The organism is Paenibacillus sp. JNUCC 34, from assembly GCF_058269055.1.
In genome coordinates this window covers 1,118,187-1,175,857 of record NZ_CM177770.1, presented here as the reverse complement: position 1 = coordinate 1,175,857, position 57,671 = coordinate 1,118,187, and the positions used below count along the sequence as shown (strand labels likewise).

Annotated in this window: 52 protein-coding genes and 6 tRNA genes (2 of these 58 cut by a window edge); 10 read left to right on the top strand and 48 right to left on the bottom strand. The window is 46.1% G+C overall.

The genetic code is table 11. From position 1 onward, the window contains the following. Nucleotides 1-433: the 5' portion of a YigZ family protein gene (locus tag AC2TF5_RS05365; protein ID WP_208918052.1), read on the bottom strand. It extends 200 nt beyond the left edge of the window; 433 of the gene's 633 nt are visible here — the first part of the coding sequence; it begins with the start codon at nt 431-433; its stop codon lies off the left edge, out of view. 100 nt (nt 434-533) lie between these two features. Then, nucleotides 534-1,889, bottom strand: a complete 1,356-nt coding sequence (locus tag AC2TF5_RS05360) for a glucose-6-phosphate isomerase (protein ID WP_491301186.1) — start codon at nt 1,887-1,889, stop codon at nt 534-536. Nucleotides 1,890-2,110: 221 nt separating this feature from the next. Here AC2TF5_RS05360 and AC2TF5_RS05355 point away from each other — a divergent pair, with 221 nt between their 5' ends. Together AC2TF5_RS05355 and AC2TF5_RS05350 are read left to right on the top strand one after the other, a co-directional pair. Beyond that, nucleotides 2,111-3,010, top strand: coding sequence for an NAD(P)-dependent oxidoreductase (locus tag AC2TF5_RS05355; protein WP_491301185.1), 900 nt, complete (start codon nt 2,111-2,113; stop codon nt 3,008-3,010). A 151-nt stretch (nt 3,011-3,161) separates the two neighbouring features. Next, on the top strand, nt 3,162-4,112 hold the full coding sequence (locus AC2TF5_RS05350; protein WP_491301184.1) for a stalk domain-containing protein: 951 nt from the start codon (nt 3,162-3,164) through the stop codon (nt 4,110-4,112). 191 nt (nt 4,113-4,303) lie between these two features. Here the strand turns inward: AC2TF5_RS05350 and tkt are convergent, their stop codons facing one another. The 13 genes from tkt to mscL form a co-directional block, all read right to left on the bottom strand. Next, nucleotides 4,304-6,319: a transketolase gene (tkt, locus tag AC2TF5_RS05345; protein ID WP_491301183.1), complete on the bottom strand. Its 2,016-nt coding sequence runs from the start codon at nt 6,317-6,319 to the stop codon at nt 4,304-4,306. A gap of 567 nt (nt 6,320-6,886) precedes the next feature. Then, a complete protein-coding gene (locus AC2TF5_RS05340) occupies nt 6,887-7,933 on the bottom strand; it encodes a 2,3-butanediol dehydrogenase (protein ID WP_491301182.1) in 1,047 nt (348 codons plus the stop codon). 234 nt (nt 7,934-8,167) lie between these two features. Beyond that, nucleotides 8,168-11,191 carry a VWA domain-containing protein gene (locus AC2TF5_RS05335; protein WP_491301181.1) on the bottom strand — a complete coding sequence of 1,008 codons (3,024 nt, stop codon included), beginning with the start codon at nt 11,189-11,191 and terminating at the stop codon, nt 8,168-8,170. After that, entirely contained in the window at nt 11,175-13,184 is a 2,010-nt protein-coding gene (locus tag AC2TF5_RS05330) for a vWA domain-containing protein (protein WP_491301180.1), read from the bottom strand. Before AC2TF5_RS05330 ends, AC2TF5_RS05335 begins: the two co-directional genes overlap by 17 nt. A gap of 79 nt (nt 13,185-13,263) precedes the next feature. Continuing rightward, the gene (locus AC2TF5_RS05325) at nt 13,264-14,229 is read right to left on the bottom strand and encodes a DUF58 domain-containing protein (RefSeq protein WP_491301179.1); all 966 of its coding nucleotides are present in this window, start codon (nt 14,227-14,229) and stop codon (nt 13,264-13,266) included. Next, nucleotides 14,226-15,215: an AAA family ATPase gene (locus tag AC2TF5_RS05320; protein WP_491301178.1), complete on the bottom strand. Its 990-nt coding sequence runs from the start codon at nt 15,213-15,215 to the stop codon at nt 14,226-14,228. The genes AC2TF5_RS05325 and AC2TF5_RS05320 overlap by 4 nt, the downstream gene beginning before the upstream one ends. Nucleotides 15,216-15,256: 41 nt before the next feature. Continuing rightward, a complete protein-coding gene (locus AC2TF5_RS05315; RefSeq protein ID WP_491301177.1) occupies nt 15,257-16,945 on the bottom strand; it encodes a DUF8809 domain-containing protein in 1,689 nt (562 codons plus the stop codon). A gap of 28 nt (nt 16,946-16,973) precedes the next feature. Beyond that, nucleotides 16,974-17,918 (bottom strand): ABC transporter permease, encoded by a 945-nt coding sequence (locus AC2TF5_RS05310; protein ID WP_491301176.1) that lies wholly within the window; start codon nt 17,916-17,918, stop codon nt 16,974-16,976. Further along, entirely contained in the window at nt 17,915-18,844 is a 930-nt protein-coding gene (locus AC2TF5_RS05305) for an ABC transporter ATP-binding protein (protein ID WP_491301175.1), read from the bottom strand. The genes AC2TF5_RS05310 and AC2TF5_RS05305 overlap by 4 nt, the downstream gene beginning before the upstream one ends. Continuing rightward, nucleotides 18,841-21,237, bottom strand: coding sequence for a DUF8725 domain-containing protein (locus tag AC2TF5_RS05300; protein WP_491301174.1), 2,397 nt, complete (start codon nt 21,235-21,237; stop codon nt 18,841-18,843). Before AC2TF5_RS05300 ends, AC2TF5_RS05305 begins: the two co-directional genes overlap by 4 nt. Before the next feature lie 247 nt (nt 21,238-21,484). Then, nucleotides 21,485-22,381 (bottom strand): formyltetrahydrofolate deformylase, encoded by an 897-nt coding sequence (purU, locus tag AC2TF5_RS05295; protein ID WP_491301173.1) that lies wholly within the window; start codon nt 22,379-22,381, stop codon nt 21,485-21,487. A 41-nt stretch (nt 22,382-22,422) separates the two neighbouring features. Beyond that, nucleotides 22,423-23,544: a deoxyribonuclease IV gene (locus AC2TF5_RS05290; protein WP_491301172.1), complete on the bottom strand. Its 1,122-nt coding sequence runs from the start codon at nt 23,542-23,544 to the stop codon at nt 22,423-22,425. Nucleotides 23,545-23,856: 312 nt separating this feature from the next. Next, nucleotides 23,857-24,360: a large conductance mechanosensitive channel protein MscL gene (gene mscL, locus AC2TF5_RS05285; protein ID WP_491301171.1), complete on the bottom strand. Its 504-nt coding sequence runs from the start codon at nt 24,358-24,360 to the stop codon at nt 23,857-23,859. 247 nt (nt 24,361-24,607) lie between these two features. On the opposite strand from mscL, the gene AC2TF5_RS05280 reads away from it, so the two are divergent. Next, complete coding sequence (locus AC2TF5_RS05280) at nt 24,608-25,081, top strand: DUF2621 domain-containing protein (RefSeq protein WP_491301170.1); 474 nt, start codon at nt 24,608-24,610, stop codon at nt 25,079-25,081. A 255-nt stretch (nt 25,082-25,336) separates the two neighbouring features. On the opposite strand, the gene AC2TF5_RS05275 is transcribed toward AC2TF5_RS05280, so the two are convergent. Both AC2TF5_RS05275 and AC2TF5_RS05270 read right to left on the bottom strand, forming a co-directional pair. Next, the gene (locus AC2TF5_RS05275; RefSeq protein ID WP_491301169.1) at nt 25,337-26,248 is read right to left on the bottom strand and encodes a DUF3298 and DUF4163 domain-containing protein; all 912 of its coding nucleotides are present in this window, start codon (nt 26,246-26,248) and stop codon (nt 25,337-25,339) included. 572 nt (nt 26,249-26,820) lie between these two features. Next, entirely contained in the window at nt 26,821-27,042 is a 222-nt protein-coding gene (locus tag AC2TF5_RS05270) for a hypothetical protein (RefSeq protein ID WP_491301168.1), read from the bottom strand. Between the two features lie 386 nt (nt 27,043-27,428). Between AC2TF5_RS05270 and AC2TF5_RS05265 the strand changes: the two genes are divergently transcribed. From AC2TF5_RS05265 to AC2TF5_RS05255, 3 genes are read left to right on the top strand one after another with little or no spacing between them, the layout of a single operon-like run. Then, nucleotides 27,429-27,749 carry a hypothetical protein gene (locus AC2TF5_RS05265; protein ID WP_491301167.1) on the top strand — a complete coding sequence of 107 codons (321 nt, stop codon included), beginning with the start codon at nt 27,429-27,431 and terminating at the stop codon, nt 27,747-27,749. A 27-nt stretch (nt 27,750-27,776) separates the two neighbouring features. Next, the gene (locus AC2TF5_RS05260; RefSeq protein WP_491301166.1) at nt 27,777-28,847 is read left to right on the top strand and encodes an MBL fold metallo-hydrolase; all 1,071 of its coding nucleotides are present in this window, start codon (nt 27,777-27,779) and stop codon (nt 28,845-28,847) included. Next, nucleotides 28,844-29,059, top strand: a complete 216-nt coding sequence (locus tag AC2TF5_RS05255; RefSeq protein ID WP_491301165.1) for a DUF3006 domain-containing protein — start codon at nt 28,844-28,846, stop codon at nt 29,057-29,059. The genes AC2TF5_RS05260 and AC2TF5_RS05255 overlap by 4 nt, the downstream gene beginning before the upstream one ends. A gap of 462 nt (nt 29,060-29,521) precedes the next feature. Here the strand turns inward: AC2TF5_RS05255 and AC2TF5_RS05250 are convergent, their stop codons facing one another. The 10 genes from AC2TF5_RS05250 to AC2TF5_RS05205 form a co-directional block, all read right to left on the bottom strand. Further along, on the bottom strand, nt 29,522-31,444 hold the full coding sequence (locus AC2TF5_RS05250; RefSeq protein WP_491301164.1) for a DUF6382 and FHA domain-containing protein: 1,923 nt from the start codon (nt 31,442-31,444) through the stop codon (nt 29,522-29,524). A 12-nt stretch (nt 31,445-31,456) separates the two neighbouring features. Beyond that, the gene (locus AC2TF5_RS05245; protein WP_491301163.1) at nt 31,457-31,969 is read right to left on the bottom strand and encodes an A24 family peptidase; all 513 of its coding nucleotides are present in this window, start codon (nt 31,967-31,969) and stop codon (nt 31,457-31,459) included. A 35-nt stretch (nt 31,970-32,004) separates the two neighbouring features. Further along, entirely contained in the window at nt 32,005-32,988 is a 984-nt protein-coding gene (locus AC2TF5_RS05240) for a TadE/TadG family type IV pilus assembly protein (protein ID WP_491301162.1), read from the bottom strand. A 10-nt stretch (nt 32,989-32,998) separates the two neighbouring features. Next, entirely contained in the window at nt 32,999-35,236 is a 2,238-nt protein-coding gene (locus AC2TF5_RS05235) for a hypothetical protein (protein WP_491301161.1), read from the bottom strand. A 2-nt stretch (nt 35,237-35,238) separates the two neighbouring features. Then, nucleotides 35,239-35,937 (bottom strand): TadE/TadG family type IV pilus assembly protein, encoded by a 699-nt coding sequence (locus AC2TF5_RS05230; RefSeq protein WP_491301160.1) that lies wholly within the window; start codon nt 35,935-35,937, stop codon nt 35,239-35,241. Further along, nucleotides 35,897-36,022 (bottom strand): Flp1 family type IVb pilin, encoded by a 126-nt coding sequence (locus tag AC2TF5_RS05225; protein ID WP_241934026.1) that lies wholly within the window; start codon nt 36,020-36,022, stop codon nt 35,897-35,899. The genes AC2TF5_RS05230 and AC2TF5_RS05225 overlap by 41 nt, the downstream gene beginning before the upstream one ends. Nucleotides 36,023-36,109: 87 nt before the next feature. Further along, on the bottom strand, nt 36,110-36,982 hold the full coding sequence (locus AC2TF5_RS05220) for a type II secretion system F family protein (RefSeq protein ID WP_241930525.1): 873 nt from the start codon (nt 36,980-36,982) through the stop codon (nt 36,110-36,112). 14 nt (nt 36,983-36,996) lie between these two features. Continuing rightward, nucleotides 36,997-37,761, bottom strand: coding sequence for a type II secretion system F family protein (locus AC2TF5_RS05215; protein ID WP_491301159.1), 765 nt, complete (start codon nt 37,759-37,761; stop codon nt 36,997-36,999). Then, entirely contained in the window at nt 37,758-39,005 is a 1,248-nt protein-coding gene (locus tag AC2TF5_RS05210; RefSeq protein ID WP_491301158.1) for a TadA family conjugal transfer-associated ATPase, read from the bottom strand. The genes AC2TF5_RS05215 and AC2TF5_RS05210 overlap by 4 nt, the downstream gene beginning before the upstream one ends. Then, complete coding sequence (locus AC2TF5_RS05205; RefSeq protein WP_491301157.1) at nt 38,998-40,152, bottom strand: P-loop NTPase family protein; 1,155 nt, start codon at nt 40,150-40,152, stop codon at nt 38,998-39,000. The genes AC2TF5_RS05210 and AC2TF5_RS05205 overlap by 8 nt, the downstream gene beginning before the upstream one ends. A gap of 322 nt (nt 40,153-40,474) precedes the next feature. Between AC2TF5_RS05205 and AC2TF5_RS05200 the strand changes: the two genes are divergently transcribed. Continuing rightward, the gene (locus AC2TF5_RS05200; protein WP_491301156.1) at nt 40,475-41,326 is read left to right on the top strand and encodes a thermonuclease family protein; all 852 of its coding nucleotides are present in this window, start codon (nt 40,475-40,477) and stop codon (nt 41,324-41,326) included. Between the two features lie 25 nt (nt 41,327-41,351). On the opposite strand, the gene AC2TF5_RS05195 is transcribed toward AC2TF5_RS05200, so the two are convergent. The 5 genes from AC2TF5_RS05195 to AC2TF5_RS05175 all read right to left on the bottom strand — a co-directional run bounded on the left by AC2TF5_RS05195 (nt 41,352) and on the right by AC2TF5_RS05175 (nt 43,119). Next, on the bottom strand, nt 41,352-41,768 hold the full coding sequence (locus AC2TF5_RS05195) for a thiol-disulfide oxidoreductase DCC family protein (RefSeq protein ID WP_491301155.1): 417 nt from the start codon (nt 41,766-41,768) through the stop codon (nt 41,352-41,354). Nucleotides 41,769-41,842: 74 nt separating this feature from the next. Then, the gene (locus AC2TF5_RS05190; protein WP_491301154.1) at nt 41,843-42,121 is read right to left on the bottom strand and encodes a hypothetical protein; all 279 of its coding nucleotides are present in this window, start codon (nt 42,119-42,121) and stop codon (nt 41,843-41,845) included. An 85-nt stretch (nt 42,122-42,206) separates the two neighbouring features. Then, on the bottom strand, nt 42,207-42,449 hold the full coding sequence (locus AC2TF5_RS05185; protein ID WP_491301153.1) for a zinc ribbon domain-containing protein: 243 nt from the start codon (nt 42,447-42,449) through the stop codon (nt 42,207-42,209). Between the two features lie 149 nt (nt 42,450-42,598). Further along, a tRNA-Leu gene (locus AC2TF5_RS05180) sits at nt 42,599-42,681 on the bottom strand. Between the two features lie 72 nt (nt 42,682-42,753). Continuing rightward, complete coding sequence (locus AC2TF5_RS05175) at nt 42,754-43,119, bottom strand: helix-turn-helix domain-containing protein (RefSeq protein ID WP_491301152.1); 366 nt, start codon at nt 43,117-43,119, stop codon at nt 42,754-42,756. A 172-nt stretch (nt 43,120-43,291) separates the two neighbouring features. Between AC2TF5_RS05175 and AC2TF5_RS05170 the strand changes: the two genes are divergently transcribed. Then, on the top strand, nt 43,292-43,936 hold the full coding sequence (locus AC2TF5_RS05170) for a hypothetical protein (RefSeq protein ID WP_491301151.1): 645 nt from the start codon (nt 43,292-43,294) through the stop codon (nt 43,934-43,936). A gap of 130 nt (nt 43,937-44,066) precedes the next feature. Here the strand turns inward: AC2TF5_RS05170 and AC2TF5_RS05165 are convergent, their stop codons facing one another. The 15 genes from AC2TF5_RS05165 to AC2TF5_RS05095 form a co-directional block, all read right to left on the bottom strand. Continuing rightward, nucleotides 44,067-45,626, bottom strand: a complete 1,560-nt coding sequence (locus tag AC2TF5_RS05165; RefSeq protein ID WP_491301150.1) for an alpha/beta hydrolase — start codon at nt 45,624-45,626, stop codon at nt 44,067-44,069. An 18-nt stretch (nt 45,627-45,644) separates the two neighbouring features. After that, nucleotides 45,645-46,667, bottom strand: coding sequence for a FecCD family ABC transporter permease (locus AC2TF5_RS05160; protein ID WP_491301149.1), 1,023 nt, complete (start codon nt 46,665-46,667; stop codon nt 45,645-45,647). Continuing rightward, nucleotides 46,660-47,667, bottom strand: coding sequence for a FecCD family ABC transporter permease (locus AC2TF5_RS05155; protein WP_491301148.1), 1,008 nt, complete (start codon nt 47,665-47,667; stop codon nt 46,660-46,662). The genes AC2TF5_RS05160 and AC2TF5_RS05155 overlap by 8 nt, the downstream gene beginning before the upstream one ends. Before the next feature lie 20 nt (nt 47,668-47,687). Continuing rightward, a complete protein-coding gene (locus AC2TF5_RS05150; RefSeq protein WP_491301147.1) occupies nt 47,688-48,698 on the bottom strand; it encodes an ABC transporter substrate-binding protein in 1,011 nt (336 codons plus the stop codon). A 110-nt stretch (nt 48,699-48,808) separates the two neighbouring features. Continuing rightward, entirely contained in the window at nt 48,809-50,467 is a 1,659-nt protein-coding gene (locus AC2TF5_RS05145) for an AraC family transcriptional regulator (protein ID WP_491301146.1), read from the bottom strand. 247 nt (nt 50,468-50,714) lie between these two features. Then, on the bottom strand, nt 50,715-51,035 hold the full coding sequence (locus tag AC2TF5_RS05140; RefSeq protein WP_491301145.1) for a KGG domain-containing protein: 321 nt from the start codon (nt 51,033-51,035) through the stop codon (nt 50,715-50,717). Between the two features lie 177 nt (nt 51,036-51,212). Beyond that, a complete protein-coding gene (locus AC2TF5_RS05135) occupies nt 51,213-51,464 on the bottom strand; it encodes a hypothetical protein (RefSeq protein WP_491301144.1) in 252 nt (83 codons plus the stop codon). A 388-nt stretch (nt 51,465-51,852) separates the two neighbouring features. Next, nucleotides 51,853-52,104 carry a hypothetical protein gene (locus AC2TF5_RS05130; protein WP_491301143.1) on the bottom strand — a complete coding sequence of 84 codons (252 nt, stop codon included), beginning with the start codon at nt 52,102-52,104 and terminating at the stop codon, nt 51,853-51,855. A 270-nt stretch (nt 52,105-52,374) separates the two neighbouring features. Continuing rightward, nucleotides 52,375-52,457 (bottom strand) — tRNA-Leu (locus AC2TF5_RS05125). A 29-nt stretch (nt 52,458-52,486) separates the two neighbouring features. After that, nucleotides 52,487-52,562 (bottom strand) — tRNA-Lys (locus AC2TF5_RS05120). A 76-nt stretch (nt 52,563-52,638) separates the two neighbouring features. After that, nucleotides 52,639-52,713: transfer RNA gene (locus tag AC2TF5_RS05115), tRNA-Glu, on the bottom strand. Between the two features lie 264 nt (nt 52,714-52,977). Then, nucleotides 52,978-53,439 carry a DinB family protein gene (locus AC2TF5_RS05110; protein WP_491301142.1) on the bottom strand — a complete coding sequence of 154 codons (462 nt, stop codon included), beginning with the start codon at nt 53,437-53,439 and terminating at the stop codon, nt 52,978-52,980. A 435-nt stretch (nt 53,440-53,874) separates the two neighbouring features. Then, a tRNA-Ser gene (locus AC2TF5_RS05105) sits at nt 53,875-53,963 on the bottom strand. 7 nt (nt 53,964-53,970) lie between these two features. Next, nucleotides 53,971-54,046 (bottom strand) — tRNA-Asn (locus AC2TF5_RS05100). A 44-nt stretch (nt 54,047-54,090) separates the two neighbouring features. After that, nucleotides 54,091-54,561, bottom strand: coding sequence for a SprT family protein (locus tag AC2TF5_RS05095; protein ID WP_491302813.1), 471 nt, complete (start codon nt 54,559-54,561; stop codon nt 54,091-54,093). A 203-nt stretch (nt 54,562-54,764) separates the two neighbouring features. Between AC2TF5_RS05095 and AC2TF5_RS05090 the strand changes: the two genes are divergently transcribed. Both AC2TF5_RS05090 and cmpA read left to right on the top strand, forming a co-directional pair. Next, on the top strand, nt 54,765-55,115 hold the full coding sequence (locus AC2TF5_RS05090; RefSeq protein ID WP_491302812.1) for a hydrolase/acyltransferase: 351 nt from the start codon (nt 54,765-54,767) through the stop codon (nt 55,113-55,115). Between the two features lie 80 nt (nt 55,116-55,195). Beyond that, a complete protein-coding gene (gene cmpA / locus AC2TF5_RS05085; RefSeq protein WP_208918012.1) occupies nt 55,196-55,324 on the top strand; it encodes a cortex morphogenetic protein CmpA in 129 nt (42 codons plus the stop codon). 182 nt (nt 55,325-55,506) lie between these two features. Here cmpA and AC2TF5_RS05080 read toward each other — a convergent pair whose 3' ends face one another. Continuing rightward, nucleotides 55,507-57,671, bottom strand: the 3' portion of a protein-coding gene (locus AC2TF5_RS05080; protein ID WP_491301141.1) for a Tex family protein. It continues 46 nt past the right edge of the window; 2,165 of the gene's 2,211 nt are visible here — the last part of the coding sequence; its start codon lies off the right edge, out of view — the gene reads right to left on this strand; the stop codon is at nt 55,507-55,509.

The following is a 57,671-nucleotide window of genomic DNA, read 5'->3' as shown; positions in this document are numbered from 1 at the left end:
TATAATCCAGTTCAACAAATACTTCCCTGTGAAGCACACGGGTGATGGAATCCCCAGCCTCAATGGCCGCGACAGCACCATCGGTATAGGCTCTGATCAATCCACCTGCCCCGAGCATAATACCGCCAAAATAACGTGTCACAACAATGGCTACATTTTTGAGCCCCTGGTTTCGGATCACCTCGAGAATCGGCTTACCTGCCGTTCCGCTTGGTTCTCCGTCGTCTGACTGCTTCTGGATCTCATCCCGTTCCCCAATCATATAAGCGGAACAGTTATGTGTTGCATTCCAATGCTTTTTCTTCATTTCCTCAATGAATGCGACCGCGGACTCCTCGGTCTCCACTGGCATAACATGCCCGATAAACCGGGATTTCTTAATGACAATCTCTTTCGAACCCGTTGACCTCACCGTTTTGTAACGTTCCAGCATATGCCGATTTCAACCCCTTATTGCCAAGAAAGCAGTTCCCGGCATAAATAAACCGGAAAACTGCTTCCTTCAGCTGTTCTGTCTAATGTGTTAGATGGTGTTATTCGGAAAGTCTGGCTTCGAGCTCTGCTTTTTCTTTCTCGTAACCCGGCTTGCCAAGCAAAGCGAACATATTCTTCTTGTACGCTTCCACGCCCGGCTGGTCAAACGGGTTCACACCTAACAGATAACCGCTAATTCCGCAGGCCTTTTCGAAAAAGTATACCAGATATCCAAAAGAATAGGGAGTGAAATCTGGAATTGTAACAATCAAGTTAGGAACCTGGCCGTCTGTATGTGCCAGCATCGTACCTTGGAACGCTTTTTTATTCACAAAATCCATCGTTTTCCCTGTCAAGAAATTAAGACCGTCGAGATCATCTGGATCGGATTCAATCGTAATGTGGCTCGATACGTTTTCCACCTGAATGACGGTTTCGAAAATATTTCGGCTGCCTTCCTGAACAAATTGACCCATGGAGTGCAAATCGGTGGAGAAGTCCACTGACGCCGGATAAATACCTTTATAGTCCTTGCCTTCGCTCTCGCCATACAGCTGTTTCCACCATTCAGAAACAAAATGGAGGGATGGCTCATAGTTGACGAGAATTTCGATGCCTTTACCTTTGCGGTATAAAGCGTTACGGACAGCTGCATATTGATAAGCTTCATTCTCCGCTACGTTCGGGTTGCTGTATTCCTTGGAGGCGTCAGCTGCACCCTGCATCATTTCTTCAATATTGATACCTGCTGTAGCGATCGGCAGCAGACCTACAGCGGTCAGAACGGAATAACGTCCACCCACATCGTCTGGAATAACAAAGGATTCATAACCTTCTTCATTCGCAAGCTTCTTGAGTGCGCCTTTTTCTCTATCGGTTGTTGCATAGATGCGTTTGCGTGCTTCTTCCTTGCCGTATTTCTTCTCCAGTGCTGCACGGAAAATACGGAAAGCGATAGCCGGCTCCGTAGTTGTACCGGATTTGGAGATGACGTTCACGGAAAAGTCCTTGCCGTCAATAGCTTCAAGCAGGTGGTTTACATAAGTGGAGCTAATATTGTTACCTGCAAAATAAATTTCCGGCGTTTTGCGCTTATCTTTCGGAAGTACGTTGTAGAAGGAGTGGGACAGCATTTCGATAGCTGCGCGAGCACCGAGGTAAGAACCGCCGATACCAATGACGATCAGAACTTCAGAATCACTTTGAATCTTCGCAGCAGCCTTCTGGATCCGTGCGAATTCCTCTTTATCATATTGAGTCGGCAGGTCGATCCATCCAAGATAATCCGAGCCAACGCCGGTTTGATTATGTAACTGATCATGAGCCAGACGGATCGGCTCAGCCAAATAATCGATCTCATGCTGGTTAAAAAAAGATAGAGCCTTGCTGTAGTCAAACTTAACTTTTTTCGACATTAGTTTACAGCCTCCTGATTTGTCTTGTCTTGTAGAGAGAGTCAACATTTATAATAGAATACTTTAATTTGCTGGAGTGATCAAGTTTCGCCTCCGAACTGTCAAGTTTATCGATATGGTATAAAACACCTGCCCGCTCCGCAGCATCGAGGTGTGGAATATACCATAGTCGCGTGTTAAGATTAACGCGTTCGAAGAAATTACATATGAAGGTGATATTTATGAAAAAAATCGCATTTATAGGCCTTGGCACCATGGGTGCTCCCATGGCTTCCAATCTGCTTAAACGAGATTATGAAGTAACGGTATACAACCGTACAGATGAGAAATGCCGCCCGCTCGCAGAACAAGGGGCTTCTACCTCCCCAACCCCGCGAGAAGCCTCGGAAGGAGCCGACGTTGTCATTACGATGGTGAGCAACGATGACTCCGTACGTAACGTTTTTTATGGCGAGAACGGCATCCTCTCATCATTATCCGAAGGCATGACCGTCATCGACTGCAGCACCATCTCACCGGACCTCGTTAAGGAAATCGCTACGGCGGTATCGGCTCAAGGTGCTTCCTTCCTTGATGCACCTGTCACGGGCAGCAAGCCAGCGGCTATCGACGGCACCCTCGTATTTATGGTCGGTGGAGATGCAGCCGTGATCGAAGCTCAAGCTGATGTGTTCGATACCCTCGGCAAAAAGGTCATTCACATGGGGCCGAACGGCAGCGGTGCTGTAGCCAAGCTAGCCCATAACACGATGGTCGGGATCAACAACCTTGCCTTGGCCGAAGGGTTTGCCATTGCAGCCAAATCCGGTATCCCGGCTGACAACTTCCTGGAGCTCGTTCAGCTTGGATCGGCAGCAAGTAAAGCCGCAGATCTGAAAGGTCGTAAAATCATTGAAGGTGATTTCAGCAACCAATTTTCTCTCGCCCTGATGCTCAAAGATCTGAAACTTGCCTCTTCTCTTACAGACGGAATCGGCATGCCTTCACCTATGTTGAACCTGGCAAAAAGCCTGTTTCAAGCAGGTGCAAGTGAAGGTTACGGGGAAGAGGATCTCTCGGCTGTCGTGAAATGTTACGAAGCCTGGATCGGTCAGACCATCGGCGGACAAAAAGAACAGTAATCATGACAGGCTTACACCTGCCTTCCTCGATGTCACTCCTTGTATTTCAAGGAATGACATCGAGGAGGCTTTTTATTATCCGGATATATATTAATGCTGCAACTTTTTCTGGTATATAACGTTAAACACACCGAAGGGAGGAATTACCATCATGAAATTCAAAAGACTCAAAATACTGGCTACAGCTGCCGTCCTAGCAGCAATTTTGACGCCCTCGTTCAACACCCAACAAGTGGAAGCTGCCTCAACCACGGTTTCCGTTTCAGCTCCTATGGCCTACATTAACAGTGATAAAGCCTACGGAGAGGTGTTGGTCCGAGAAGGAAACATCTTCGTCACTCTAACCGACCTTAAAGGGCTCGGAGACTATCACTACCAGTACGACAAGGTGAAAAAGCAGGTAAGCATCACCGGTAAAGACACCAAGATTGTTATATCTGCTGGCAGCAAAACACTTCAAAACAATGACACAAAACTAACTTTAAAGGTCGCACCGTTTCTCCACAAAGGAAAGATGATGATTCCGTTGCGGGCCGTAGCTGATGCATTCAGCGCAAAGGTATACTGGAATGGTCCTGCCAAGGCCGCATATGTAACCAAGCCCCGTTCCGAGACGATTGCCGATTTAAAGAGCAAGGATCTTTCCACCGCACGGAATGCAGCTATAATGGTTCCGCACATATCGAAGCTTCCTCAAGCAGAGCTTGAGAGGACTTATATGGAAATGCAAAGTTTCAACTATTACTTCCCTAGAGGTGAGTGGGATAAATACTTTATTCTTGACAACGATCTTGCCAGTTATTTTGAAATTGACAATAATACGGCCGAATTAAAATGGCAGGCCAAGGTTGATAACAATAACAAGAAGCATAGCAACTTATTCTTTCTTCCGGCTGGTTTCAAGAAAGAAATCGGAACACAGCCAAACGTTAAAGACTGGATTATTGCCCAATTTAGCTTTCACTACCCTGTCGGTGAAACCTATTACAGTCTGATTAACAGCAAAGCTACACTCGCTGGCGGTGGAGTAGAACTGGACAATCATGATCCGTCATACAAAGGCGTTATCGTCGATATTCCCGAGGAGTCCGGTAGGAAATAACACCAAAATATCGTAGCATAATACGGATTCAGGGTTCTTTGTCCTGAACCCGTTTATACTGCCGAGAAAGCGATCGAAGCCCACAAATCATGACCGACTCTCTCCCCTCAAAATATGTATATATAGATCGACACCCGCAACATTTGCGGGTGTCGATGTCTATCCAATCATGATGTTGAACGTTATGGTGATTAGAGCAGCGATTTCACGCGGCTAACCACATTTTCTACTGTAAAGCCATATTCTGAAATCACACGATCGCCAGGAGCCGAAGCACCGAACGTGGAGATGCCCAGAATAGCGCCTTTATCTCCAACATAACGCTCCCATCCGAACGGATGAGCCATTTCCACAGCAAGGCGAGCTTTCACGTCAGGCAGTAGAACAGAATCTTTGTAAGCCTGATCCTGCTGATCAAAGAGATCCCAGCTTGGCATGCTGATCACACGAACCTGAATGCCTTCCTCAGCAAGCGCTTCTTGTGCTTTCACAGCCAGTTGAACTTCGGAACCTGTCGCAATAATCTGCGCCTGTGCCTTGCCTTCCTTCGCATCAGCTACAACATAAGCACCACGCTTGATACCTTCACGTGCGTTATCAGCCGTAGCTTCAAGAATTGGCAAGTTTTGACGAGTCAATACGAGTGCTACAGGACGATCCTGGTTCTCTGCAGCATAAGCCCATGCAGCTGACGTTTCGTTCGCATCCGCAGGACGGATAACAGTCAGACCTGGAATAATACGCAGGGATGCAAGCTGCTCGATCGGTTCGTGAGTCGGGCCGTCTTCCCCAACTGCAATACTGTCATGTGTCAATACATAAGTTACTGGCAGCTTCATAATCGCAGCCAAACGTACAGCCGGACGCAAATAATCCGTAAATACGAAGAATGTGCCGCCGAAAATTTTAAGTCCGCCGTGGAGAGCAACACCGTTCATAGCAGCTGCCATTGCAAATTCACGAACTCCATAGTAAACGTTACGTCCTTCGTAGCTGTTAGCTGTGAAAGAAGCCAGGCCGTTCAGATGTGTCATTGTGGAGCTCTCGAGGTCGGCAGATCCGCCCAATAAATTCGGTACGCCTTCAATCAAGCCATTCAGAGCTTTACCGGAAGCAATACGGGTAGATACCGCTTTATCTTCCGTCGTGTATTTCGGCAGATCCTTATCCCAGCCTTCAGCCAGCTCGCCGGATACAGCTTGTTCAAACTGTGCTGCAAGCTCAGGATAAGCTGCTTTGTATTTCTCGAACTGCTCTTCCCATGCTTTAAAGGATGCAATTCCGCGCTCTTTTACAAGTCCGAAATGCTCACGAACCTCTTCTGGAACATAGAAATCCTCTTCATAAACCCACTTGTAGAATTCTTTTGTCAGCTTGGCTTCCTCAGATCCGAGCGGAGATCCGTGAGTACCGCCGTGACCGCCTTTACCTTGCTTGTTCGGGCTTCCGTAACCGATAACGGTCTTCACTTCGATCAGAGTCGGACGGTTCAGGTCAGCCTGGCCTTCCGTAATAGCTTTCTCAATCGCAGGCAGATCGTTACCGTCTTCTACGCGAAGTACTTGCCAACCGTATGCTTCAAAGCGCTGTGCTACATTTTCAGAGAATGCAAGATTCAATTCACCATCAAGTGAAATATCATTGGAATCATAAAGCATGATCAGCTTGCCTAGCTTCATGTGACCTGCCATAGAAGCTGCCTCAGCAGACACACCTTCCATCAAATCACCGTCACCACAAATGCCATACGTGAAATGATCAACGACCTTAAAGTTATCTTTATTGTAGACTGCGCCCATGTGAGCTTCAGCCATAGCCATACCAACAGCCATTGCAATACCTTGACCCAGTGGCCCTGTCGTTGCATCAACACCAGCGGTGTGGCCGAATTCAGGGTGGCCCGGAGTTTTGCTGCCCCATTGACGGAACTGCTTCAGATCTTCAATGGAAAGATCATATCCGCTCAGGTGAAGCAGGCTGTATAACAGCATCGATCCGTGACCTGCGGATAATACAAAACGGTCGCGGTTAATCCATGTAGGTTGGTCCGGGTTATGGTTCATCGTTTTGGCAAACAGTTGGTAACCCATAGGTGCTGAACCCATCGGCATGCCGGGATGACCGGATTTAGCTTTTTCGATGGCATCAATAGCCAGTGTCCGAATTGTAGCAATGGACAAGTTGTCAATTGTCTGATTAGTTGTCATGATTCGTCCTCCTCAAATGCGGTGCTTGAATTCCGTTCCACCTGTGATGATTCTTGGGATATAGGCAGTTAGGAATGTTGAGAATATCATTTTGACTCTTATTGTATCATCTGTGCCGTTTCATTTCCATAAGACAATTTTCATTTCTTATAGTGCGTGTTCAAAAAGGTCGGTAGCGGACTTTTTGAACAACCTCTTATATTGAGTCGATAGTCCTTCATGCATTATGTCCCTTATCTGAGGGGTTATAACCGGAAGCAGTCGGTTTGAAGCATGTTAAAATAAGGCGATTACATGAATATTATGTATGCAATGAGGCTCAAATCCAAAATAAGTTCTTGACTAGCTAATCGCCGTTAATCGATAGTGATTAGTACGAGACAAAACCCCGGGCGGAACACGTGACGGACTTACATTCCCCTATTTGCTACAATCGACGAGTTTTGCAATCGTTACGGACTTTAAAATCACGAGATAAGGTAGCAGTTTACTCCGATGCTTTACGTCTTATCTCTAAAGAAAAAACCGGAATCCCATTTTTTCTTGGAATTCCGGTCCGTCATTTCTCTATTCGGCTTTGACGAGGATTTTCACTTGATTTCTTTCTCTGAGCAAACCTTCAAAGCCTTCGTCGATCACTTCATCCAATGTGATTCTCTTGGTCACCAGTTTATCCGCAGGGAAATAACCTTGTGCCATCAGGCTGATCACGGCCGGGAAAACATCCCGGTATCCGATAATCCCTGTTACGGTACGTTCTTTTAGCACGATATCTTGCGGGTGAATGGATGCCTCTTTTTCAAAAATGCTGACGATCATCGTTTCGCCGCCGATTTTAGTTGATTTGATCGCCTGAGTCAGTACCGGTGGTACGCCGGTGACTTCATAGGAAACATCAACTCCGCCGTTTGTCCGCTTATGAATTTCCTCAACAGCATCATATTGTTTCGGATCGATGATGATTGCACCTAGCTCAGCTGCTTTTTGCTTACGTTCTTCTGAAAGTTCAACCGCATAAATCTCGGATGCTCCGGAAGCTTTCAGCGCTTCAATGAGAAGTAGACCGATAGGGCCTGTCCCAAATACTACCGCTTTGTCGCCAACCTTCAATTTGCTGGAGCGCACCGCATGAAGAGCTACCGCAGAAGGTTCAACAAGAGCCCCCTGCTCATAAGATACAGACTCCGGTATTTTATGAATCATTACCTCGGGTACAGCTGCGTATTCAGAAAAACCGCCACCACCGCCGGCTAGTCCATAAAAGCCCATTTTGTCACACAGATTATAATGTCCTTGCTTACATGCCTGACATGTTCCGCACGCATAAATCGGCTCGACAACGACCCGATCTCCAACACTTGCTCTTGTTACGCCTTCTCCAACTTCAACCACTTGTCCAGAAAACTCGTGCCCCATTACAATAGGCGCTTTATCACCGCTGAGGGGGTGAGTTTCCAGAGGGATAAAGATCGGCCCTGCCGTATATTCGTGCAAATCACTACCGCATATACCGCACCATTCCACTTTTATTTTAACCTCGCCCTTGGAAGGCTTAGGTTCCTCAATGTTTTCCAATCTCAAATCTTTGACAGCATGCCATCTCAACGCTTTCATCAAAATCATCTCCCGATGGGTATTTGTTGGAACGCTTGCCTAAACAAGTCTACTCTCTATTTCAAATTTTAACAAATGCAATTCTTTATACTTATGTTATTAAACTGAGTAGCTGGAATTTACTTGATAATAAGAAAATAATAACAAAAAAACTCCCGTCTTTCAGGTTTATGACCCAAAGACGGGAGCGGAAAGCTTACATTATACTGTAGATAACAAAGGAGTTAGTCTATACTAGCGTGAATTACGGTTTTTCGCCTTGAGCAGGCGGTCCATTGCGGAACCGCTCTGCTCTTCTGCCTCCAGAGCCTTGCCGCCGGATGATTTCGGCGGCGGCGGTGGAGGCGGCGGGCCTGCGGAGCGCCCGCCCGTACCCCCGGCCGGCTTCGCCGAGGCCGGGAGTTTCTCCCGCTGCGGCATCTTCGGCCGCTGCGGAACACGCGCCTCCGGCGGGGCCTTACGGCCCATCGCCGGAGCAGACCCGGGAGCCGGCGCGGTTCCCCCGCCCCCGGCTTCCCCGGTGCCCGCGCCGCGATCACGCGGCTGCTCGGGCACGGACCCGTCGGCAGCAGGCGGCTTGGCGGAGCCGCCGCTGCTGCCGTAGAAGTTCGCGGCGCGGTCTTTGCGCGCCGCGAGCCGATCGAGACCGGCGTCACGCCCGGTCTCGGCGGCTGTAGCCGGCCGCCTGCGGAGCTTGGCGGCCAGACGTGCGCCGATGGCGGCCCATGGCAGAGCCAGGCGCCGCACGGCGATGTCGGCGACCCACAATAGGAGGGCCGCCACGAGCAACGGGTAGCTCCAGTCATGGAGCACCTGCCGGGATGTAGCCTCGCGGTCGAATACCTCCTCCGGCTTATCCCAGGAAAGAACACGGCCGCCGGTCATCTCGGCCAGCTTCTTCAGTCCATCTTCCCCGCTGCCTGAAGAAATTCGGTACTCCGGCGAATAAGGAACAACAAATCCTGTGCCTGGCGCCGCTTGAACCGAATTGCCTTCACTGACATCTTCAAGGGACATTAGGAATGCCCCAGGTTTCGACACGTTCACCTCTCCAGTATAACGCCCAGGCGCTTCCTGAATCAGTTCCACTGTCTGTTCTCCGGCCTCGTCACCAGCCACTTTAGCAACGAGCTTCTCCGGTGGGTTATCGCTATCTGACACGACCTGCAGCTTAACCTGATTGCCTGCTGCTGTCGTTGTCACCTCAAAAGGTGAGGAAGCAAATTGCGGGAAAGTCCACTTTACAATTTCAGTTAATGTGTTAGCAAACGCAGGCCAGGACACCCACTCCTTCGACCATTTTCCGCTCAGATCACTCGTCCATGCAACAGTTCTTCCAGAACCGTATTGCCATCTAGCAAGAATCGGATCCGGTTCCGGGCTGGTTAACACGGTCTGTGCTGAAGCTTTCGGTGTCGTTGCTACGTACCCGTACAATCCCGGCAGCCCTTGATCGAACAGTGAGGCCCAATCCCCCGCATTTTGCATGGCAGGTACAAATGGTTTATCCACGATGTATGATTTGGCCATCAATACCGCCTCACGGCTGAATACAGCAGGAAGCGTCGTTTCATCCTCTACATAGTAATATCGGCCTTTGGCCGCATCCGCGAGGGATTGCAGAAGGTTCGTGTCCGAGTCCATCCCGACCGCGACCGATGATAAAGTAATTTTATTGTCCACCATGGTTTGGGTCAGCTCATCATAACCGGATTGGACAGCAGACTGCCCGTCGGTCATGAGAATAATATGCCTTCTCTGTGCTTTAATGGTCAGCATCTCATCCAGTGCCGAAGAAACGGCGGGATAAATATTCGTTCCTCCCGCACTCGGAATGGAACTGATGGCGTTCAGCACTTCCTCCTTATCCCCAAGCTTCTGAGGCGGAACGACCCACCATGGACTATCATCGAAGGCCACCACACCCACCGTATCTTTGGAACGCAGCAGCTCTACCGTGCGCATGGCTGATTCCTTGGCCAGTTCTATTTTATTACCAGCCATACTGCCAGAACGGTCAATGACTAGGATAAGTCCCAGTGATGGAATTTCCCGTTTGCCTTCAAGTTCCATCGAGACAGGAAGCGCCTTTTCGATCGGGGTTTTGAAATAACCACCCATTCCGAAGCTATCGTCACCTCCGGCCATCATAAATCCGATACCGAAGCTTCGAACTGCCTGTTCGATCATCTCCATCTGCTTGCCACCCACATTGCTGCCAGATACATTATTAAAAATAATACTGTCATAAACAGCATATTTCGCTGCTTCCAATGGCAGCATATGGGGCGAAATCACTTCGGTCCCGATCATTCCGGACTCCAGGGCAGCCGCGATGTTGCCGGACGTTCCCGGTGTACCTTCGACAATCAGCACCTTCGGCGGACCGTCCACGCGAGTGAAGTCAAACCCTACGTTGTTGGCAGAGGACTCATCGCCATCCATGAAAATTTCAGCTCGATACCTATGAAGACCCGGTGACTTGGCAAGTCCCTTTACTGCAAAACGATTCTCACCAGGTGATACTTCAACCACTTCCCGACCAATTTCTCGATTGTCCTCATAGATACGGAGTTCACCGGCTGTCTTGAACGTGCTCTTGATCATCACTTCAACATAAAAGGATTCTGCCTGATACAGCTTATCCGGCACACGCAACTCCTCAACTGCCACATCCCGTATTTCTCTTTGGGGAACCGGGAGAACGTCCACTGCTATACCACGATCCTTCAGCAGCCTTCCTGCCGCCGCCATACTCCCGACATTTTCCTCCCCATCAGAGAGAAGAACAATTCGGGAATCAGCCGTACCTTCAAACAGATTCCCTGCCAGTTGAAGACCTGATTCAAGGCTCGTGAATTTTCCCTCGAGTGCCGCATTAAGGGATGCTCCTGCTTCCCCGGAAAGGGAAAGCTTCCGTTCTACCGCACCTTCAAGGCCGGTGGAAACAATAGCCGTACCGTCCTTCTCCCCTTTGGCATCCATGGACTTTCCAATCCATTCACTGAGTCTGGACGTATCTCCCATACTGTCAGACCGGTCTGCCAAATATACAACCTGTTTATCCCGCAGTATCGTAAATCCGTGAAGTCCCGATAGCACAAAAATAAGTAATATAATGACAAAAGTCCGTAGAGTCAGTGCCAGCTTCTTGCGAAAACCGCCCAGCCGGAAATCCGATTTATAAGCATAGTAGAGAAATGCTCCAGCTGGAATCAACAGCAGAAGAAACCACGGACTACTAAATTGAACGCCCACGCTGGTACACCCCCCATTCTGCCGCAATCACGGCAAGTGAAAGCGCCGCAAGCCAAGGTATAAGCGACGCTGCAGAAGCACCTGCATCTTCTGTAGCGCTGACTGCTTCACTATTTTTCTCCCCATCTACCTGTCCCGCAGCGGTACGGCTTACGCTAGGACCCTTATCTGCTGACCAATCTCCTTCATAAGGATCGGATGTCACTGCCAGCCAGTGGCTCACCTTCTCCCCTGCTTTATTCTCTTGTTCAAAAGCATATAATCCGGGTATTTCCGGCACTGTCTGGGCCGGGGAATATCCCTTCTCTGTACGTACAGCTTCGGATGGTTGGAAACCAGACTGCAGCGCCATTCCGCCCTTCGGAACCCAGACTGCCTTCACGGTATCCGCCGCAACCGGAATATCGGCCGTAGCTCCCGCCATATAACGTCCCAATCCGCTTCCCTTTCCAGATGTCATCCACTTCAGAGCGTTATTGACGAGCACCGGAAATTCAGATGATAACGGGAGATCACTGTCCTGCAGCAGAAATCCAAAGGATAACCGTGAATGTCCTCCCTCCTTGCCCGCATAAACGAGCGGCGTATCCCCAATCTTGATGACTGGCTCGCCCCATGCCGGATTTTCATCCAACAGGTTACCGATGTATACACCCGACAAGGAAACATAGGACGTTACCGGGTGGTTGACCATTACCGGCCGGCCTCCGGGATTCGCTATTTTCTTCCCTTGCGTGCCGATTGTCCACAGCGGAGTTTTGGCTATTAGCGTTGCCCATTCCCCCTGACGATAAGCTTCCGGCATCGGTCCATCCATCACGATCAGATTGTAATTACCTTCCGGTACGGGTACTGCATTGCTCTGATCTTCAGCACCCTTCTCTTTACTATTCGTAGAATCGGAATCCCCGCTATTGTTCACGGTGACCCGGGTAACTTCAGCACCGCTTAGCTGCAGAGCCTTTTCCAGAAACAAATTGCCTGGTGTGAGGAGCAGCACCCTTGAGGTTCCATGCTTCATCCCAAATGCATAGCTCTCATTATCAGCGGTATAGCCGTCTTCTTCCGCCAGCTCCAGACGATACACCTCGGCAAAGGGAATATCCGCAAAAGATAGGGTTGCCTTAGCCCCTGATTGTACTTCAATCTCCCTGCTTGTCAGGAGCTTGTCATCACCGTACAAGTTGGCCTCCACCGGCATCGGCTGTGCCGAATTGCTGCTGATAACAGCTACAGCTGTATTGGAAACCCCTGCTGTATCTTTGTTTGAAATACCGAACTGTTCTATTGCGAAATTAAGAGGAGTTCCCCCGGTAATTTTCTCAACCGAGACCGGAACATTGAACACCGTTTGAGTCGTATCTTCCTTCCACTGTCCGTCCGTGAACACGACAACTTCGACGTCACTTTCTTCTCGGGTCAGCGCCGAAGCCAGCGACAGTGTCTCTCGATAGGAAGCCTGTCCATAATAAGGCTGCATTTCATCTACAGCCTTCAGAAACTTATCCCTGTCACCTTCACGGGATAAAAGGGTGACCGGCCTTGCCCCTACAGTCAACAGGGTAATATCTTTTCTCTTACCTTGATCTTTCACGTATTCCTTCATCCGATCCTTAAGCAAGTCCATTCTAGAAGAGCCATTCTGATCCTCTTTCTGATTCGTTACACCGCCCAGAGGTTTTACCTTCGCGCTCATGCTGCCCGAGGTATCCGCGACGATAACGATATGCTGGCTGCCGCTTCCGGACACCCACAAGAAGGGCTGCATCAGTGCGAAGATGAGTAGAGCCGCTGCCAGCAGCTGAAGCCACAACAGAAGCCGGTTTTGCAGCTTCTGCCAAGGCCGGTTGGCCTCCAAGTTGCGGAGTACCCGGTCCCACAACAGATGGCTCGGCACTGTCGTATCTACATATTTCCGCTTAAACATATACATCAGTACGATAGCCGGCAATGCAAGCCCGAACCATAGACTGAGCCATGATTGAATCCCCAAAAAGTCCTCCTCCTTAAACCCACTGCTCCCGGTAACGCCTGCGACCCCCCACAAATGTAAACAACAAGCTCGCAGGCACCTACCCTTTAACCAGTCCCGCACCAGCAAGAATGCCGAACACCGCTTCCTGCAGTGGCATATCTGCTGGAATGAGCACATAGGTCACACCGCGCTCCGCACATACCCTGGCTAGCATTTGGCGATAGTTCTCAAATTCCTCCCGGTAAGCATCCAGCACACGGCCGGTCACAGCCACCTCTTTACCTGTCAAACTTTCACTATCCACCAGACGTAAATCTCCGGAGAGGCTCGGCTCCAGTTCCTCTCTCGATAGTACATGCACAAGTACGGTTTCCTGACCGGCTCCTGACAATAGTGACAATGATCTTGACAGTTCCTCTTCGCCGCCTTCCAGCCAGAAGTCCGAGAAGATCCAGGTCATGCCTGACAGCCTTGGCAATGCTCCAGGTACCGACAGTGCCGCTGCCAAACTTCCGTCACCACCGGTAGGGGCCTGCTGCAAATGCGAAAACAATCGATGCGCAGCACCCTTTCCACGGAGAATCGGCAGGCGTGAATCCAGTGTACGGCTGTAACAAGCTACCTGCAGTCTGTCATAAGACGAGAGTGCCATATAGCCAATACTCGCTGCTAATTGCCTAGCCAACATCCATTTGGCTCCGCCTGAGTCCATTCCTCCGGATACAGGCGTACCTGAGGATGTAGAAGAATCCAATAAAGATGTTGAAGTTCTTGCGTTCATGGATGCAGAACAATCCACATAGATGCTGACCATCAGCTCCTGCTCATCCATGAATTGTCGTACAAACGCTTTGCCTGTTCTGGAATAGACACCCCAATCAAACCTGCGCACATCATCACCAGGTGCATAAAGACGATAATCTGCGAACTCAAGCGATGAACCGAGACGGCGGGAACGCCGCTTTCCTTGCAGCGTGCCGGCCACTCTGGTTCTTGCCCCCAGGCTGAGCCGCTCTAGGCGAGTCAGCCACTCGGGCGGAAGCAGATGTCCGGCCCCGCTCACGCTGATCCCTCCAATTTATCCAGCACGGCTTGAATAACACTGTCTGTTGTAACGCCCATCGCTTGCCCTTCAAAATTTAAAAACAACCGATGGCGAAGCGCAGGCAGCGCGGCAGCGCGAATATCGCCTGTAGATAGATGCATTCTTCCGCTGAGCAGTGCACGTACCTTGCCAACGGATATAATGGATTGAACTCCCCGCGGACCAGATCCGAAGCGGACATATTTACGCACCTCCTCAGGTGCGGATGCTTCTTCTGGATGGGTCATCATTAATAGTCTGACCGCGTAGTCGAGAATTTCCTCAGCGACCAGAACCTCTTTAGCACCGTGCTGAATTTCCAGAAGCTCTTCGGCGGACATCTGTTTCTGAACTTCTGTCTCGTGCGAAGACGTTGTTCGTTTGACGATTTCCTTCAACTCATCCGCACTTGGATACGAAACTTCAATCTTCAACAGGAACCGGTCGAGCTGTGCTTCCGGCAGCGGATAGGTCCCCTCGTTCTCAAGAGGGTTCTGGGTTGCCAATACGAAGAATGGTTTAGGCAGCCGATGCGTCTCACTGCCTACGGTAACTGTCTTTTCCTGCATCGCCTCAAGCAGCGCACTCTGTGTCTTTGGTGTGGCACGGTTAATCTCGTCAGCTAGCACGATGCTTGCGAATAAAGGCCCTTTTTGGAATGACATCCCTGTGCTTCCCTGCTGGCCGAAAGAGAGAATATTCGTCCCTGTAATATCGCTCGGCATCAGATCCGGTGTAAATTGAATACGCGAGAATGACAGATCGAGTGCTTCGGACACCGTCCGTACGAGCATCGTTTTGCCCAGTCCAGGGATACCTTCCAGCAAAGCATGCCCTCCGGCAAAAATACACCAAAGCATCTGCTCCACAACTTCCTGCTGGCCGACGATAACTTCACCGATCTGCTCTCTCAGCTTTGATATTTTCTCCACCCATTCCTGCGGTTTAACTGTGATTTCAGACATAGACCGTCCTACCTCTCTTTTATCGCTTTAAATTTATGAAGTTATGGATTGGGATTAATCTGAGTGAAGTAGTCCTCCACCAATCCCTGCATCTGTTCCGGCAACTGATTCCGACCCAGCGATTTCCGGGCTTCGGCGGCATAATCCTTGTATACCTCCTCATAGGGCCTGGAGGTTCCCGGTACGGTTGGTGAAACACCGCCCTTCTGAATTTCGCCGCCTTTGCCGTTAAGTGCACCGGAATCATTTTTCACGTTTCCACTCCCCTCATACTCACGAGGGGTCGTTACCAGCTCACGACCTCCGGAGCCTAATCCGGCACCGGTGCCTTGACCGGTTCCTGAACCACTTCCTAATCCGGAGCCACCGGGACCTTGACCGTTGCCAGCTCCCTGACCTTTGGCTCCTTGTCCCGATCCTTGCCCTTTACCTGCACCTTGATCGCCTTGATCTTCCCCGGAAGAGCTCTCTCCATCACCATTTTCCCCGCCATCCGATCCTTCACCAAGCCCGGCCTGAGCCAGTGCTTCCGCACTTCCTCCCGAACTCCATGTGTCTGACACAGACATGCCTGCAGCGGCCATTTGATCAGCAAGACTCAAGCCCTGAGAAGCCAGTGCGGCTGCCAAATCTGATGCTTTTTTTGAAGCTCCGTCCGAAGCATTTTTGGCTTCCGCCGCTTTGGCAAGCTCCTCGGCAAGTTTTTGAAGCGCTTCTTCCTGCTCTTTTGTCAATTTTCCATTCTTTAGCGAATCCGCCGCTTTTTGAAGAGCTTCCTTCAATTTGTCCGCGTCTATGTTTTTAGCCACTTCATCGGCCATTTTCTTTAAAGCGTCGGAAAGCTGTTTCTTTTCTTCCTCTGACATCTTCTTGACCTGCTCCGTCAGCTTCTTCATTTCCTGCTTCAGTTGCTCGGAATTGCCTTCCTGAAGACTTTTTCCTGCGTTCGATAACGACTTATTATTCTTCATCTGCTTCGCAAGCTCGGAGATGGCTTTTGCCTGTTCTTCTTGTTTCTTTACCGTTTTCTCCAGCTGCTTCATAACCTCTTCCAGCTTTTCAAGAGCCTTCTCCGGGTTCTTCGCATTCTCCAACTGTTTCTTCAGTGCATCAATCTGTTCCTGTAGTTTTTGCTTATCCTCCGGCTTAAGGAGATCTTTCTTCAGCTCCTCAGCCAGCTTCTCCGTTTCTTTCACCTGTTCCTTAACCCAGCTCCGCTGCTCCTTGGCAGCCTCCACCTTCTTATCCATCGGATTAGGGATAAATACCATGATCAGCATGGCGACGAGGCCCGCCGAACATATCAGAAGCTGCTTTTTACGCTTAGGTGCAGGCAGCCGCTGTTTAAGCGCTGCTATGAAACGACCACCGTAACGTTCCGCTTGTGCCCGTTGAAATTGTGCAGCGGGTGATTTATCCTCCTTGAAAGAAAGAGCGGTAACCATCATATCGCTACGCTCTGCCCCTTCGGGAACACTATCCATGACGGAAGCGGCGTCTTTAACGGGTACACGGCGAAGCAGTCCCCACAGTAGCCCAGCTGCAGCACTAGCTACTGGAAGGGATGCGGCTGCGATATCAAGCCACGGGATAGGCACAAACCTTCCTATAATTAGCAGCAGCACAGCAGCTGTGAAACCGGCAGTGAGCCCATACAGCATAAAGGCAACCATGCGGAACCGCTGCAGTCTGCGACGGGCCGTTTCAATGAAGCGCATAATATTTTCCATCCAGTACTACCCTCCGGTCTTTTACGGCTTAAACGCCTGAATCCTCCGACATGACCTCCCTAGGCTTCGATGCCTTCGGCTTGCCGAACAGCTTCCCTCTGCGCACAGGACGGATTCGGCGGATGGATATCCATAACGAGACGACAATGACGACCGAATAAACGATAACGAACTCCTGCCACAGCTCAATCGGAGCCTTGCTGTTTAACGTCCCTCCCTGCACCATGAACATTTCCTTGGAGAATGAAGGCTCGAACAGACTGATCATCGCTCCCGCAGGATTCAGACCGAGCAAATAGCCTATCCAGGAATAACTTTGAGTTACGGGCGTGCCTGTCGAATACATATTCCGCACTTCAATTCCTACAAAGAATATATACAATAGACCCGTAACCAGAAAAATGACCAATCCCACTCCATACGTTACGATAATTGCTATGATTGTCCGTTTAAACAAGGTAGAGAACAATACCCCCAGCGATCCGAGCAGCAGCATAACAAATAGATAGAATAAAAATACCGATATGAGCTGTTTAGGCGAAATACCGCCGTACAGAAACACAATGCTGTAAACCGGAAGCGTAGCAAGCACGATCAGTGTCATGAAGCTGAGAGACGATACCAGCTTGCTAAGAACGATAGTGGACGAGCTCTGCTGAGTTGTAAGCAACATGCTGAGTGTCTGCTTCTCACGCTCACTGCTGATCACTCCCGCGGTCAATGCTGGCGCCATAAATGCAATAAGTATCAACTGGGCAAAGCTAAGCACATAAAACATCATTTGGCTTCTCGTAGGATCGAAACGCTGGGAACCGTTCTGACCCAAATACAAAAAGAGATAAATAAAACCCATTGCCACAGCACCGAGTGCCAGTACATAAAACAGGACTGACAGCATGGAGCGGGGCGACCGCATACGTAGTCGGAATTCCTTATCCATTACAGGGTTGATCCATTTTCTGCTCCAATTCATACTCTTGGTCCCCCTTTGGTTATTTCCAGGAACACATCTTCAAGATTACTTTGCGCTTCCTGGAAGGATACAACGGGCACATCCCAAGAGATAACCTGACGTAGCAAAGCACTCTGCTGGATGTCATCGCCGCTGAAATGGACGTGAACGCCTGTATTATCTGTCAAGACGGACGTGACAAACGGCTCGTCTCGCAGTTTCTGGGCAAGCTGTTCCTCATGCTCTAGAGTACGAATATGAATGACCTTTTTAACCCGCAGCCGGTTTTGGATATCGGATACTTTTCCTTGAGCAATCATCTCGCCGTGTTCGATAACTCCGATCTCATCCACCATCTCTGCGAGCTCCGGCAGGATGTGTGATGAGATAATAATCGTTTTGCCCATCAGCTTTAATTCCTTTAAGATTTCACGCATTTCAATACGTGCCCTCGGGTCAAGACCAGAGGCTGGTTCATCCAGAATTAGCACATCCGGGTCATGGACCAGGGATCGTGCAAGACAGAGACGCTGCTTCATTCCCCGAGAAAGGCTGTCGACATACGAATCCGCTTTATCGCTTAAATTGACCAGCTCCAGCAGCTGGGGAATCAACTTTTCCCGCTCCTGCCGGGTGATGCCGTAACTCGCTCCATAGAAATGAAGATACTCTGTCGCCTTCAGCTGATCGTAGACACCGAAGAAGTCCGGCATATAGCCGATCCGCTTTCGTACTTCTTTCGGGTACTCTGTCACTTCATATCCGCCCACCTTAGCTGTACCTGAGCTCGGTAGCGCAAGTGTTGCCAATATAGACATCGTTGTGGATTTCCCAGCGCCATTCGGTCCTACAAATCCAAACACAGTTCCTTTATCGATATCAAGGCTGATGCCTTTCAGTGCTTCAAAGGTTCCGTAATTTTTGCTTAAATCTCTAATTTCGATCATTTTATAACTTCCCCCTTCAGCGACAGCTCCGGCATCTGGAACATAGCCTGATCCTTAGCGGTAACGGAGAACCGGATCCGCTTATCCACAATATATTTTTCGGTATTTCCCTTCACCGTAAAGACATTGTTATTATCAGATATTGGCTCCCAGGCATTGTCGTCAGCATTCCATATTTCCATGGTTAATCCTCCGCTTAGCTTGGTCCCTTTAATGGAGAACTCGGAATACTTCGCACCTATCTCTGACATCAGTGGAAACTCGGCAATCATCGTTCCCTGTCCAATCTCCACTCCATGCGGATTCATGTAGAACATAGGAGCGTTCGACTGCGTTACTTGAGGAACGAGGTAACCGTATGGAATGTTTACCTTACCATTCAGGTTCCAATCAATACTCACAGGTTGTACCCAGAAATTCAGCTGGTTACTCTGTACTTCCTTGCCCTTTAGCTTAAAATTCGTCAAACTGTCATCGTTCCAACCGAATATATAAGCATCTTTGACCGTGTTACTCGTTCTGTAGCTGTAGGTAGATAATATTTCCCGCTGGCGACTATACTGATCATTTGAACTGTAAGGATACAGAATATTGCTCAAATCCCCAGCCATAACTCTCACAACCGATTTTCCAGAGCTCGGGACATCTGCCGAGCTTTTGCGGGCGATATCCCCCATCTTGTGAGCCTTACCACCGATGACGAGTACGACTTCTTTAAGGTCATTCGTCGTTTCATTGATTACTTTACCTGTCAACTGCCCCTGATCATCCAGCTTCAGATCTACTTTTAATTGACCCGTCTCTTCATTTACTGGATTCTCAGCCCACATTTTTGCTAGTGACCATTGCGGCATATTTTTTAGCTCCAGCTTGGTTTGTTCCTCTCCAACACGGATATAGCTTTTATTCTCTGCCGTTCCCCTGCCAAAAGCACCGTAGGAGCTCTCGGTCTTCAAATAAGTGTTCTTAGGAAATTCAAGCTCATAATCACCGCTTCTTGGTGTGAAGAAAGCAGAAGCTGTTGATTTAACCGCACTTCCCTTTCCGTCCATCTCTATAATATTTATCGTATGTGCCATTTCTTCGGTTTTATCGGATGAACCGATTATATATACGGTACCGCTGGCAATGATTGCGATAAGAGGGATCAGGAACCAGGCCCATTCGCGCTTATCAGTCTTTTTCAAAATATAATAGAGAATCGGTGCCACGATTAGCGCATAAATAATGAGCAGCCACATCAGCATTTGAAATGAAGGCATTTTCAGTGATGGGAAATAATCCAATACATAACTCAAGTTATCGATCATGGATCCATAATACACGTTGCTAGACAGTGGGAGCTCATTACGTAAAACCGAAGCCCAGACATCGCTGTGTCCCCCCCAGGAACTAACGGGCTCCATTGCTACATCATAAGCCGCATACCACACTTTCCCCTGTTCCACATTGCGTGAAGCAAAGAGCGGAACTCCTGAAGTCTGGCTGTCAACGACAGCGTCTTTCACGGGTTCAGCCGTAGAAATCGTAAATTTCCCATCCAGCTTCAGCGGCTTCCCTCCAAGCTTTTGCAACTCGGGCAATGACTCTACAGTTGTGGTCCCGTTCAGCTTAACTGGAGCAATATGTTCAAATGGAGCTGCTGTCTTGGCGTATCCGGCCCCGCCAGATAATACTAACGTTCCACCGGACTTAACCCAATTTGTAATCGACTCCTGTTTCGGCTGGGAGAGGGTATCGGATGCAAAATTGTTAATAACCAACACATCCAACCCATTTAGCAGCATCGGATCATTCGAAATGTCCTCTTCTTTCAAAGGGGTAACGATTAAACTGCTTCCCTTACCGTTCAAAGCACTGAGGAAATTCATCGTGTCCTGATCATCGGACAGAACCCCGACCAAGCCACCCATCATTGCCGACTTCTGTATATAGTTCTTTCCTGTGGTAAAAGATATCGGTTTTCCAGTCTTGTACGAGCCTTCATAAAACGTAATTTCGTTATTGTCTTTACTGTAGGAAAATCCAGGAATGCCTATGATAATTTCTTTGGGCGTATCCTTGGGCAGCTCCACATGCTGTACATAAGCTGCCTCCTGCCCCCTTCCGTTCGTGTTGTTTACCCGTAACACGATATCTCCTGAAATGTCACGGTCGCTTGTGAGTATCAGCTTCAACGGGTACCACTTATCCTGCTTGATATTTCCTTTATAGCCCAGCTCTGTCTTAATTCCGATTTGCGGACCATCGGCATAAGCCGTATCACCCTGGAACGGATATGGAAGCACTGCTGTAAGCAGCAGCACCATAGATAACACCATAATCCCCGTTAGTTTTTTATAAAACGACAAATGATGATTCCCCTCTCCCATAAATAATAGCCATCTAAACATAACGTTTTTCCCCTTGGCCTATTTACCGCTTCTTTAACGATCTCCCTTAATGACGAGCCTTAGGAACTAAAAGTTTGCCGTCAAGACCTTTTTTGACAAAAAAAACCCCACTCCAAAAGCGGAGCGGGATGTATAATCCTAATTGCAGCAAATTCGGCTGCTCCAGTAAACTCATATGAATATCACATATGAAACGTCTTTGCCGTCCTTAACAACGGTGGCCGTTTCTACGAGAAATACTTATATTTTAAAAAACGACGGTTTTATTGTTATGGACGAGAATACGGTCCTCGATATGCCATTTGACTGCTCTCGCAAGAACAACCCGTTCAATGGTGCGCCCGATGCGTTTCAACTCATTAACGTCATCACGGTGGCTGACCCGCTGTACGTCCTGCTCAATGATTGGTCCACCGTCCAGCTCCTCTGTCACATAATGCGCCGTAGCGCCGATAATCTTCACACCGCGCTGATAAGCCTGGGCATAAGGTTTACCTCCGACAAACGCCGGGAGGAAGGAATGATGGATATTGATAATCCGGTTCCGATAATGCTTGATGAAGGTTGGCGATATGATCTGCATGTAGCGAGCCAATATGATGACATCGATATCGTCACCGATCACCTCAAGCTGACGCTGTTCGGCTTCCGGTTTCGTATCAGCCGTGACCGGAATATGGTGGTACGGAATGCCAAAGGATTCAACATATTCCTTCATATCGAGATGGTTGCTGACCACAAGGGCGATATCCGCATCCAGATCACCAGCTTGCCACTGCCAGAGCAGTTCTACCAAGCAGTGGTCCTCCTTCGATACGAAAATAGCAAGCCGCTTCTTACGAGCGACATGATTTATGTTCCATTCCATCTGGAATTTATCAGCTACGCCCGAGAAGGATTTCTGCAGCTCAGAAAGTTTGCTATCAAGCTCAGGCAAATCGAACTCGATTCGCATAAAAAACATACCACCAGCCGGATCCATCGTATACTGATCCGACTGAACGATGTTTGCACCATGCTGATGCAAAAAATGCGATACCGCTGCTACAATCCCCGGTCCATCCGGACAGGCAATGAGCATACGGGCACGGTTTAAATGTTCATCTGCCGCGGACGGCAGGTTCTTTTTCATGTGAATATCCATACGACTACAAGGTCCTCCTCTATCACTGCTTATTCTTGCATCTAAGCCTTCTGCCCTTTACCGGCCAGCCAGGCGATAATACGCTGGTTGATTTGTTCCTCTGTGCAATCTTGCAGTAGGCCTTCAGCTACGACCATGTCGTAAAGGCGCTCCATAGGCTCGCGAGGATCTGCCTTTTTTGCTTTGGCGTCATTTTTCAATACCGTCCATGTGTCCAGTACGAATGACCGTCCTTCAATTCCCTCTTTTGCAAAAAACTGTCCCAGTTCTTCAACCTGAGCTATAAACTCAGAACCAAAACGCGCCTCCACCTCATCACGCAGCAGCGCAATTTCGATCTCGTACATCGGACGCTGGGTTTTTGCATCCTTACCGATCCAAGGCGTCTCCAAAATGAACGGACGGCCCTGCAGGCGGTCGTTATGAACGATGTTATTGATCGTTTCGAATCCGATCCAGCCTGTTCCAAGCGGGGTGTGACGGTCTTTCGCCGCACCGCGAGGATTTTTGCTGTCGTTGATATGAACAACGGAAAGACGATCCAACCCGATCAGCTTGTCAAACTCGTCCAGTACGCCATCGAGATCACTAACAATATCATAACCCGCATCGTGAATGTGACAGGTGTCCAGACAGATTGCGAGACGATCGTTGTATTTTACCTTGTCGATAATCTGGGCAATTTCCTCAAAGCTGCGGCCCATTTCTGTGCCTTTGCCTGCCATTGTCTCCAGAGCAATCTTGACATCCGTTTCGTCCGTACCACCAAGAACCTCATTCAGTCCTTCCGCAATCCGGTCTATTCCGTACACCGCATCCTTATCCGTATAAGCGCCCGGATGCAACACAATATTCTTCACACCGACGGCATGCGTACGGCGGATCTCCTCTTGGAGAAAGCTAACCGCAAGCTCATACGTATTAGGCTTGTACGATCCCAGGTTAATAATATATGGTGCGTGAACGACGATTTCGTCGATACCGCACTCTTGCATCATTACTTTACCTTCTTCCAAAAACATCGTGTCAATTGGCTTACGGCGCGTATTTTGCGGTGCGCCGGTATATATCATAAACGAACTGGAGCCATAGGATTTGGCTTCCGTCGCTGCACTCAGCAGCCCCTGTCCTGAAAAGGACACATGGGAACCGATTTTCAGCATGTGGCATCCCCCTCTTTCACACAATTATCACTTATTTTAGCGTGTATATCGAAATAAATCTAGCGGGATGGAAAGCGGAGGATGATTTTGGAGAAAAGAGAGAAATAATATGACGAAGACCCTACCGATGTGTACAGATAGGGTCTTCGTATCTCTAACAATACACGTGGTCTTCACCCGCTAAACGCAAGTCAGCCCAGTTGGTATAAGGTCTTTTCATGTACAACAAAGATTCGAGAGTTTCTTCTTTTTTTAACCACAGGATCAGGCATTTCAAATAAATTACGCATACCTTCCACTATAGTCCAATGTTTAGGAATGTTCCGCTCCGGACTCAGACAAAACCGATGTACATTGGGAGCAGCGGGAAGCAGCTTTCGGAATTTCAGAGAGACAGTATGGACATTCCTTGGTAGTCTTCTCTGGTTCAGGCTCTTTTTTCTCTCTTTTCATCCAGTTGATCCCCTTAACAAGCAGGAAGATACAGAAAGCAATGATCAGAAAATCAATCATTGTGTTAATGAATTGTCCAATGGCAAGGACAGGAGCGCCTACCGCATTAGCGTCTGCTAAAGTGGTGATCTCACTTCCGTTCGGCATCCGCATATCCGGCTTTAGCTTAATGATAAGATCTTTAAAGTTAACGCCACCAAGTAATACCCCAATCGGAGGCATGATGATATCGTTCACGATGGAAGTGACAATCTTTCCAAATGCTCCCCCAATAACAACCCCGATGGCCAGATCGATGACGTTACCTCGCATCGCAAATTCTTTAAACTCTTTAATAAAACCTTTCAATAAAATCCTCCTCATATGGACTCATTCATTCTACATACCCATATTAGAGAGTCCTATAATTTGTCCTTTCACATTATATCCACACTATTTAAACAGCTACAAGCCCTTTTCGATGAAAAAGGATGGAAATATTCATAAACTTTCAAAAGAACATAGTTTTTTTCATTGGTTTACATTCGCTACACTCTCGAAATAAATCTGGAATTACGTTATAATTCTCATGAAAGTATCATGTGATATAAATCATAGAGGTGATATAAAGATGCTGAACACTGCGATCGTCCTTAGGACTTTGACATCCAGTGCGCCACCGTCATGGTTCATGAACTCCATTGCTTTTTGGGGATGGGTTATGCTTGGGCTGATGTGCATCGGCGGATTTTTCATGTTCCGCAAGTTTCTAAAGGTACTGCCGAAGGCTGACGGTAAGTCCAAGCTGGACTGGCAGAATTATTGGGTGGAGAAGAGCCGTCCGCTCTGGACAGAGGACTCCAAGCAGTTTCTGGGTGAGCTTGTTATGCCGGTACCCGGTCCATTCCGGGACATCGCCAAACACTCGATCGCAGCCGAAATCGGCAAGATTGCGGTGGAAACCGGTTCCAACGAGGTAACCCGAGATCACTGCATTAAGGGTTATATCATAGCAACCCCTAAACGCGATTATCAGTTCCTGGTGACCTTTCTTCATAAAAAAGGCATCGATTATACGCCTTACGAACATCTGCTCAATAAGTAATGACACATCATTATGTTCCTACATAACGGATAACGGATAACGGATAACATGATTGTTTCTTTACGAACAAGTATAAGCGGCAGCCATTAGAAATATAAAAAAACTCTCTTATTTTGGCTGTGGAATTGTCTGCTGTTTCCTCACAAGAGTTATTTGAAGATTAAATTACAACAAAACAAGCCTCTAGGATGATTTCTAGGGCTTGTTTTGTTTGTATCATAAAAAAAATCCTACAGGGTATCGTCTGAAACCAATTTATTTTAAACGTTCAACTTCTATGACTTCGTCTTCATCTGCGACGATCATAAAATACCTTGATCCAACTTTACTAATAATTACATCTGGTCTGTATTGATATGAGTAAGCATAATCATAACTTACTTGCATCCATATTTGACCATTATCTAATTTATATATATTCCCCTCATCAAAACCTTCAAAGGTATCGTCTAATCTCGCTTCAATATACTCTGCAGTTCCAGAAGTAGCATTATTATTATTTATTGGTGAAACGTAGGATTGAGCTTTATTAATATCAGTAAAAGGAACTTGAATATCTATAGGTCCCCTAGAAAAAGGCCCCACCGCATAAGGATCAAATCTAATTACTATTCCTTTGTCGTAATAATAGAAGTTGGAATTAGGTGTTAAAGGAAAGTCATAAATATTATCCTCGAATATACTATCCCCGTTTTGATACTTCTTTAATAAACTTTTTGAAACAGAGTCAAACAGATTGGTAATCTGCTTTTCACTAGAAGCAATGTCGGCCAATCTGATTTTATAACCGTTAGTTAAATCATAATTGAACGAGGTGGTAGAGACTAAATCATGAGCACCACCAGAATAAAAACTATTATAATAAACAACTGATAATCTATCATTCTTATTATATTTCGTATTAACTGTTGTCTTATACCAAAAATCTTTATTGTCTTTCTTTAGTAATGCATCACTTCTGGCAGCATTTAAAGCGTGCTGTTTAAGGGCCTGGTTAATTTTATTAACTATCTTTTTGTCTCCACCAGTTATCTGGACGTATTGTTGTCCTTTATAAGAATGCACATTTGTTTTTACCGTGATTGCTTTAGCCGCATCTACAAATTGCAAAGGAAGAGCATAGACAATCATAAAAACAATCAAAAAGCTTGTGATACCTCTCTTCATTTACCTAAGAAACCTCCTCATATATCTCTCTTGGTAACTTCTAAGGTAAATTATATATACAAATCAATATTTTTCATATTACAAAAAATGCATATTGAACGAAAATAATATATTTGATAATAAACTAGGACCTGTCTTCAAACCTAAGCAAACCAAACCATAATGGAAGCCAGTGTTAAAAAAGCTCTAAACGAACAGGCTAATTTATCGAAACGGGTAGCTATCCGGCGGCATCCCCCCCCAATATCTAGTAATAGAGTGAACCTTTTAAGTTCTACATTTTTCAATTTATTATCGTTAAAACGCAAATACTCGATCATCATTCAGTAGATACTTGAATTGATTCTCGATAACCTCTTTAAAGGTTTCAGGTAGCTGAATACTATACAATTCTGCTACTTTCTCAATGTGAACCATGCTATCTCCTATAATGCTACTAAGATATTCGTATCAAGAAAAAAAACATCCGTACCAGTTAAAGATACAGTGCTTTTCCAAAAATCTATATCGGACAGAGGTATCTGATCCACCTGCTTTAATCATTTGACTTTTTCTCTCAGGTGTAAGTTGTTTTAAGCGCGAAACGTATACCTTCCGCCTGCGATCAGGAAGGTGTCACCTTCCTGCATCATGGCCTGTACACCACCACCTCTCAACTCAGAGACAGAGGACATTAGACGGGTGATCAGATCCTTTACCAATGTCCTTAATTGTTCGGGCACAGCATCGACCTTATCAAGTGGTACATAAGTCAGGTGTAACTTTCCCAGATGAAGAGGGCCTTCGATGAACATATAGCTCTCATCCAAAATGTACTGCTCTGGCCGAAGCATATACATGAACTTGTCGAGGCTTTAACGCTTTTTCTTTTTGCGCTTCTTTTTCCAATATCCATTGATTGTTTAATAGAAGAACAAAGCCCCACTCTATCCAAAGGGTATTTATATTGAACGCGGGACAGAAATCTAGATTCGCTGATTAGTTATAAGGATTTAATCCTCAGAATCGATGTTATGGGGTCGTTTCAATTGAGTTCATGAATGGGGTCCTAACTTGGGACGTTTTCAGCAATTAACTGTTCGAGACTATTGTTGTGCGTCTAATTACCTAAACGAGCACACCTTTTCCAGTGTCTGTGTTACTATATGAGAGAACATTCCAAAATTAGGAGGCAGAATAAATGAAGAAATTAATAGTTGCAGTCACTTTTGTATTAGGACTATCTTCAGTCGTAGTAGCACCAATACAAGTTGACGCACAGAAAACCGCACCCACGACTATTGCAAAAAAGAGTCAAGCAAAAAAGAGTCAAAGTAAGGCTGATAAGATCAAATATTATCAAAAACAGATAGATAAAATAGAATCAGAGATAAGAAAATTAGAGAGTCAAAGATATAAGTTTAAACCAGGTTCCAAAGCAATGTTAGCAAGCTTAGAAAAAGAAAATAGCTTAATAGAAAAACAACAATATTGGCTCAAAAAGATTATTGAGTTGTTATAGCACTCACAAATTACTATGGAGGTAAAGATGAATAGCAAACTCATTAATATTTCTTTAGCTTTGATGTTGATTTTTGCCGTATTCTCGCCAAGCATGGCAAACGCCCACCCAGGAAGAACTGATTCGAGCGGAGGGCATTACTGCCGTACAAACTGTGCTAAGTGGGGTTTAAAAGATGGCGAGTATCACTATCACAATGGAGGTGGTAGCTCTTCAAGTTCATCTTCATCTAAAAAATCTACAACTACTACCAATAAGCCTAAAAAAGAAACATCAACCAAAAAAGCTACTCCAGCAGTCCCAACGCTTGTGATGCCAAAGAAACAGACTGTTGGTACTCTTCAGGTGTATTTCTTCGATGTTGCTCAAGGAGATTCAACGCTGATCAGAACACCAAGAAATCAATACATTCTGATCGATGGCGGGAATAATAATCAAGGTAAGAATGTTGTGAAATATCTTAACCACCTTGGAGTAAAAACTCTTGATGCAGTAGTAGCAACTCATCCAGATGCTGACCATATTGGCGGTCTAGACGATGTTATAAAGTCTGTTAATGTAAAATCTGTCTATGCTCCAAAGGTTTCGCATACCACTGATACATATAAGGATTTCTTGTTGGCTGTTAAGAATAAAGGACTGACCATCAAACAAGCAAAGAAAGATGTTACAATCCCGCTTAATGGTGTTACCGCTAAATTTCTAGCTCCTGTAAGTGGATATGGCAACGATTTAAATGAATGGAGTGCTGTTCTCAAGGTGCAATATAAGAACAATTCATTCCTTTTTACTGGTGACGCAGAAATCAAGTCGGAAACAGATATGCTTAAAAACAAATCAACTCTAAAAGCAGATGTATTAAAAGTAGGACACCATGGTTCAAGCACATCATCGAGTAAGAAGTCTATAGATGCAATAAAGCCAAAGCATGCAATCATTAGCGTAGGAAAGAATAGTTATGGACATCCGAATTCAGGGATCATTGCACGTTTGAAGAATGTCGGAGCTAGTGTAATGCGTACAGACCAAAAAGGAACTATAACGGCAATCAGTAATGGATCTAAAATAACTTTTACCTCAACTAAAGGTGCGAAATGAGAAAAGGAATTGTCGATCGTTTTGAGGGAAACATTGCTGTTATAGAGTTTAACGGAGTTACTGAAGACATTCCGAGAGTTAAATTGCCAGACAATTGTGAAGTTGGAGATGTTTTAGTCTTCGAGAATGAGAAGATTACAATTGATAAAGCCGCTACAGTGAACAAAAGGAAAGAAATTAATGAATTAATGGATGAGTTATTTGAAGATTAATATTACAATTAAACCAAACAAGCCTCTAGAGTGATTTCTAGGGCTTGTTTATTTGTACATAAGCTTTATCCGTATCAAATTAATCTTTCATAAAAATCGAGCAGACCTTTAGCGGCTACTCGTTAATAATTTTGTTCTCTGCATCTTCGACTGCATCACCAGGATTATCAAAAACATCTGAAACCGATCTTTTCTTAGTTTCAAAATCCTCAAGATAACATTTATACATTCCCACTGTCGTCATAATGGAGACCAAGAAGATTTACATAATCCTTTAACATCCTCTCGGGTTTTAGGGTGTTTAAAAGGGTCAGTTTTCATGACCTTTTTTATGCTCAAAAATTCCTTGTTCAGCAAGGCGTTAGATTAATGCAAAATGCCCAAATAAATACACACCAGAAAATCATCGATAAACTTAGAGGGTCAATGTCTCTTCGTCCACTGGTTTTCATCATCATATCATCAGGAAGCGCGAAACGTATACCTTCCGCCTGCGATCAGGAAGGTGTCACCTTCCTGCAGCGGATATTCCTTATACGGAACCATGGGTTCGCCTTTCAAGATGGTTCCGTTTTTGGAGCCCAGATCCTTGATGATGTACCCCTTCGGTCCACGGGACAATTCCACATGTGCACGTGAGGTGCCAACGACCTGGGCTACGTACTGGGATACCTCAGCCGATCGACCAATAATAAAATGCGATTGGTGCAACTCCACCCGTTCTGGTACCCCATCCTTGTTTACCCCAATCACTTCTAAAAAGGCACTCGGAACAGAAGCAGCTCTTGCTCTTTCGACTCCATCCTTTGTTGTATCCGCATTAGGTTGAAGAAGCACGGTTCCTCCGTCTCCAGCTGAAGACAATACTTCGGTCCGGCTTGGCAATTGATTGTAATAATCTCCGGTAGACGGTATCTCCGCCTCGTCCTCCTGGACATGCCGACTTATGACATGCTCCCTTGAAGGTTGTTGTCTCTCACGGGTTGAAGTTGGAGGTTTCGCCCATCGCCAATCCTCACTAGGGGCATCTTCCTCTTCGTGAGTTTTATCTTTGGCCCTGCCTGCAAACCATCCGGTCAATTTGTCCGCCTGAAACCCTAGTGATTTAGGATTCCGCAGCTTTTTATGTTCTAGCTCAACCGAATCAAACATAGGCAAAGAATCTGAATAATCTTCTGACTGATCAGCCGATTTCCCAATCTTCCCCTTCCAGCCCATTAGTGACAATGCGCCGATTGCTACCGTACATACAATTGAAGCTGCCATCATTACTCCGGTCGGGTTGTTCAAATAAAGGAATCTCCATACTACGGCCGCTGCAAGAAGCCCTCCCAGCAGCCAATAGGTTCTTAACGAGGAATTCCCTCTCCCTTCCTCAGATTCCGAATCCGGAGGCATATCCCATTCCGGCTGGCTTCTTGAAGTCAACAGCGGCTTTAAAGACTTTCCTTCCAATGACTCGGCGCTATTGGCAATCCCTCCTCGCTTACTATGTACGCCATACCCAGCGTTAAGTTGTACACCTCCCGCTTCCGCAAGCCCTCTCTGGAAGGAAGAGCTTGAATCCGCTTTCGCAATATTATTTCCTATGCCAATCACATGGTGGCTCAACCGATTTACAGATTCCATTGCCCCATGTCCTGCCGGAGTACTTGATGTACTTGAGCGAGTTTCTTGGGCTCTATCGTCGCTCCTGCCTACAGGGTTCATCTTGGCTTCGCCAGCTTTTGAGATCATAGAGACAGAGTCTGTCTGGTAGCCGTTCAACTGACCTGCTGCTCCTTGCTCCCGGCGACCATCGTCCCCCTCACCCGCTAACAAATCAATAAGTAGCCGTTTGAGTCCGGCCAGACTAAAGCCCTCATCATTGCAGTAGTGCATCATGGCCTGTACACCGCCGCCTCTCAGCTCAGAGACAGAGGACATCAGACGGGTGATCAGATCTCTGACCGACGTCCTTATTTGTTCAGGCACAGCTTCGGCCTTATCAAGTGGTACATAAGTCAGGTGCAGCTTTCCCAGATGAAGAGGGCCTTCGATGAACATATAGCTCTCATCCAAAATGTACTGCTCTGGCCGAAGCATATACATGAAGCTGTCATTCAAAGCTGTGGCGATTTGCAGCAGCAAACCATAAAACTCAATAAGTGACAGCTTCTCACTTTTCAGTGCCTGGGACAGCATTTTCTTACCTGTAATGTTGTATTCCAGCGTAATACGGAAATCCAATTCCTTCGTATGGAGCGGTAAAAAATGGGGAATCCGGGAGGAGCGGATCATCCCCAGCTGAACCTGGCTGAGATGGCCCAACATCAAACCTTCCGGCCGATCCAGAATCATAAAGGTTCCCCCATTTTGAACAAAATCTCGTATCAGGCCGTACAAACTCCATCCCTCCTACAAGTGATAATAAATATAAGTACAGATTACACCGGGCAGAACAGCGATCATAAAAGGAAATCTCAAGTGTTCCTCTTTACTATTGCTCCATGGAGAAAGACTTCTAAGTATGAATACACCTGCAGCGTTGCCTGCCATTCTTCTCAGCCTCTTGAATGTTTCCCTGCGCCAGATCAGAATGAACAAGCCGATCAATCCGGCGAATAATACCGAGTAAACCACTGCCTGGAGTGTAAAGCCTAACCCGCACCAAGCTCCTATGCCTCCAAATAATTTGACGTCTCCCGCGCCTACTGCTCCGATAAAATACATAACCAGCACAACAAGGAATCCACCGGCCAACCCTTTAACTGAAAAAAGAATCCCTTCCCATCCGCTCGTCATTCCGTGATAAGCCAAGCCGATTATCATCGCCGGCATTGTAAGTAGGTTCGATATTTTCATGGAGCGAATATCGGTATAAAATGCTGCAACCAAAAAGACCGCACATACTGCATAGGCAAAATCCATTAATCCTATCTCCCTCATTAACACGTGTACAGTTCTTACTGCCGCTCTACCACCGTAAACATCACTTCCAAACGTTCGCCATCAGCGGTTTCAATAATAAATGGCCAAGTGCCCGGAGTTGTATTAAAGCCCACGTTCCACTCCCATTCGATATAACCATTCTCATCTGCTGTCTTCCAGCCCAAATACTTCGCCGTGCTTTTTCCGGTTTTGTAGTACACTGACATATTGGCGGAAGCTCCAGGCTCCACTTTCACCTTAACTTTTGCCTGTTTACTTGCAATTGCCGGATCAGGCTTTTCCAGCAACTGGATGCTCCCTTCCTTTCCCTCGCCTTCATTTGAGCCGTTGCCCCCACCCTCGCCGGTGTCTCCAATCCACAGCCTTTCCTGTGATTTAGCTTGTAGTACGATCTTCTTATTCATAAATGGAACACGGATTGGTAGCTCATAGCTGACCTCAATTCCAAAGTATGGGTTTTCCCCACTCTTTAGATTGGGCACCGAGACATTGGATACATGAATGCGGTCGTAATCCAGGAGACCTTTAGGCATAAACGGCTTTAAGATCGGCTTGATGACGGGATCAAGTATTGCCTCTGCAGCCTGATTTTTTAGCTGCTGAAGCGGTTCGTCACCAGCTGCGGCTGCATCTGCTACCCATTGATTTAGAGGTGATGGAAGGGAAGAACTGTACTGTGAAACCCAGTCAGTAAGAGACAACTTCGGAATCTCCCAATGTGAAGTTTGACCTGCCTTTCCTTCCGCTCCGCTGTCCTCGCTCCCCTTATTAACAGCTAGAGATACAGGATATATATGGGATGTAACTGTTTTAACGGCATCCGACACTGTACTCTGCAGCGCTGTTGAAATGAGTGTCATCTGAACAATATAAATGAGAAATATAACAAAAAACATGAACAAGGGCAGCACAATCGATGCTTCAACAACCATACTGCCCTGTTCAGACGCAGGAACCTCCCGCCTCCTCTTTAATTTCATAAGCAAGGTTCGTTTCATTTATGAACTCCTAATAGGAAAAATCAGCATTACGGGTTACAAAGTATCGGTTGCCCTCCACTTGATCGGTGCCGCTGTCAAACACGGAGCCAAGCGCTTTCGTAATCCCTGGCAGGAACCACAGCCGTATTCCCGTAACGATTTCACCGGATGCATAAGTTCCCCTGTCGGCCGGATTCACTCCTGTATTTAGCCGGATTAGCGCCAGCATACGAGACATCTTTTTCTCATTATTGCTGTGGATAAACAGAAACATTCTCAAGTGGTCCCTGTACGTTATCTCTACAGGTACGTACTTCGACAGCTGAATTGAACCTTTCTTACAGAGCAGGACCATATCCTCTATAGCCTTTTCGATGCCGTACAGAATAGCTGCCGCTAAAATAAGCAACGGGTTGCCCATTTTACTGTTCACCACAAAGCCTTCCATAGTACGTATTGCAAGCCTTGACGCGAAAATTTCAGCATAAGCAGCTGCAACATTACCTGCAGGATTATGAAATCCGTATAGTATATACTCCACTTCCTGTTTACCTACTGCAAACTCCTCACTTAATTGGTCAACAGCTGAAGGATTTCTAACGATCTCTTCCAGCCGGGTAATATCAAAATGCTGAAAATAATGGACCGCATATTCATTTTGAAATAGCTCATCCCTTATACCGTTTAACATATTCCCCATCGAGCCATAAGCGCCGTCCATTTCATCCATTGATGATTTCCCCGCATCATAAGGATCATTGTCCAGCCCTTTGCCTTTAAACGGAGCCTCACCAGATCCTCCTTGTCCTTCGTTAAACGTGAGGCTTTCATCGTAATAACGCTGAAGTTTACGAAACTGCTCCTGTATTTCATTACTCTGCTGACTTGATCCACCGATGGCATCGATGACCTTGGCGGCCTCTTTCAGTTTCATTTGAGCCTTCTTCTCCGTCGCTTTCCGCTCTTTATCCGATGAACGAAACTGCTCCAGCATAGCAAGCTCACGATCCGGAATATTTTCATTTCCCGGTATGCCGTACTTCCGAAGATAATCCTGAACGCTGCTGCTGGCGCTTACTGTGCTCCCCTTCATACCGCTTCCACCCATTGATGCGAGAAGTCCTGAAACCTGACTATCTACCGCATCCCATCGGCTTTTCTGCGCTGAAATTTCATTCTTCAAACCGTTCAACAACTCTTCCGAATGAATGAGCTTTTCCGCCTGCTTTCGTATCGACATAATCATTTCCGCATCACCGGCACTCGAACCATCTGACCCAGGGGTGTTATCCCTTGTTACTTGATCATATCCTTCGGTTTCGGAACGGTTTTCCGCATCTTTGATAACCTGTTTCATTTCTTCATTTAATTGCCGGGCTTCTTCCCACCGTTCGTTCGCATCATTCAACAGCTTGTCCTGTTCCTTACGGATCTTCTCCACTTTGAGTGAGATGATAATACTCATGGAAGAAACTCCATCTAAGTAGGACTGAATGAGATCAGTGTACAATTTCTCTTCATCTGACGGGCGTGCAGCATCCTCCTGAGATTTGGTCACGTAATCGTTATATTGTGCCGCAGCATCCGCAGCTGTACGGATACCTCCCCCCAAAGAGGTATCCGTAATGGATGAACCCGGCGGATTCATGATCAGCTTTGACAATGCCTCTACAACTTCACCTGCTTTTCGCTGTTTCGCCAGCATGTCATCGAGTGCTTCTTCCCTTTTGTCATACAACTTCCTAAGCTTTTTTAAGACGTCCACCGCGTTAGATGCCTCTTTCATTGACTGTGACAGCGGTTTGAATTTATTCACTAGCTCCAGCGTAAAATCAATGGGTGCTTTGTACTTCATATCCTCACTGATTTGACGGTTAAAAATGTTATACTTCCCTAACGGGCGCTCTAGTGAAAGGCCCGAGCTATCGAGTTCCAGCGGCAGCAGATGGAAGGCATCGCCTCTTTCTCCTGGGCTCAGGCTTTCGTTAAGCATCTTACCCATAATAAAATCTCCGCTGCTATCCCCGAACGCATATAGACCATACTCCTGCTGCAGCTGAGGATCATAGGAGGACATGACAGACCGAACAGCGGCACGGGCCAACCGCTCACTTTGGACCTTCATTGCTGCTACCCGCGCGTAATCAATAAATACAGCGACGAACATAAACACCATGGACAGAGCAATGATTAAAAATATCGAGACAGATCCATCAGAAGATCCTACTCTGCCGAATATCCTATTTTTCTTGTTGCGCCGTTTCATTGCTATCGACGCCTCCCATACTTCTGAATTACTTCGGAAGCACTACCGGGATCGGTTCGGCTTCCACCCGTACCCTTAAATTTCGAGCCGTAATAGCGCATAAGCTCAACGGTCCGGATAAACTCGACCGGATCCACAATAACAGACTGCGAGCTAACCTGAAGATCTGTTCCGCCGGACATCACCTTTTCGAGCGGGGAGATCGTTACAGGCCAAGATAGTTCTGTGTTCACTTTTCGTAAGAGCACTTTATTGTCATACATCATCTCCCCCTGCATCCCATCCGGTACAGCAGAGGCTCCTTTGGTCATTTTCACCTCCGGTAGTTCAGTCTGATCTCCTCCAGGGATGGTAATGGCCCCGGCCGATCCTCCATTTCCTAGACCAAATAAAGAGCTAAGCAAACGATCATCCGTCAACCGCCAATATAGCGGATCATACTGCCCTTCCTCTGCCGCTCCGCTAACCGCATCCTTATGGCTGTTATCCCAAATAAAGGCCGTGCGTTCAGATGCAGCGGATGAAGCCTGAACGAGAAAAGATCTCTGATAAATATACAGACATAGGAACAGAAGCAGTGCCGTCACCAGCAGCACTATAGGCAGAACAAGAGAGGCTTCAATCGTGAAGTTCCCCTCGTCATTCTTCCAGAACCGGCGCCTATTTCGAGTTGATGAATTCATCTGTTCTAGTGTTAACATTGCTAAACAGTCGCGTAACTAAAGTTTTAAGCTGATCCTTGAATATAAGAGCAATGATCAGAATCACCACAATAATGAGGATCATTTCAAGCGTACCAATTCCTTTTTCATCCTTCCAAAAAACCCTAACCTGATTACGTAGTACAGACAGCATCCTTATCACCAAACCCTTCTACATATTCATCATCATAAAAGCCGGCGCACCGACCAACACAATCACAACCATAAAAATAACGACCATTGGAAATACCAGCTTGGATGAAGCCTGTTCACCTCTTGTCCGTGCGATCGCCTTCCGTTTCTCCCACAACACCCGGGACAGATCACGGAGCGCCAGAACAAAATCATTCCCTCCGCGCCTGAAGTTCAGCAGTACGGTTGTAGTAAAGATCGATACCTCTTGCACGGCACAGCGCTTGCTGAACTGCTCAAACGCCTGTTGAAAGGAATGTCCACCTTCCCAATCGCCAACCATTTTCCTAAGCTCCGAATACAACGGATGCTGATCATCACATTTCCGTTCTACACAATGAACGATCGCTTTTTGAACAGTCTCTCCGGCTCCAACAAGCAAAATCATCTTGTTTAACAGCTCGGGAAGCTCCATCACGATATCTTGATCACGAAGCAGCACCTTCTTATTCAGATCCTTCACCATGGAAACCGGCATAAGTATACTGAGAAAGCCACCTACAAGCACTCCAATGGGTTCACCTGTCCCGATTGACCATAAACAGCCACCAATAAGAATCAACCAGCTGTAAGCAAGAGAATCTGCCATGAAGAGCAAGCTCATCTCCGCACTGTGGCGAAGGCCGTGAATTTTTTGCACGGATCTCTGTATCCGGAAGAAGAGGATGGGGAATCGGGTATTCACCTTACTCTTATCCAAAACGAATAACAAAGGCGGCGTAAGCTTCGTAAGCCTGAGCCCTTCCATGGGCAGCCTGCTGAAGCGCCGATATCGTTCACCTCCCATTTGATTCAGCACCACCCAGCCACCCACCAGCAGAATCAGCAGAGCACCACATAGCCATCCCAACACAGCTCACTCACCTCCTACACCTTAATGTTCATCATTTTCGTAATCCACCAGAAACAGCCCCCAAGAACTAAAAGTGCTAAGGTAGAGATTATGAATCCGGCCGCACTACCGTGCATAGGTTTCATATAATCCGAAGCTGACATGTTCATAAAAAGCAACAACAGAAAAGGAGCCGCCAGCAATGCTTTGGATTCAAACTTTTTTTGAGCGATCATGACCGATATTTCCTGCTGGATATCCAGCTTCTCTCCAATGACGGAAGATGTCCGACGGATGACCTCCACCAGATCGCCTCCGGTTCTTTTGCAGGTCGTAAACACGTCAGCAAAATTCGTTATATCATCCATCCCTGCTCTCAGGGCAAAATCCTGCAGTGCTGCTTCGATGGGTTCGCCAAACTCCAGTCGTGAAACAATGACCTTTAATTCGAATATCAGATCATTTTGAGCTCCGGGATCCAGTATCAGCAGATCCTCCACCGCATCACGGAATCCATTCTCAACTGAGCGCCCTGCAGATAGAGAAGAGGATAGAGAATATAGCGCCTGCTTAAAGTGAAGATTCAGCATAGCTCTTCTGCGGTCCAGAAGATGACGCCGCCAAAACCGCGGAATGATCAACCCTCCGGCACTCAGTATCAGAGACATGATCATATTTTGATAAAACAGATAGCCCATCCCGAAAAATAACAGTCCGCCCACCGTAACACAGCGGATCCGCTGTCCCTTCGATAGGTTATAAACCCTGTAATCCGGAAGTATGTTTCTTCGTGGTCTCATTTCATCACCTCAAAGTTCTGAAGCGGCCAAGTAGCAATCCCCGCCATTCGCAACTTATCTATATTTACAAGTGGGTTACCACAAGGCTCAAGCCTTCCCATCACACGTCCTCCGGCTTCGCCCGTCTCCCGGAACTTATAAAGGGGGTTAATCATAACGACATCTCCGTTCATACCGATAACCTCACTAATTTCTGTTACACGACGCGAGCGGTCTCGCAGCCTGGACAGGTGTACAAAAATATCAATCGCCGAGCTGATCTGCTGCCTGACAACCGAGACCGGTAGCTCAGCCCCGCTCAATACCATCGTTTCCAGACGGCTGATCATATCCCGAGTACTGTTGGCATGTCCGGTTGACAAACTTCCATCGTGTCCTGTGTTCATCGCCTGTAACATATCCAGCGCTTCACTCCCCCGCACCTCTCCGACCACAATCCGATTAGGCCTCATCCGGAGAGACGAGCGGATCAAATCACGTATAGATACCTCCCCCCGCCCTTCGGTGTTGGCGTTTCTCGTCTCCAGTGACACCAGGTTCGGCACCGTAACGATCTTCAATTCAGCTGAATCTTCAATCGTAATCACTCTCTCATCGGCCGGAATGAACTGGGATAAGGCATTCAGAAAAGTTGTTTTTCCTGAACCTGTTCCTCCGCCTATAAAAATGTTATATTTTCCGACTACCAGCGTTCGGAGCAGATCTGCCGCTTCCTGACTTAGCGCCTCCCTGGCCACCAGGTTTTCCATCGTCATCGGGGACTCGGGAAATTTACGGATCGTCATTGTCGGCCCCTTTAGCGCTATGGGAGGAAGAACAATATTAACCCGTGACCCATCTTTCAGACGGGCATCAACGATCGGTGAAGATTCGTTTACAACCCTGTTCACCGTGCCTACTATAGTCTGAATAATATCCTCCAGCCTGCCTTGGGATTCAAACTGAACCTGCAGACGCTTTACTTCGCCTTCCTGTTCAATGAACACATCCTTATGACTGTTAATCATAATTTCCGTAATCGCGGGATTATCGACCAGAGGCTGCAACACATCCAGGCCACGAAAGGAATCAAAAACCCTCCGCACCAGTGTGCGCCTTACCGCTGCAGTCAGTTCACTCAGCTCTTGACGCGCCCATACCACCTCCTCGATATACAACATCAGTTCACGATTCCCGACAGCTGCTGTAATATCTAGTCCCGCCCGTACTTCATTTCGTATAGATATAAAAATTTCTTCATCCATAGGCACGTTCACCACTGGTGCTTCTCATGCCAAACCATCCGCTCTCCCCAAGCAAATCACTGCAAAGCTTCAATATTTCCCTCTGAAAAATCGGTGAGCACAACAGCAAGTCCTCCTGCTGCACCTGCTTCCATGAAGGAATGTAAGGCAGCATACCATCCATCCTCATATCCTTGCGGGGAAGCGGATTACCCAGACTGCCAGTGAACCGATTAACGATAAATCTGCTCTTGCCCATGATCTGTCCGAACCAATCGGAATTCTCTTTCTCCATGTGACTAAGCCATATACCGTTCTTATACATACTGATAAGGTCATCCAGTAACATCCACAGAAGAAAATGACAATTCTCCATCACAGCATGCAGACGTTCCCTTGACTGGTTGTCTGTGTCAATGACGATCACATCGTATTGGCCGCACTTGGAAATCAGATCAATCAGTACCTTTACATCCTCAGCCGTCATTTCCATCAGCTCTTTCAGATGATCACTCGGATCAAACACATCACATTTCAAGGCATCGTGCACCATCACATAACGGGCTAGAGACAACTCGTTTCTCTCACCATTTTCTTGTGAGGATTTAATCTCATAGAGCAGCCGCGAGAAGGTACCCTCTCTTCGGTTACCGTCTGAGAACAAAGCACTGGAGTTTACCGTCTCCAAATTCAAATAAAACACCTTCAAGCCCATTACACCCAATTGTCTCGCCATATTTACAGCTGCCGTAGTCCGTCCGCTCCCTCCAAGAACCGACACAAGACCAATGATCTGGGTGCTTCCGGAGCGAAACTCGTTCTTTCTTGTGCGGTTTCCTCCGGTATGACTCATCCACAGATCCAACAGCTGTGGCAAAGGCTGATACTTCGCGGCAGTCAGTCCTTCACCAGCCAGATTTGCCTCTTCTCCCCCTTCAGCAAGAACGATCCACGGCACGGATAACATCTTTTCTGACAACCAAGCTTCCAGCATGTTTGCCTCGCCTACAATAAGGTCCGGTATGTCTCTATACTGCAGCAGTGCTTCAACCCGAGTGAACGCCGTTACCTGCATCTTCTTCACATACTCACTTCCGTGTATATATTGAAGTAGCGGTTCGACATACTCGGAATCCTGAACAGCCAGCACAACCCTGACTGGTAACATGTTTACAGATCCCTTCTTTCAATAGACAACGCAAAAAAGCACCGTCCAAGCCGCATTTAAGCGATCATTGAACGGTGCTTCCGTTGTCTTGTTATAATTTGACATAAGAATAGCATAACTTACGGTATGTCATCAAGCGATTTTTTTATAATCCCAATAAAACGGTCCAACATACCCTTGCCAAAAAGATGAAATACCGTCATAATGGACTCGGCAGGAACAGATGTTCCCAGAGGGAATCTCTCTATTTATCGTCATCCTATTTAGAGTCTCCTATACCTACCTTAATTACAAGGCATCTTAGCCAGGAGAGTGACAACTTATGAAAAGACGCATTGTACCAATCATCATTACAGGCCTGCTTTTATTGTCCGGCTGCAGCGATCCACTGGTCACACCAGATACCACTACACCGTCAGAGCAATCTAACACAGGTATTAATACGGCTGCACCGAACAATTCCAAACCCACAACTTCAAAGCCTGACGATAAATCCTATCCGACCGATGATCTCAACATCCCAAGAGTCCCCGTCGAACTTGTGAAGACCGTGGACGGCGATACAATCAGTGTTAAATATGAAGGTAAAACGGAAAAAGTCCGCTTTTTGCTGATCGATACACCAGAAACGAGCCATCCACGACTTGGTGTGCAGCCCTTTGGCCCGGAAGCAAAAGCATTTACTAAAGAAATTGTGGAAAAAGCAGAGAAACTTGAGCTCGAATTCGACATCGGACCGAACCGGGATAAATACTCCAGATTGCTTGCGTACGTGTACGCAGACGGGCAGATGGTTCAGGAGCTCCTTCTGGAACAAGGGCTTGCCCGAGTAGCCTATATTTATCAGCCCAATGTACGTTATGTCGATAAATTTAACGATCTTCAGACCATCAGCCGCAATAAGTCGCTGGGAATTTGGAGTGTCGAGAATTATGCACAAGATGATGGCTTTCATCCTGAAGAACAGAAGAGTGAAAAGAAAGGTACTACCGCAAACACAAGTTCCAATACGGATAAACCTAAAAAAGGATGCAACATTAAAGGCAACATCAATTCGAAAGGTGAAAAAATATATCATACTCCGGAATCCCCTTACTACGAAAGGACCAAGCAGGAGCAGTGGTTCTGCAGCGAAAGCGAGGCTAAACAAGCCGGTTTCCGCGCCCCACGTTAACTACCTCAGCATGTATGCATGTTCATTAAAGAAAACGGCGCCGGATTTCCGGTGTCGGAATCATGCATTCCTCGTCCTGTCCGAACCAGCGATACCGGTTTTTTGCCACCCATCTATACAGCATATCGCGTAGTACCCGCGGTACAATGATAAACCCATATAGTAGCCGCCACGGATAAGAAAGACGGCGGACAATGCGCAGAGCAGCGGCAGAGCGGATATAGTAAGTACCGTTCTCTACAACAACGACCGTGTCGACCGCTTCCTCAGGCAATCCCCCTTGCTGAAGAATATCTTTTCCAATATCGGACTGAAGTGAAGCGAACTTGAACATTCCTGGAGGATCACGCTTTATGATAAACTTCGTAAGTCCCTGGCACATATGACACACCCCGTCGATCAGCACAATGATATGCTGTGTCTGTTCAAGATGTTTGTCCATCCTCTCTTCCCTCCCTTGTATATAAGAAAAAAAGCGCAGGAGGATTCTCCCGCGCTCTATCGTAGCAAGTGCTATTATTCTGCAGCTGCTTTGCTCAGCCATTCGCCATCTCTCATCTGTTGATCAAAATCAGCGGAGAACTTCTCCATGCATTTGCAGATGAAATCTTTACGGCAAACCGGACAAGGTGTTTTTCCAAGTCGGCTTACATTAGTCATTTTCCATTCCGGAAAACGGTTGTAGAACACGCGGCAGTCTGTTCCATCAGCTAAGCTGATAATGAACTCGTAAAGCCCTTCTTTGTCGTTACTTCCGGCTTTGATCACGTTAGAAATCTGTGGTCTGTATGACACATGCATCACCCATCTATTTAAGTTTCGTCTAAATTACCTTGCACTTTATGGTACTTAGACATATTAAAGAATTTTAAAGGTGATGTCAACCAAAGAACACATCCAGTATGGAGCCTAGCTGTCCGCGTTTCTTGCCTTCTAAAATATCTGGATTAAATACTTCCACATATCCGCAATTTGTGCAAGATACGAATAGGAAATGATTGTGCTGAATATCAAACATTTTGCTTAGCCCCGATCCAGACATCGCTACTTCCTTCGTTGCACAATGGGTTCCTCGGCATTTGGAGCATTTAAAGCGTTCCTCTATCATTTCTTCAATACGCATATTGGATATCCCCTTTCATAACAATCCATACACATCTCTTACGGATCACCTAGGGGTGCAGTTGCATAATTGATTAAAAAAAGTCTATCGACGAAAACAAAAAAAGAACAACCCCTTGCTCAGCAAGGAGTTGTTCTTCTGTTGTATGATGCGGTAGAGAGGACTCGAACCTCCACGGGTATACACCCACTACCCCCTCAAGATAGCGTGTCTGCCATTCCACCACTACCGCATATTGTAAGGGAAGTTCTACAAGAGAACATTCCCTATTATATAGATTTCTTGCCAAGAAGTAAAGTGGAAATTACTCCCTATCCCGATGCTTCCTGTATTCCGTAAACTCTAGATACTCTCTAATAAAATCCTTCTCATCATCGGTAAGGTTTGATGCTTGGATCTGTTCAGCCGTCTCCTGGGCAAGATCTGTCCCGTAGCTTTGCCGAACTTCCATCACACCTGCAGAAGGACTTCCCCTACCGACAATAAGCCAGTCCAGACTAACTTCAAAGTAGCCGGCGATCTCGATCAGTTTATTGGTGCTTGGGGTTGTCTTACCTCTTTTCCAGTCACCAAAATTCCCTGTGCTGATCCCGAGGTTTTCACAAAATGCTTTTTTAGTCATACCCCGGCTTTCAATGAGATGTTCGATTCGTTGGTATATTGACTGCATGAAACAACCGCCTTTCCCAATCCTTTAAAAAAATAAATACTTATTTACGTTATTTTTCACTTGAATAATGACTTAATTAAGTGTATAATGAAAAAATACACGTCTAAATTATACCATTTCTTCATGCCCGTTGTCTCTTATCCAAAGTTTCTATACCAGGGGAGCGAGTAATTTGCGACAATCTTTATCCACATCTTGGAGTTGTGCAATCCATTTCCTGAAACCTGGACTGATGATTATCCGTCCAGATGGCACAATAGATCAAATTAACGACTCATGGAAGCTGATGGCTCCAAAGTATGGTGCCTCTCCCAATTTTGAATGGCCTGGAACCCCTTTTTTTGAAATGCCTCCACAGATCTTTGGCAAATCCTCCTTCGGGGAGTTTTATAAAACGATATATCTCACCTCATTGAAGGATGTACTAACAGGAAAAAATTCTAATTATACTGTGGAGTATTCCATAGACTGGAGCGGTAGGATCGCTTGGATTTTGTGCGAGGCTTATTCTCTTACAATAGATAAAAACAACCCCCATGGAATGATTGTTTCGTTCTCCGATATTACGCGATATAAACAAAAAGAGATCCGTCTCGAGCGGGCGCTTGCTCAGACATGCTCGCTTCACGGACATGTTCCGATCTGCGCCGTATGTAAGCATGTCCGAACTGCGAAAGTCTGGGAACCCGTCGAAAGCTATCTGGAAAGCCGTATGCCTATCGAATTTACACACGATATTTGCCCTAGCTGTATCAAAAGATTATATCCTAAATACTCATCTGTATTAGAGGATCCTCATTTTTCGTCAGAAGAGTAGCTACGAGTTAAATGGCCACCTTAATGATCTGACCCTTGATGATACATCCTTTACCAACTCTAAGTTCCCAGCATAAAGAGCCTTCGCTCATGCTCATGAACGAAGGCTCTTTATCTTGTTAATCTCTTATTTACTTCGTGATGAAACGAAGTAGCGGGCTGATTAGCGAAGGTATAACCGAAACATGCCCCTCGCCCTCCACTTCTTGAAATATCGGATGTATTCCTTTTGGGGACGCTTTAAGAACCTCGTATAACTCCTTTGCATCTTTTACCATAGACGGCTTCTCATCACTTCCTACGAAAATAAGCAGTTCCCCAGATGGTTCATGCTGCCCCAAGTTTTCCTCTCTCTCGTTCCATATCTGATAAAGAACATGATTTTTCCACCAAACCGAAGGACTGGCTGCGATATAGCGCTGAAAAGTCCCACATCGAGTAAACAAAGAATACAGGGCCAAAAACCCTCCAAGAGAATGGCCAAACAGTGACTGCCTCGAATGATCGATGGAGAAGCACTCCTCAACCTTCGGTTTCAACTCATCCTCAATAAATGTGAGGAATTCCTCGGCCCCCCCAGTTTTAGGCCATGGGGATCCGTCAGGACGGGCTGGCAGTTCAGTTTCGTCAGCATGAACAGTGTAGTCATAAAAACGTTCATTCGTTACGATCGGATTGTCGGAATCGTAGCCGATTCCAACGATAAGTGCCGGCGAAATCCCATGTGGGCGCCTCGATTGCATCCGTATGGACTCAGCCAGAGAACCAAACGAAGCATTTGCGTCCAACGTGTACAGTACAGGATATCCCTCTTCAGGGGGCGGTTCTACTGGCTTAGCGATACTAATTCGATACCAACGCCCCGTACGGTTCGATTGCACATTCCACACTTGGGTTCCTGGTATACTAAATTCTCTTGTACTTTCTTTTTCTTTTACGGGGCACTTTGCTTCAGGACGTTGGTTAAACAGCCACTGTAGCGCTTCAGGGAACCGCTGAATCATGAATATACCATCATGTGTTCCTTGTGGCTCCAAAACCAAACGGAGCGAGTCTTCAGGAAAGCATCTTTCGATAAATAAGGAAGCTGCGGCTTTGGTATTTGGCACCATCTGCTTCTGTGCATTCTGTTTATATATCCCTTCGCATAGGCCCACGGACATGAACATTCGCAAGTCATTGTTCAAGTCTTCATTTTGCCGGATGAAATCCATAACCCCCTCATACCAGAAGGAAGCTGACAGCAGGCCGATCCGGCCAAATGTATCCGGGCGCCAATACCCGGCAAACAGTGAAATCAATCCTCCAAAAGAACCACCGATGATCGCCGTATTTTCAGCTTCTTTCTGTGTCCGATAGTGATTGTCTATGTAAGGCTTGAGTACATCCGCGACCTCATCCACATATACCTTCCCCTTGCCACCGAAGGCGTTCATGCTTTTAAGAAGTGGTTCCGCAGGCCATGGGGTATATTCATCATTTCGGTTAGGGCTCGTGATGCCAACCAGAATCAGTTCCTCCAGTGCTCCTGTAGCAAATAAATGCTCCAAATAGTTCAAGCACTCGGTAAAAAGGTAGCCATCGTCCTGGACATAAGCAACGGGATAGTGCTGGTCGGATTGTTCATAGGAAGGTGGCAGATATAATATGATTTCTCTTTGTTCCACTTTTAAATGATGAAAGTGATTCATTCCACTCCTCCAGTCTTTTTATTTCCTCGTTCGAATGAGCAAATAAACAAAGTAGGGCACACCGATGATGGATACCACAATACCAACAGCCAGTTCAGCAGGTGCAAATATCGTTTTTCCAATGAAATCACCGATAAGAACGATCGCCATGCCAGCCACACCACTGACAGGAATGATATTTTTGTGCCGCAGTCCTACCAATTGTCTGGCCATGTGAGGAGCGATCAGGCCTACGAAACCAATACTGCCGGAAACAGCAACACTAGCACTCACCAATCCAATGCTGCACAACAGAAAAATATTTTTTTCTTTTTCAGCAGATACGCCAAGCCCTTTCACACTTTCCTCACTCAACTGAAACAAATCCAGAACATGAGCGCGCAGCCAAATTATTAGCGGAAGAAGCATTATCCAAGGCAGCATGGTAATAACAAACTTCCAGTTCGCGTTATGAAGGCTGCCCGCGAGCCATACAACCGCCATCTCAAAATCATTCGGATTCATTTTGAGAGAGACATACATGGTCACAGCGCCGAATCCGGAAGCAATAGCAATCCCGACCAATATAAGCCGCTGCGGATCGAGCGTTCCGTCTTGTCTGGCAAATAAATAAATCGCCGCTGTGGCAGCCATCCCGCCGACCACACCGAACATTGGCATCATCATTACGCCAAGCCATCCCGTCATTGTTATACTCCCTTGAAACAGGAACATAAACAGTACAACAGCCATTCCCGCACCTGCGTTAATTCCAAGTATCCCGGGGTCTGCAAGTCCATTTCTCGTTACGCCTTGGATCACGGCACCGGCTATTCCCAAGGAGAAGCCAACCAGGGCACCAAGAACGATACGAGGAAGGCGAAAATCAAATACAACAAGATCATGGTCTGGCTGACGATCGATTCTTAGCAATGTTTTGATTAGATCCATAACTGACATGTCAAAGGTTCCGCTCGTCAAACTGAAATAAGCAGCCATAAACACAATGACGGTTCCAATAACTAATACAGTACTCACACGTGCATAAGATGTGTTACGCATGCTGCCCTCCTCCTCTCGTCTTAATCAGATACAAGAAGAAGGGAACACCGATTAAAGCCGTAACAACCCCTACCGGAGTTTCAAAAGGAAAATTGATAAACCGCGCAAGAATATCGCATAGAGCTAGAAACACTCCACCTATCACCCCGGATACGGGAACGATCCAGCGGTAATCCGAACCCGACAGAAATCTGGCGATATGGGGAATGATCAAGCCTACGAAGGCAACTTTTCCAGCTAGTGCCACAGAGACACCGGTCAAAATAACGACGGCCAGTATCGCTAGCGATTTAACAAGCATTGTACGTATTCCCAGTCCCTTCGCAATCTCTTCGCCGAGTGAAAGGACAGATACAGATTTGGACAGACCAATAGCCAGTGACAAACCCACAAGGGCAAACGGAATACTTAACTTAATCAGTTCCGGATCCATCTGATGCAGTCTGGCGTTATACCAAAAACTTAGATTCTGGGAAATCTGATAATAAGTCGCAATGGCATTAGCTGTTCCGCTTAGAAATGTTCCGATAATCGTACCGAGTATTGCCAGTCGAACTGGACTAAGTCCATGAGGAATCATCCAGGCAAGACCGAAAACAATGCCTGCACCGACGGCAGATCCGATCAAGGAACATACAATATACCAGGTGGAATTCGCGTTTGGCATAAATACCATAAATAGAGTAACCGCAAAAACAGAACCGTCCGATACGCCCATGATGGAGGGCGATGCAAGGTAATTTCTTGTCATTCCTTGCATGAGTGCTCCTGATATAGCCAGAAAAGCACCAATCAGCAACGCTCCTATGACACGCGGTAACCTAGAAGTCATAATGATCTGATGATCTACACTGTCTGCATCAAATGCGAATACGGAATCCCAAATCACATCAACTGTAATATTTTTAGCTCCATATAAAATTGAAGCGATGATGAGCAATATAACTGCTGCCGGGGCTATCACAAGGATAACCGCCGGCAGCGAACATCTGAACCGCATATACAACACGCCTTACTGATCTATTTTGTGAGATTGCTTACCGCTTCCTTCAGGAACTGAATTTTGCTGTAGGCTGTTCCGCCTTGAGCCAAGGGATCGACAACATTAACAAAAACGTGGTCGTCTTTGAAAGCCTTAATGTTCTTCATGATCGGATCGTTCTTGAATTTCTCAAGTGCATCCGGTGTTTCTTGGTTCTCTGCTGGAGAGAACTGGATGAACAAATAGTCCGGATTCATGTCTGCAAATTTCTCTTTGGAGATCAATTCCTGTGCTTTTGCAGCTTTCACTTCCTCAGGAACTGCAATCCCAAGATCTTCATACAATACCGGATTAAAGAATACAGCTTCCGGATAAATGTACTGCTCTCCACCCCGGATCCTTAACGCAACAACCTTTTTATCTTTAAGGGAATCTCCAAGCTGAGATTTGGCCGCTTCCAGGTCAGTTTTGTATTGGGCAATTTCTTTCTCCGCCTGCTCCTGCTTGCCACTTAATTCCCCGAGCAGTTTTAAGTTACTCTCCCAGTTCGTAGAGATGTGGGAATACGGAATTGTTGGTGCAATTTTGTTCAACTGCTCAATAACCTCCGGTTTAGCTTTGGAAGATGCCAGAATGACATCTGGTTTCAATGACAAAATGGTTTCGAAATTCGGTTCCATTTTTTCTCCAACGGATTGAGCATCTTTCGTTATGGATTGAAACAAAGGAGGGAATTCCCCTGCAAAAGTAATGGCTCCAACAGGATTAACTTCCAAAACAATGGAATCCTCCATGGCTTCGACAGCACCTGTGATAACAATCCGCTCTGTCTTAGTTGGCAACGTGTACTCTTGGTCCAAATATTTCACAACTTTGGTATCTGCAGTCTGAGGCGCATCTGCTTTTTTCTCTGTAGATTCATTCTGCGAAGCATTGTTTTGGGATTCACTATTAACGGCCTGCTCTTTTCCTTGCTTATCTCCACCACAAGCCGATAAAATCAGGGCCATCACCATGAATAACCCCAGCATAAACTTCATTTTTTTCATCTCTTTCTTGTTCCCCTTTCAACGGTCATCCTATAATTGATAATGATTATCATTATTAATTATAGTAAGGGATGAACGTCCTTTACACCATGGACAAATCACCAAATCCATCATGGACAATCTCCGGAAAAGGTTTTGGCAACCTCTTCAACCATTAGTTCCAGTGCAATCGGTGAATATTCTCGCCAAGGATAGGAGGATACCTGATGAAACCTTCCTTCTCTAACAGCAGGTATCGTCATCCAATCCGGAGAAGTTTGGAGTTCTCGCCAATATTCAAGCGTATCCGAATCCTGACGGACCAAAAGAAAAATATGATCTGCCTCCATTGTCTTTATCTTGTCAACAGTCAAGGGGACATCGTCACTCATTTTTTCCATAAGGGAAGGTGAAAGAAAGTCCAGATTGTTAAACAGCACTTCTCTCATACCGAGGTTTCTATATGAGACCAGTTCATGATCATGAAGACGTGCGGTCAAAAGCGTTGGCGGATCATTGATTTCCCTGAAAATCTCATGCCGGAAGGACCGTAATTTCCTATAAAATGACTCTATCCACTGCTGTGCCTCCGCATTTTTATCAAGTAAATGTGCCATCCACAGCAGCTGCTCCTCCCACCCAACACTTTCCTCAGGAAGTTCGTAAACGGGAGCAATCTGCTGCAACCGCTCCTTCTCCCATAATTCCAGATCCTGTGAACAGATAATGAGCTCCGGCTGTGATAATTCAAGCTTTTCCAGATTGCCTATTTTGTTATGATTTTGGCGGAACGCATTCAGGTGTACAGGGATATCCGGACCAAGATTATGGTAGTAATCCCGAGACCATTTGGGATGCAGCGGTGCTGCATACGGAATGATATTAAGCGGTATTAGATACCCTAGTAGGGAAGTAGAACCATAGACCGCTAATTTGTTTTTTCGTTTTTTTATGTAGGCCGACGGAGATAGACCAAATTCTTTTTTAAACTTCCGACTGAAATAAAATTCATCTTTATATCCCACCATATGTGCGACTTCCTTAAGAATACGTCCTGAACCCAACATCAATTGTTTTGCCTTATTCATTCTCACCTGGGCCAGATATTCCGTTGCGCTAAGACCATATGTTTTTTTAAACATATCCATATAATATTTGGGACTGAGTTCGGCCATACCGGCAAGCTGGTCAATCGTCAATTCTTCATTATAGTGATTGTCCATGTATTCTCTGGTACGTTCCAATCCCTGAGTCTTATCGCTCTTGGCATTCAAATTGCCCAAAGATAACATCTCTTGCAGCAATTCTTGAAAATCCAACTGAGCCCGCCATTGTTTAAAGTCATCATCACTTCGAAAATGCTCATATATGGATCGACAGAACAAACTCAATCGATCTGCTGAGCTTAGCGTCAATGCACCTTCGTACTGAAGTATTTTTTCGGCATCAGCCTCCTCCAGCTGTCTCCTGCATAACGATTCTTTATAGAAGTTAAAATAAATGACGGCAACAGACACCGATTCCACACCATGTCTGTTTATTCCAAAAGTCGTACCACCCGGACAAAAGTAAGCAAATTCTCTTCCCATCCGGTTTTTGCGATCTTCTCTTTCCAGAGAAGCCTCTCCTCCGAGCAACACAATGAGTGCTGGTTGAAGCGTAAGCTGCTGTTCCAGATACATACCTTCCAGAGTGAATACTTCTATATTCCACAATTTGATTGTCAAAGAGTTGAATGTTGTTTGCTGCTTTCCTTTGCAGTTGCTATCTTTCTTTATATTCAATATCAAAACAAATTCCGCCCTTATATGAGAATGGTTATCATTATCATATAGATAACATATTCCTAGTCACTCTGTCCAGAAAGCTACTGCAATTCACTGGAATCTGGTGGTACGGTGAGAAATAAACAGCCATAGACGGGTTCAGTACCCGACTATGGCTGATCCTAATTACTTATGAAGGTTCTACTTTACAAAGTAATCCCAAGTTATAGGGTTGCTATTTTTTAGTAGATCCGTTATATATGTTGCGGACTCAGGCCTGACCGCCTTTACGTCCAGCTTCCTCACGGCTCAACTTGCTGCTATTTCCACCATTGCTGGAGTTATTGCGGGACTCGCCACCTTTTTGACCAATTTCTTGATAAAACTCTTTACCCTGGGAGTCAGAGGTAGCTTCTCCGCCCTTCCTGCCAATTTCCTGATAGAACTGTCTATTGTGAGAATCTGACGTTGCCTTGCCACCCTTACGTCCGATCTCCTGATAAAACTCTTTATCATGGTTCCTGGCTGTTGCTACTCCACCTAACCGTCCTGCTTCTTCACGGCTCATTTTACCAGTGTTGTTTCTAGCCATTACGAATCACTCCTTATAGGTTTTTGGGAAGTTGCCTGTCCATGGTATCCTATTAACCACTTGACCAAATATGAAACATCATTTACTTCTCAAGGAAGCCCCTGCGAACCCCTCGTTCGGACCGTTAAAAGACCCATTTCCAAATGAAATTGGAAATGGGTCCGAATAATTAAAAACCTATAAAGTATAGCCGATATTCAGCAATTGTTTTTTTAAATCGAAATCCTTAGGTTCGCGATAACGCCATTTCGCACCTTTTTTAATCCACTCTTCAAGATATCCTATATAGGTATATCCTAAATCATCATCATGATATCCAAATTGAAAGCCGCAACACGAGCAACGTATATAGGTCTTACAACCATATTCGTCTATTGGTGGTTCATCAAGCTTGTCATATCCGCATACTAAACAAGTATAATATTTCATTGTTTTAGCTCCTTTGATGTTGTCTTCTCCAATAAGCAATTCCATCTTTGGGTTTAAAGAAAGTTCTAATTACACCCTTTTTAGTAAGAGAACCAAATTCATTAGTTCTTGGATTGTAAAATAATTTATCGCCATTGGGCCTGCTTTTTTTTAAGAATGTTTATTCCACTTGTATTTTTAAAGGATTGGTTTACTTAAAATATTGATTCTCTCTCCGGTTTGTGAAATTTTTAATCTAAATGGATAGAGGTACACATTTATAACCGAACCTAGCCGATAACAGGTGCTGGTTATACCTTTTCTTTTTTGTGTAATGGATTCACAGTTAGAAGCAATTAATAGACCCATTTCCAAATGAAATTGGAAATGGGTCCGAATAATTAAAAACCTATAAAGTATAGCCGATATTCAGCAATTGTTTTTTTAAATCGAAATCCTTAGGTTCGCGATAACGCCATTTCGCACCTTTTTTAATCCACTCTTCAAGATATCCTATATAGGTATATCCTAAATCATCATCATGATATCCAAATTGAAAGCCGCAGCATGAACAAACTTCAAAAGTTTTATAACCGTATTCGTCTATTGGTGGTTCATCAAGCTTGTCATATCCGCATACTAAACAAGTATAATATTTCATTGTTTTAGCTCCTTTAATTATTGTCTTCTCCAATAAGAAATTCCAGCTTTAGGTTTATAGTAAGTTCTAATTACGCCCTTTTTAGAAAGAATACCAAATTCATTGGTTCGTGGATTATAAAATAATTTATCCCCATTGGGCCTGCTTTAGTTGAATAAGCCCCTATCAAGCTGGTGGAGGATAAACGGAAAAAGGAGCAACTAAGCAGGAAACATCTCCTGCATAAACGCCAAAAAAAAGCTCCTGCAAAAATGCAGGAGCTTTTTAGTATGCGGTAGAGAGGACTCGAACCTCCACGGGTATACACCCACTACCCCCTCAAGATAGCGTGTCTGCCATTCCACCACTACCGCATATTAAAAGGGTTAAATCTGTAAAAAAATGGTGAGCCATGAAGGACTCGAACCTTCGACACCCTGATTAAAAGTCAGGTGCTCTACCAACTGAGCTAATGGCTCTCGATGACAATCAAAGTGGCTGCCATAAAAGTAATTTTATGCTTCGACGAACCGTTGGGGTTCTCAAAGTAAAATATGGTGACCCGTAGGGGATTCGAACCCCTGTTACCTCCGTGAAAGGGAGGTGTCTTAACCCCTTGACCAACGGGCCTTATTTTCAACATCGCCGTGACGACAAGATTGAGTATAGCATAAACAGAAAACTTATGACAAGCTTTTTTTATATATTTTTCAAAAAAATTTTAGGTTTAAATCTTCATCAAACTCAGCCCAAAAATTTCGTCACCATCGGTTCCTCTCACGGTGTTTCCCTTACTTTAAGTAATATCTTGAACTTTTAACATCAAATTATTGACCATCTATAATGAATTGCTGCTCCATCTTCTACGAGATCGGAATATTTATCAATCGCCACCTATAGCTCTAAAACACGTTTAATTTGTTGAAAATGGTGAATATCATGTTTTACTAGACCATTATAATAATCGAATAAATTCAAACGCGTTTGACCAATATTGAATTCTTTACTCCAATATGTAAGGGGCATTTTATCTATTACACTAATAAGTTCTTTTCTTACCGTTATGAATTTATTTATTATCACTTGCTTTTCACATGTTCTTGCTTCTGATGCAGCTTGTGAGTTCATAGCTTCTACATCTGGAACCTTTGGCAAGACCTCTTCTGAAAATAATTGTGGAATTCGTTTTTGTACAACTTCATCCCAAAATACTAAATGTCCTATTATTTCCGCTATCGACCATTTTCCAGTATCTATTGGACTCCTCCATTGATTTTCAGTGATACAACTTAAACTCTCTACAAATTCAATCGAATAAGAATAATGGTCAATAATTTTCGCTTTCTCTTTACTCATACACCAGACCTCCTTCTCTAAATAACCCATTGTATTATTAATTATACTTTTGTTGATGGCTTGAACTAGTTAAAGTAATGAGTTATCTATGTCGCGCACAGGATATTCGAGCTTTCTACTGCGAAGTATATAAGGATCTATTGTTCGGTGTTAAATGAAATAATATTCAAGAAATCAAACGATGTCAACGCTCTGACGAACCCTTATGAGGGTTCTCATCCCTTTGCAAAAACCCCCCCTTCGCTTTTGCGTTGGGAGCTTTAATGATGTTATTCAGAACGGAGAGAGAGGGGTACTCTCACTTCGTTCGAGACTGCGATGTTATTCCTATCGAAGCTTATGCTCCGACGAACCCTTTTTTGAGGGTTCTCATCCCTTTACATAAAAACAGCCTGCCGGAAAACCGACAGGCTGTTTCATCGACGTTACTCTAAACGGAGAGAGAGGGATTCGAACCCTCGCACCGCTTACGCAGTCTAACCCCTTAGCAGAGGGTCCCCTTATAGCCACTTGGGTATCTCTCCAAATAAATGGCTCCCCGAACAGGACTCGAACCTGTGACAACTCGATTAACAGTCGAGTGCTCTACCAACTGAGCTATCAGGGAACGTTATGATGCAACTGAATATTAATTTACCATGATGTACGCTTTCAGTCAAGTGGCAGAAGACGCAGACAACCACTGCAGCGACCACAGCGGTAACGAGCTGGATCCATTTTTCGCTTGCGCCTGTATTCGGTTCCACAATCCACACACCGCAACACGTAGCGATAGGGCTCTGGTTTTCGTTGTTTATCCTGTGGTTTTACAATCGCTTTACAAAAACGGCTGCCGCCTACAGCCTTAAGCAGTGCTTTGAAATCGGAATCACGATGCTTATACCCCCGTCCTGCCAGGTGTAAATGATAGTGGCATAGCTCGTGCTTTATGATCTTCTCTACCTCTTCTCGCCCATGAATCTCAAGCTGGTGAGGATTAATTTCTATATTGTGGCTTTTCATAAAATACCGCCCGCCTGTGGTAGAAAGCCTACTATTAAACAAAGCACGGTGCCTGAACGGAACACGAAAACTATTAATTGAGATCTCCTCCACCCAGGCCTGGAGCTCTTCGTTGCTCATCTCATGCATAACGTCTGCCTTCTCCCTTTCCGCATTCCTTTATTCGTGCACATGACACACGAAGGATACTACTTGAATTTTAACTTCTCTCTAAGCTACACTGTCAAGTAAGGATGATGCAAATGAACGGCTTTCGTCAAACGATCAGAATGGATTTTGCAAATAATCTGAAGCAGGAAAGTATGGAGGGAGAACTTACAATCATGCCGAACATGCGTTATGTGATTTTACAGCTGAACGATAAACTGCAATACGTGGAAATGCCTTCGGATTACGCTTACCAGCTTAGCGCGCTCAATCTGCGGCTCAATAAGGAAATCAGCAAGCTGACTGCACAGGACAAGCCGGAGCTTCCGCTGGCCATAGCTGAATGTGATAACCTGGACTTGCTTCAGGAATCTGCACAAACGGTCAGTGGTCTTGACTACATAAATGAATTGGAGCGCACCTTTGCTTCCCTGGATGAGACTCATTATCCGCTCATATCTCTGCTCACTGAAATTCGCGCCCTGCAGGCACAGCTGGAGCAGTGGTATGAAGAAGAAGCCGTTTAAAAATAGGTAGACCTGCACGCTTTGGGCGTCTTCCCCATATGCTATCCATAACAGACGGATCGCAAGAGGAGGAGATACCCTTGCCGCAATGGCTCTGCAATCAACTCACACGTGCCTTTCGCAAAAAGGACAGACGCCAGATCAAACTACTGAACGAGTGCTGGTTCTTTTATCGAAACTCCCCGGGTGAGAGCTCGGATGCCCAATAAAGGGTATGCACGATATTGTCCATATCAGTGTATGCGAACAAGCCAGACCAAGGGTCTGGCTTGTTTTAGTTTCTTTAGAGATAATTTCAAGTTTATTCTCGCTCATTCAAAACTACTCGTTGAAGGCCAATCTCTTAACAAGAAGCCCCAATCCAGCACTGGATCGGGGCTCTTTGTCATTCTTATTGGTCCTTCGGCTTACGCATGGTCAAACCGACGCGGCCTTTTTTCAAATCTACATTCAATACCCATACGGTCACATTGTCACCGACCGATACCACATCCATCGGATGTTTGACATACCCATCGCTAAGCTGTGAAATATGAACCAGTCCATCACTCTTGATGCCGATATCAACAAAGGCACCAAAGTCGATCACGTTGCGAACGGTCCCTTGAAGCTCCATGCCTGGCAGCAGATCTTCAATCTTCAACACATCCGTACGGAAGATCGGAAGCGGCAGCTCCTCCCGAGGATCGCGCCCAGGGCGCTGCAAGCTGTCCAGGATATCCCTCAGAGTCGGTACACCGACATCCAGCTTCACAGCCAGGTTGTCCGTGGCCTGTCCATCCAGCAGTTCAGTAAGCTCTTTTGTTCCGACCTTGTCGGCACTAACGTTCAGTTCCTTGAACAACCGATCCACAACTGGATACGATTCAGGGTGAATCGGGGTACGATCCAGTGTGTTCTCCCCATCCGAAATACGCATGAAGCCCACACACTGTTCAAAGGTTTTAGCCCCGAGCCGAGGCACCTTCTGAAGCTGCTTCCGGCTGACAAACTTTCCATTCTCTTCCCGGTATTTCACAATGTTCTTGGCGATGGTCGCATTAATGCCGGCCACATAGGAGAGCAGGGAAGGGGAAGCTGTATTAACGTCAACACCGACATGGTTAACCGCCGACTCCACTACAGCTTTCAGACTTTCCTCCAGATGCTTTTGCGATACATCGTGCTGATACTGTCCCACACCGATCGATTTCGGATCAATCTTCACCAGCTCAGCAAGCGGATCCTGAACACGGCGTGCAATCGAAGCTGCGCTTCGTTCTGCAACATCGAGATCTGGGAACTCCTCTTGTGCCAGCTTGGAGGCCGAGTATACACTTGCTCCCGCTTCATTAACGATCAAATATGCCAGATCAGGATCGCCGATGTCAGAAATCACCTCAGCAACAAACTGCTCTGTTTCCCGTGAGCCTGTACCGTTGCCGATCACAATCAGTTGAATTCCATATTTCGTAATAAGCTCTTTAAAGATGACGGCTGCTTCCCGCTTTTTGTTGTTCGGAGGTGTTGGATATGTTAGAGCCACCTCGAGCAGTTTCCCAGTGTCATCCACGACAGCCAGCTTGCAGCCCGTACGATAGGCCGGATCAACCCCAAGCACACAGCGTCCCTTCACCGGCGGCTGCAGCAGCAGACTACGCAAATTCCCCGCAAAAATAGAGATAGCCTGGTTCTCACCTTTCTCCGTCAACTCACCTCGAACCTCCCGTTCAATGGAAGGGGCAATCAGACGCTTGTAAGCATCCTCAATAACCACGTTCAAAATATCGGATACCACAGATGTGCCGCTTAATACCTGCTTGCCAATATATCCATGAATCGACTCAGGCGGAACCTCCAAACCAACCTTGAGGATATTCTCGCGTTCCCCGCGGTTGATGGCCAGAATACGGTGAGGCGGCATTTTTTTGGCTAACTCACGGTATTCATAATAATTCTCGTAGACGGACTCTGCTTCCTTATCCTTGGCTTCGGAGGTCAATATGCCGTGGTCCATACTATAGCGGCGCACCCAGGAGCGAACAGTGGCATCATCAGCGATATTTTCTGCTAAAATGTCCATTGCGCCTTGAAGCGCTTCTTCCGCCGTAGCCACTTCTTTTTCTTCATCCACATAGTTCGCGGCTTCCACCAGAGCGTCCCCTTGCTTCGGCTGATTCCAAATCCATGAGGCCAAAGGCTCAAGCCCTTTCTCCTTCGCCACACTAGCGCGTGTCTTCCGCTTTTGCTTGTACGGACGGTACAAGTCTTCCACTTCCTGAAGTTTCACCGCTTGTTCAATCGACGATCTGAGTTCGTCGGTCAGTTTGCCCTGCTCATCTATAATCCGGATGACTTCCCGCTTGCGAACTCCTAAATTACGCAAATAGTTAGTACGTTCTTCAATATCACGAAGGTGGTTCTCATCCAGTTCCCCTGTCATCTCTTTGCGGTAACGTGCGATAAACGGTATCGTATTTCCTTCATCCAGCAGCTCAACGGTCGTACGGATCTGCTTGACTGACAACTGAAGCTCCTTAGCGATTTGTTTGACGATCCTCTCATACTCTTCTTTGC

Bases quoted from the DNA above. Each gene is read 5' to 3' on its own strand.
- AC2TF5_RS05360 (WP_491301186.1), bottom strand. From the start codon at position 1,889: ATGTCGAAAAAAGTTAAGTTTGACTACAGCAAGGCTCTATCTTTTTTT.
- AC2TF5_RS05355 (WP_491301185.1), top strand. From the start codon at position 2,111: ATGAAAAAAATCGCATTTATAGGCCTTGGCACCATGGGTGCTCCCATG.
- AC2TF5_RS05350 (WP_491301184.1), top strand. From the start codon at position 3,162: ATGAAATTCAAAAGACTCAAAATACTGGCTACAGCTGCCGTCCTAGCA.
- tkt (WP_491301183.1), bottom strand. From the start codon at position 6,319: ATGACAACTAATCAGACAATTGACAACTTGTCCATTGCTACAATTCGG.
- AC2TF5_RS05340 (WP_491301182.1), bottom strand. From the start codon at position 7,933: ATGAAAGCGTTGAGATGGCATGCTGTCAAAGATTTGAGATTGGAAAAC.
- AC2TF5_RS05320 (WP_491301178.1), bottom strand. From the start codon at position 15,215: ATGTCTGAAATCACAGTTAAACCGCAGGAATGGGTGGAGAAAATATCA.
- AC2TF5_RS05315 (WP_491301177.1), bottom strand. From the start codon at position 16,945: ATGGAAAATATTATGCGCTTCATTGAAACGGCCCGTCGCAGACTGCAG.
- AC2TF5_RS05310 (WP_491301176.1), bottom strand. From the start codon at position 17,918: ATGAATTGGAGCAGAAAATGGATCAACCCTGTAATGGATAAGGAATTC.
- AC2TF5_RS05305 (WP_491301175.1), bottom strand. From the start codon at position 18,844: ATGATCGAAATTAGAGATTTAAGCAAAAATTACGGAACCTTTGAAGCA.
- AC2TF5_RS05300 (WP_491301174.1), bottom strand. From the start codon at position 21,237: ATGTTTAGATGGCTATTATTTATGGGAGAGGGGAATCATCATTTGTCG.
- purU (WP_491301173.1), bottom strand. From the start codon at position 22,381: ATGGATATTCACATGAAAAAGAACCTGCCGTCCGCGGCAGATGAACAT.
- AC2TF5_RS05290 (WP_491301172.1), bottom strand. From the start codon at position 23,544: ATGCTGAAAATCGGTTCCCATGTGTCCTTTTCAGGACAGGGGCTGCTG.
- mscL (WP_491301171.1), bottom strand. From the start codon at position 24,360: ATGAGGAGGATTTTATTGAAAGGTTTTATTAAAGAGTTTAAAGAATTT.
- AC2TF5_RS05280 (WP_491301170.1), top strand. From the start codon at position 24,608: ATGCTGAACACTGCGATCGTCCTTAGGACTTTGACATCCAGTGCGCCA.
- AC2TF5_RS05275 (WP_491301169.1), bottom strand. From the start codon at position 26,248: ATGAAGAGAGGTATCACAAGCTTTTTGATTGTTTTTATGATTGTCTAT.
- AC2TF5_RS05270 (WP_491301168.1), bottom strand. From the start codon at position 27,042: ATGTTCATCGAAGGCCCTCTTCATCTGGGAAAGTTACACCTGACTTAT.
- AC2TF5_RS05265 (WP_491301167.1), top strand. From the start codon at position 27,429: ATGAAGAAATTAATAGTTGCAGTCACTTTTGTATTAGGACTATCTTCA.
- AC2TF5_RS05260 (WP_491301166.1), top strand. From the start codon at position 27,777: ATGAATAGCAAACTCATTAATATTTCTTTAGCTTTGATGTTGATTTTT.
- AC2TF5_RS05255 (WP_491301165.1), top strand. From the start codon at position 28,844: ATGAGAAAAGGAATTGTCGATCGTTTTGAGGGAAACATTGCTGTTATA.
- AC2TF5_RS05245 (WP_491301163.1), bottom strand. From the start codon at position 31,969: ATGGATTTTGCCTATGCAGTATGTGCGGTCTTTTTGGTTGCAGCATTT.
- AC2TF5_RS05240 (WP_491301162.1), bottom strand. From the start codon at position 32,988: ATGAAACGAACCTTGCTTATGAAATTAAAGAGGAGGCGGGAGGTTCCT.
- AC2TF5_RS05235 (WP_491301161.1), bottom strand. From the start codon at position 35,236: ATGAAACGGCGCAACAAGAAAAATAGGATATTCGGCAGAGTAGGATCT.
- AC2TF5_RS05230 (WP_491301160.1), bottom strand. From the start codon at position 35,937: ATGTTAACACTAGAACAGATGAATTCATCAACTCGAAATAGGCGCCGG.
- AC2TF5_RS05225 (WP_241934026.1), bottom strand. From the start codon at position 36,022: ATGATCCTCATTATTGTGGTGATTCTGATCATTGCTCTTATATTCAAG.
- AC2TF5_RS05215 (WP_491301159.1), bottom strand. From the start codon at position 37,761: ATGAGACCACGAAGAAACATACTTCCGGATTACAGGGTTTATAACCTA.
- AC2TF5_RS05210 (WP_491301158.1), bottom strand. From the start codon at position 39,005: ATGGATGAAGAAATTTTTATATCTATACGAAATGAAGTACGGGCGGGA.
- AC2TF5_RS05205 (WP_491301157.1), bottom strand. From the start codon at position 40,152: ATGTTACCAGTCAGGGTTGTGCTGGCTGTTCAGGATTCCGAGTATGTC.
- AC2TF5_RS05200 (WP_491301156.1), top strand. From the start codon at position 40,475: ATGAAAAGACGCATTGTACCAATCATCATTACAGGCCTGCTTTTATTG.
- AC2TF5_RS05195 (WP_491301155.1), bottom strand. From the start codon at position 41,768: ATGGACAAACATCTTGAACAGACACAGCATATCATTGTGCTGATCGAC.
- AC2TF5_RS05185 (WP_491301153.1), bottom strand. From the start codon at position 42,449: ATGCGTATTGAAGAAATGATAGAGGAACGCTTTAAATGCTCCAAATGC.
- AC2TF5_RS05175 (WP_491301152.1), bottom strand. From the start codon at position 43,119: ATGCAGTCAATATACCAACGAATCGAACATCTCATTGAAAGCCGGGGT.
- AC2TF5_RS05165 (WP_491301150.1), bottom strand. From the start codon at position 45,626: ATGAATCACTTTCATCATTTAAAAGTGGAACAAAGAGAAATCATATTA.
- AC2TF5_RS05160 (WP_491301149.1), bottom strand. From the start codon at position 46,667: ATGCGTAACACATCTTATGCACGTGTGAGTACTGTATTAGTTATTGGA.
- AC2TF5_RS05155 (WP_491301148.1), bottom strand. From the start codon at position 47,667: ATGCGGTTCAGATGTTCGCTGCCGGCGGTTATCCTTGTGATAGCCCCG.
- AC2TF5_RS05150 (WP_491301147.1), bottom strand. From the start codon at position 48,698: ATGAAAAAAATGAAGTTTATGCTGGGGTTATTCATGGTGATGGCCCTG.
- AC2TF5_RS05140 (WP_491301145.1), bottom strand. From the start codon at position 51,035: ATGGCTAGAAACAACACTGGTAAAATGAGCCGTGAAGAAGCAGGACGG.
- AC2TF5_RS05135 (WP_491301144.1), bottom strand. From the start codon at position 51,464: ATGAAATATTATACTTGTTTAGTATGCGGATATGACAAGCTTGATGAA.
- AC2TF5_RS05130 (WP_491301143.1), bottom strand. From the start codon at position 52,104: ATGAAATATTATACTTGTTTAGTATGCGGATATGACAAGCTTGATGAA.
- AC2TF5_RS05110 (WP_491301142.1), bottom strand. From the start codon at position 53,439: ATGAGTAAAGAGAAAGCGAAAATTATTGACCATTATTCTTATTCGATT.
- AC2TF5_RS05095 (WP_491302813.1), bottom strand. From the start codon at position 54,561: ATGAGCAACGAAGAGCTCCAGGCCTGGGTGGAGGAGATCTCAATTAAT.
- AC2TF5_RS05090 (WP_491302812.1), top strand. From the start codon at position 54,765: ATGCCGAACATGCGTTATGTGATTTTACAGCTGAACGATAAACTGCAA.